The sequence below is a fragment of the Wolbachia endosymbiont (group A) of Udea olivalis genome (assembly GCF_964028365.1).
Lineage (GTDB): Bacteria > Pseudomonadota > Alphaproteobacteria > Rickettsiales > Anaplasmataceae > Wolbachia > Wolbachia pipientis.
In genome coordinates this window covers 1,384,112-1,441,782 of sequence record NZ_OZ034773.1, presented here as the reverse complement: position 1 = coordinate 1,441,782, position 57,671 = coordinate 1,384,112, and the positions used below count along the sequence as shown (strand labels likewise).

Genomic DNA, 57,671 nt, shown 5'->3' with positions numbered 1-57,671 from the left:
AGTATCTCATAGGTTTTTTGGTCATTTAAAGGAACTGAAGAAATATCAATCTTTTTTCCATCACGATTAATTAAACGACATACATGATCTATTAGCGTTAGCGTACCAAGCCCAAGAAAATCAAATTTTATTAGCCCAGCTTTCTCCACATATTTCATGCTGTATTGAGTGATTGGCAGAGCCGAATTTGGATCGTAGTACACAGGAACAAAATTTTCCAACTTTTGATCACATATTACAATTCCAGCAGCATGGGTTGAAACGTGACGATATATTCCTTCAAGCTTAAGAGATATATCAAGAAGCTTTGCAATTACCTCATCACTATCCCGCTCTTTCTGCAGGTTTTGATCAAACTCTATCGCTTGTGATAAAGTTACAGGATTTACTGGATTAAATGGAACCATTTTAGATATTTTATCCACTTGAGAGTAAGGCATTTGCAATACTCTACCAACATCACGCAATACTGCCCTTGCTTGCAATTTTCCAAAAGTGATTATTTGAGCAACATAACCGTACTTTTTCTGAACATAATCAATAACCAGGTCCCTTTTCTCTTGGCAGAAATCGATATCAAAGTCAGGCATCGATACACGATCAGGATTCAAAAATCTTTCAAATATTAGGCCAAACTTTATTGGATCAAGGTCTGTAATCTGCAAGCCCCAAGCAACAATTGATCCAGCACCAGAGCCTCTTCCTGGACCAACTGGAATGCCATTTGCTTTGCTCCAACGGATAAAGTCAGAAACTATTAGAAAATACCCGGAATAATTCATTGAAGTGATTACGCTTAGTTCGTAATTTAGCCGATCGTAGTATTGTTTAAGGTCTATGTCTGTCTCATTCGTAATGCGGAATTCTAATCCCGCAACTGCCTGCTCCCTCAGTTCTTCATTCTCAGTTTTATTTTCTCTACAAGGAAATTTAGGCAGAATAGGCTGCCTGCTTCTTGGCATGTAAGAGCACCGCTTAGCTATTACTAAAGTGTTATGAATTGCTTCAGGAATATCACTGAACAGCTCCTCCATTTCTGCCACAGATTTGAAATAATGCTCAGAGGTTAGCTTTTTCCTGTTATTTTCGAGAGCATAACTACCCTCTGATATACACGTTAATATATCATAAGCTTCATAGTCAGATCTATTTGTAAAGAATACATCATTTGTTGCAACCAGTGGTATATTGTGCTGATAAGCAAAATCTATTAAAGTTTCTTCAAGCTCTAGCTCCTTGCTCAGCCCATGACGCTGCAATTCAACATATAAATGACCATTAAATGCTGAAAGCAGTTTTTCAACCGTTTCTTTATCTTGCCCCAACAATAGTTGAGCCAAACATCCACCGGTTAAAGCGATCAGACCCGTACTTAAATTCAATAGCTCATCAAAATCAACGTAAGGAATATCGCTGTTATTCTTGCGCTTTCTAAAAGACTCACTCACCAAAGTGACTAAATTAGTGTACCCTTGCTCATTTTTTGCAAGCAATAATATAGGTAAATTTTGTTCTGAATGTTTAACTATAATATTGCATCCTATTATTAGCTGTATTCCCCTACTTGCCGCATATTCTGCAAACTCAAGTGAACCAAATAAATTACCTGAATCAGTAATTGCAACCGCTGGCATTTTATTTCGCAAACAAAGGCCGATCAGCTCCTCAATTTTAACCGAGCTTTCAAGCAGCGAATAAACACTATGAACACGTAAGTGTATGAACATAAGAAACTTTAGATCAACAAAAAAGGATAACATTAATTTACTCATGAGAACATAATTTTCATGAGAACAAAAGCCTATAAAATTCTAAAATTAAAATACAAAAACTTACTTGACAAACTCCACCAGCGCCCTTATCATGATAGTGAAGCTATTGTATTTGCTTTCGCCAATCTGCAGATTAAAAGGTAAGGATTACTTAATGTATCGGCGTCTTATGTTCAATTTTTTGCAGTATATAGATACTGTATGTCTTTACAAAACTTCATCTACATCTAGATTTTTATCTAAATAAGCTGAACGCGCTTATAAAGCGTTACAAGACATCAAAAAATGCCAATACTCGACAGAGATAGTAAAAGACTAGCTAACTCGGGGATTCTTTGTCTTTTTTTCTGCTTAGTAAATTTCTTAAACATTTGCAGCGTAGGTTAGTTGCAATTAAAAGCAGCTAAATCTTGCTTGTCAAGCGTTTAAAACATAAAAAACGCCAATATTTTAAAGCGGATAATAACCACGGGGCTTCTTTTGCCTTTTTTTTTATTTGGTAAATTTCTTAATGTTTATGGCTAAACGACAACCGTCATCCCGCTGCTTGTTAGCGGGATCTCTTGTTAGCGGCTGAGATACCGCGAATGAATCGCGGTATGACGGTTCGTGGCGGCGTGACGATAAGCTCGTCATCCCGCTACGTGTTAGCGGGATCTATGTTAAGGTATGACGGTTAAGTAAGGGATCTATGTTAAGGGATACCGCGAATGAATCGCGGTATGACGTAGGGATTGCATTAGCTATAATTCTTTAGTTTTCACTTTTCTTTTAACCTTGCAATGATATTTTCTTTGCCGATAAAAATTAATAGTTTAGCGAGCTCTGGTCCTGTTTCTGTTCCTGTTAAAGCTGAACGCAACTGCGTAAATAGGTTTTTTGCCTTTATATCCACTGTTTGTCGAATAGTTTTGACCCATTCTGACAACGTGTTTTCATTACAATCACCTTGGGGCAATGCATTGAACGCAATTTTTATAAGCTCCTTATCAAGAATCACAGGCTCTATATCAGATTTGCATATTTTCCACCACTTGGCCACCTCAGAAAACCTTTCTATATTGTTCCTTATAAAATACCAAAACTCTGAGGAGTCCACTCCAATTTGATTTAAACGGTCTTGCACCATTTCAAATGGCATTTGTTGCAGAACTTTGCTATTTAGCTTATATATTTCACTCAAGCTGAATTGTACAGATGCTGAGCTAAATTTTTTAATATTAAATGAATCAATCAAAGATTGCATACAGGCACAAGCTTCAATTGGATTGGATGTTCCGAGCTTCACTAAATAACTAACTAGTGCCATCGGTTCAATTTCATCTTCTTTTATAGATTTGATATCTAGCACGCCGGCTCGCTTGGATATCTTGCTATCATCAAAATGTAGCAGAGAAAGGTGAGCAAATGTAGGGATTTTCGCTTTTAATGCTTTAATCATTTGGAGCTGAACTGCGGTATTAGTTACATGATCTTCCCCGCGTACAACATGGGTTACATTAAAGTCAACATCATCAATAACAGAAGGTAACATGTATGTGTAAATTCCATCTTCTCTTTTTACCACAGGGTCACTTATGCTACTGGTTGCAATATTTATTTCACCTTTAACTTCATCATTCCATTTAACAACCTCATTTCTATCCAACTTAAATCTAAAATGTGGTCTTCTTCCTTCTTGCTCATAACTAATTTTCTCTTGCTCAGTTAGAAGTAACGCGCTTCTGTCATATACAGGGGGAAGTCCTTGTTTTAACTGCAATTTTCGTTTAATGTCTAACTCTTCTCTTGTTTCATAGCATGCATAAATATGCCCTTCTTTTATTAACTGCAAAAACACCTCATTGTAACGCTCAAAGCGCTCTGATTGCTTGAAACTTGCATCCCAATTGATACCAATCCATTTCAAATCTTGTATGATATCATTTATATATTTGACATCTGAACGCTGAAGGTCAGTATCATCAAAACGGAGTAAAAATTTTCCATTTTGATTGCGTGTGTACATCCAACAAACCAAGGCAGTTCGTACGTTTCCTACGTGGAGGTAGCCAGTTGGGCTTGGAGCGAATCTTGTTAGCATTTAAACAGCAATATTGTTTACTCTAATTTATTTTAATTTTATATAAATATATGGCTAAAGCAAGTGAGATCTGCTAATACAATTGAGCGAGAGAAGAATAAGTATGGCTATAGCATTGTGGCACCTTTGATATTTGATGGATTAAGACCATATGATAAATTCAAGAAAATTCACAGCTTGACGACAAAGGCTAATGTAGCATTATATTGGTATCATGACTAACTTAGAAAAGATGAGAGAAAAACTGCAAGATCAAATAAATTATCATAATGTTTTGTATCACCAAAAAAATAAGCCAGAAATAAGTGATGCTGAATATGATGAACTGAAGAAAAAGTTAGCTGAAATAGAGCCAGAAATTTATGCAACACAAGATAGTGTTGGTGCTCCACCTGATGAGAGGTTTTCTAAGGTGGAACATCAAGAACCTATGCTTTCTCTTGAGAATGCTTATGATGAACAAGGTGTAGAGAAATTTTTGTCTAAAATAAAGAGGTTTTTAATTGAGGACAAAATAGAGATATTATGTGAGCCAAAAATTGATGGGTTGTCGTTTTCTGCAATTTATGAGGATGGAAGATTTGTTAAAGCTGCAACTCGAGGTGATGGTTTTGTAGGGGAAGATGTCACTCACAATGTTGCAACAATAAAAGGCTTTCCTAAGTTTTTGCAAGGTGTGCAAGGAAGACTAGAAGTAAGAGGTGAAATATACATCGGTAACAGCGACTTTTTAAAGTTAAATGAAAACGATGAATTTGCCAATCCTCGAAATGCAGCCGCTGGTTCTCTGAAGCAATTGGATGCAAACATTACAGCAAGTAGACCACTTAGATATTTTGCTTATTCTTTAATTGGTGGAGCAGAGAAAAGTCAAAGTGAGGTACTAAATAAGCTTGAGGCACTTGGTTTTTGCGTAAATGAGCATCAGTCCTTAACGAGTAGTTTAGATGGAATGCTGAAGTTCTATAACGAGGTCTATAACTGTCGCTATAACTTGGATTATGATATTGATGGAATAGTCTATAAAGTAAATGATTTGGTACTACAAAATCGTCTAGGGAATACTCACAAAGCACCGCGCTCAGCACTTGCATACAAGTTTTCTGCGGTTTATGCAAAAACAAAGTTAAATAAGATATTTATACAGGTGGGCAGAACAGGGGTTTTAACTCCAGTTGCAGATTTAGTGCCAGTCAATATTGGTGGGGTGCTAGTTAGTAGAGCAAGTCTGCATAACCAAGATGAGATAAAACGTAAAGACATAAGAGAGGGAGATATTGTAACAATCAAAAGAGCAGGTGATGTAATTCCCCAGATCGTTGAAGTAAGCAGAGATTCTCGTCTTCCAAATACACCTGAATTTGTGTTTCCTGAAGTATGCCCTGAATGTGGTAGTAAAGTACGTCAGGTTGAGGGAGAGGCGGCAGTAAGATGTCCTGAGGAATTTGCCTGTAAAGCTCAAATAATAGAAAAACTAAAGCATTTTGTATCGAAAGATGCATTTGACATTGTTGGCCTTGGTGATAAGCAGATAGAGTTTTTTTACGACCTTGGTCTGATAAAACAAATCCATGATATTTTTACTTTAGAAGAAAAATTGGATGAATTTAATCTGGAAGGACAGTCTGGCTGGGGCGAGAAATCTATAGCTAATTTGTTAAATTCTATACAAAGCAGAAGGGTAATAACTCTAGATAGGTTTATATTTTCTTTAGGTATTAGATTTATTGGTCAAGTTGCAGCAGAATTGCTTGCAGATTATTATGTTTCTTATAATAACTGGTATAATTCGATGATTGAACTGTCATCAGATAATACTGAGCTAGTCAGTATAGACGGCATAGGAAAAAAAGTGGCTGAATCTTTGGAATCATTTTTTTCTAAGGAACATAACATCAAAATGTTAAATGATCTTACTGCTTGTCTTCAAATTCTTCCTGTGAGCTCCAACTCTAGTAACTCTGTTTTAAATAATAAAATTATAGTGTTTACTGGTAAGCTACTTGCTATGAGTAGAGGAGAGGCAAAAGTAAGAGCCAAAACTCTGGGAGCAAAGGTCAGCTCACATCTTTCTGCTAAAACTGACTACCTAATTGCAGGAGAAAAACCAGGATCCAAATATAAAAAGGCAGTGGAATTAGGTGTAGAAATTTTAGATGAAGACCAGTGGCATAAAGTGATAAGTTTGGGAGTGTTCAAATGAAACTTGGATTGTATATTAAATCAAAGTTGCAAGACTATTTAGAGAGTAGCCAATTCTTTCCATCCAAGAATCATTTTATTGACTTGCCTCAATTTTTCAACAGAAGGCAAGTCTTCTGTGCTGAGCGGTAGGCGGACAGTTTGATGTTCTATAAGACCAATATCATGCAAAAGTGCTTTAGTAGGTATTGGGTTGCTGGCAGTAAATAACGCTTCGCAAGCCTGTTGCCAGATATCTGCCTGAGGGTTCCTGCCATTGAGGCACTTCTTAACATATTCATGTGCTACATATGGCCAAACATTGGAAGCAACGGAAACCAGGCCAGCCGCACCATAAGCGGCCATATCGGATATCATATTATCATCTCCACAAAAGACCTCAATATTTGGTGCAACTTTCTTATACTGAGCTAAAGTATCAACAGTGCTACTTGAATCTTTGATAGCCCAAAATTTTTCGTGACTAGATAAGTTGCGTACAGTTTCAGCGTGAAGATTTATTCCTGCTCTTGATGGAATATTGTAAAACATAACCGGCACATGTGCTTTCTCAAGCAGCTTTTCAAACCATAAAGTCTGCCCCATAATTCCGGGCTTTGCATAAATGGGAGTTGTCATTAGATAGCCATGAATAGGCATACCCTTGCAAAAATCAAGCCATTCAAGAGTCTGATATAGATTCACTCCTGGTACGCCAATTATAATTTTCGTATTTAATTTTAGCTTACATACGAATTCAACTAATGTACGCTTTTCAGAATCAGTAAGCGATAGGCTCTCACCTGTGCTACCCAGCAACACTACGCCATTTTCAGCTTTAACTTGCATTGTCAGTAAACGCTGCAAACTGCTATAATCTATACTATCTCCATTGCAATTAAAAGGAGTAACACAAGCAGTCCATAAAAATGTAGATTTCAATTTAAATTGTTAAAATGGTATTTCATCGTCGAGTAGTTCATCTTTTATATCGTTGTCAAAACTTTCGTGTTTATCTTTTTGTTCTGTTTCACCTTGTTTGTATTCACTTGGCTTGTAATCAGAATTTGGCGCACTATTTCGTGAATCCAAGAGAGTAAGAGCGCTATTAAAATTATATAGAACCACCTCTGTTGTGTATCTTTCACCACCGTTTTGGTCAGTCCATTTTCTAGTTCTCAAAGAACCTTCAACATAAACTTTACTGCCTTTGCGTGCAAAATCTTTGACGATTTTTACTAATCCTTCACTAAAAATTACGATATTATGCCACTCTGTCTTTTCAGAGCGCATACCGGAAAGTTTGTCAGTCCAACTTTCAGACGTGGCTATTGAAAAACTTGCCATTTCTTTTCCATTTTGTGTAGTCCTAATTTCAGGATCTTTTCCTAAATTACCAACTAGTATGACTTTGTTTATGGTACCACCAGACATAATTATGCTCTAAATAAATCCTTTTATTATCTTATGTGAAAATACTATTGTCAAATTTAATTAAAAGTGCGCTTGGAGGGATTCGAACCCACGGCCTTTGCCTCCGGAGGGCAACGCTCTATCCAACTGAGCTACAAGCGCATATATATTTAAGTTATTTAATAGATAAGCCATCCAAGTCAAATTTTTGTTTTGGATAAAGCGTAAACATAATACTCCCATATCCAAAATATACATTTTGAGAATCATTCGCATGCTTTTTTATTGCTTTTTGATCTACGGTCCATACAAAAGTTACATAATTTTCAGTGACTGAGTGCACTTTTAAATCCTTAGTATTTATAAACAGTTTTCCATTTACCCATATTTTCCATGTATCGGGAGAAAGATATAAAATTGAGTCTAAACTCACTACCTTACAGTTGAAATTATCTGATACCTCCTCTTTTACAGCTCTTGAAGATCGTAAATTGAACTTTTCCATTTCATTGACCATTCTATTAACTGGCTCTTCATCAAAAAAAATGCTTTTTACGTTACTATATTGTGACAAAACGTCAAAGTCACTTTCCACTGCTTCTCTTATTATATCGTCCCGATCTGTATAGCTTAGTTTTTGATTGTTGATAAAGAAACACTCTTTTGCACGCAAATTTGCTATATCAATAAAATCGTCGATTTCTTGATTGCCAACTTTAAGAATACTTTCAAAATATCTTTTTTCTATCATCATTCCATACTGAGAATGATGACAAACCATTTCATCATTACCTTGTTTTTCTATATATACGCATAAATTTCCACTATTTAATCCTAATATTTTATGCTCAATAAAATCTTCATTGCCAATATATTGTCGGCAAGAATACTCCTTACAAATTTCTATGCTTTCTATGATATCTTCACAACTGCAATATGCATTAACATTGGAAATGAGTAGCGTAAAAATAAAAAACAGCTTTATGTTCATCACCTTATCTACTTAATATAGTATACCAATCAAAGACTATATTAGCTCTCACTATCTCTATCATATTACCATTCAAAATCTGATTCATAGTTGCAGCATCAATATTTCTCTGCTTATTTAAAATAAGAGATTTGATCATAACATAACCGGGCAGATTTGGAATAGACTGTAGAAATAAAAAAATATGCTTATCGCTGATTGAGCTTAAATTTAGGACCACTTCACTTTTTATTACTTTTGTGCGTTCACTTTTGTTGTGGAGCTCAACTTCTTCGGGTATAGAAATTGATATTTCAGGTTCTAATATATAGTGCTTTTTATATAACTTGCTAAGCTCGAAATTTAAATTTGCAATGTATCTGCTACTATGTAAATTTGAAGAAGAAATTTTTTTCCATAAATCTAGGTTTTTATTTAGAACAACTTCCTTTTTTTGAATTCCAGTAATCTGTAAATTAATAGAACGTATTTTATCAATCGCAATTTGGTTTTTATTATAAATCTTTTCGTTATAGATAACAACATATGTTAATAACCCTATTAATCCAACAGATAATAACAAATACGATATAAACTGAATTGTAGCTTTTCTTTTTAATTGAGAGATAGTCATTAATCTACATTGCCTCTCCTATTTCAACATCAATAGATAGATTTTGCTCTTTAGCAGCAGGTAAGCTAGAAATATTAATGTCATAGGTACGAAAATTATCGTTTAAATTTTTTCGTAGTTTCTCGTATTGATGAGAAATATTTTTACCGGATTGAAAATTAAACTTTAAAGTTGTGGTAATATAACTTTTTGCCTCATTATAATTCCATTCAAATGATCGAAGCTCTATACCTGGTATTTTTAACTTTTCTACATACTTAACTTGTGTAAGAGGAGAGTATTCTATTTTTGATAAAATATTATTGATATTAATAAAATCATAAATTTCATCTATTTTTTTTACATTATAGCTTTGGCTAAGTTTTGTTAATTGGTTATTTAAGGTGTTCTGCTTTGCTGATAAATTATCAGCGACATTGAAATTTGAATACAAATTTAGCAAACAAAGGGTGTTTGTTATAACTAAAACCAGGGCGAAGTATAGAAAAATTCGAGGAGAGTTTAAATAAAGGTAATTGAATAGATAAAATTCTTTAGTTTCCTTTGTATTAAAAATAGCTGCTAATTTATTCTTAAAGCTATGAAACAAAATTATGGTATCGCAAAAGTTATCTTTTTCACTTATAGCTAGTTCTGCTCCTAATAGTTTGCCTAACTCATATGGAGTTAATATGTTCACACTGTTCTCTGAAAAATTTATGACTGATAAACTAGCTTTGATATCTTCTGACACTATGATACAAAGGTCGATAGGGTTATTTTTTTCAAACCCAAACTTAGTTAAGGATCGAATAGTATCTTGCACTTCCTGATATATTCCACCAGCGATAATTCCTGGTAAATTATCATTAGTAAATGATGTTAAGCGCGTAAATACCATTTTATTCTCTTTAAGAACCACTTGTCTATAGCCTCCCGTTTTAGTTGCAGCAACTATAATTTTCCAATTATTAGGATCTTTATGTAGAATCTTTTTTGTTATATTACTTATTTCTATAGGAAACATTAATATTCCCTTAAAGTTGGAGCCTATCTCAATAAACACATTCAACCAATATTCTACTAAATGCTTTGCTTTTGATGAAACAAGAAGATAGCACCAGTTTTGATTGAATTTGTTTGGCTTCTCAACCAAAAAAACTGAACTTATGTCATTATTACGAGAAAAATGCTCCATCTTTGTTTTTGCTGATAGATAGGCACTAATCTTGTTTGCCCTTGTAATAAACTGTAGCGAGTAATTTTGATCTGCATGATTAAGCACCAGGTATAAAGGTGCTTTTTTATCTGACGAAAGACATGAAATTAAATCGGAAACTGCTTTATCGTTTTTGCCCTTAACAAAATACCTTTTATTTAAAGTATTATTTTTAAAATATAGTAACATTATGCCTTCTTCTCCAATAGAAAGCATAAACTTACTTTTGGATTTTGAACTAAACATATTAACAAAGCATATACTTATCTAGAATTAAAAAGGCAATTTATTGAAATTCATTAAACGTTAGAGGGAAATATTGTTATAAATTTTCGCAGCAACATTATTTATATTATAATTTTTTTTATAAAATTACCACTAATATTAAGTTATTTAGATAACAAATTAAGAAAATTCATTAAGACGAATTTGTTGTTTTTCAAATTGTAGGTAAACCTAAGCCACTTTGGCTATATCTGCCGATTGACTTTAATTAATAAGAGTTATTAATCTATTTACTATTCTTGTAATATTATTTCTAATGGTAAAGAAATATATATTTTTCTGGAACAGTTGTTATTTCAGATACAGAATTTATTGTAAGTATAGCTCTTTTTACAATAATCCGAACAGACCGTAATATGCTACTGGCCTGCTATAGCCATAAACACATATCTTATCGCATTCGGACTATTATAAGAAAGGCTATAAACTAACCATTTGCTGAAGAGCGCTCATCTTCTGTGGTACTTGATGATGGAGCAACTAATTTGCTCAAAATCTCATCTTTTGGTCCCATAGCGTAAATGACACCATCTGACATGAGGATCACCTTATCAACTACGGACAATAACGGTAGCTTGTGAGTGATGATAACAGTAGTAGTATTTTGTTTTCTTGCAATGCCAATTGCATTAATTAAGCATGCCTCTCCATTGCTATCTAAGTTAGCGTTTGGTTCATCAAGTACTAAAAGTTTTGTGTGACCATAAAAAGCTCTGGCAAGTCCAAGAAGCTGTTTTTGGCCGCCAGAGAGCGTTACTCCTCCAGGACCTCCTATTGTTGTATCATATCCATTTGGTAAGCTTAGTATTAGTTCATGTATTCCTGCAATTTTTGCTGCTTTGATTATTTCTTCAGGATTTGGATCTGGCCTCATGCGAGCAATATTAGCTTTGACACTAGTGTTAAATAACTCAATATCCTGAGGTAAGTAGCCAACATAATTACCAAAATTTTCTCGATTCCAAGTATATACATCAGCGCCATCTAGTCTGACTACACCAGATATTGGCTTCCATACACCAACAGTTAATTTTGCGATAGTGGATTTACCAGAAGCACTTGCACCAATAACACCAACTACATCTCCAGGATCTATAATGAATGATATTCCTTTTACTGTCGGCTTATTGCTTCCATAAGGAGTAAAAAATACTCTATCAAATTCCAATTTTCCTTCAGGTTCTGGTAGAGCCATCGTTTGCTCTCTTTTTGGCGATGTTAATATAAGTCTTTGTAGCCTTCCATATGACATTCTAGCCTGATTTAAAAACTTCCAAGTATGAACCGCAGCATCAAATGGTGCTAATACTCTACCCATTAAAATTGAAGCAGCGATGATGCTACCGGCAGTCTTATGAGCTGTGATTGCAAGTAATGCACCTGTTCCAATCACTGATATTTGCAGAGTTGAGCGCAAAAATTTAGTGATTCCAGTAATTACATTAGAGCGATTTTGTGCTTTAATTTGCATTGCTCGGTTCTGATCATTTCGTTTACACCAATCAGAGACTATGAATTCTGACATGCCCATAGCTTCAACCACTTCTGCATTTCTTGTTGCAACATCTATAGCATTGATATTCCGTATAGTTTCTTCGTTGGTTTCTTGTAATATTCGTTTAGTGGCAAGTTCATTCCATATTGCCATAGAGACTAATATAATAATTCCAGTAATAGCTATAAACCCCGTGGAGGTATGTATCATGAAAATCACAACAAGGTAAATTAACGACCATGGAGTATCAAACAGTGAGAATATACTATTTCCTGTAATGAAATTTTTTATCACTCCGAGATCTCGTATTGCTTCACCACTTGAAGTTGAGCTCTGCACTGACGTTAGCCTGATTGACCTTACTATCAGATCTGGTGTTGCAGTTTTATCGATCCAATCACCTATTTTTGCCATGGCTAAATATCGACAAGTTTCAAGCATTGCAGAACATGCAAATGCAGATAAAGTGATAATTGTCAGCATAGTTAGTGTTGATACACTTTCGCTCGATATCACCCGATCAAGCACTTGAGAGGTATAAAGTGGTAGGAATAACATTAATAAATTGATTCCCGCACTAAACCAAAAGATAAACCAAAATGCACTTTTGCATTTTTCTAGGCAAACATATAGAGTACTTTGCTTCAATTCTTTTTTTATTGATGGCGTAATTTCCACAATCTTCCTCTTAATTTGATTACATGCACCATATACAATTTTTATTACAAAAATATTAATAACGGTAGTTAGCTTACTTTAAGTGAGTAAAATATTAATATATGTGAATAGGAAATATAAACAATGGTAAAAAGAAGTATAGTTAATATTTCCTTCATTGCCTATAGCGAAGCTACGTCATACCGCGATTCATTCCATAGCTGTACGAACATTCATTTTTGAAGGTAAACTGCACAGCAAATGGTGTCATGAAAGTAGCTGACACTGGGATGGCTTTGTTGCATCGCTACTTATGAAAGGCTAACTATAATTAGGATTATAAGCAACTTATTGAAAATCTTGTTTTTTTGCAATCAATCTGATCAAATTTAAGAATAGTAATTTGTTATTTATATTAATAAATTTAATTCTATTGAAAATAGCTAAAGCATTGAAATTCTTGAATTTTAGCCAGATTAGTGAGTGGTAGTGAAATTTCTTTTACTCAAATTTAGGTATTCACTGACCGTTCTTGTTATAAATACCAGAATAATAAGCTACTGATATTCTCCACCTTTTTTATCTTTAATCCATCATAGCTAGCGATGCAACAAAGCCCACCGATTCATTCTACTGCAACGCAGAAAATTCGTACAATTGTGCATAATATGGGGCTTCTGGCTACATTTTTCTATTGAACTCACCTTTTCTCTATGTGACAGATTTCGTATTAAATTTTAAATTTAATGCGCCTAGATATACAAGCATTCCTAGCAAAACCATAGGTATAGAAAGCAACTGCCCCATAGTTAAATCAAGCCACAAATAGCCAATTTGATAGTCTGGTTCGCGAAAAAACTCAACGAAAAAACGTGCTATTCCATACCACATAACTGCAATACCAGTTAACGCACCGTGATACAGTCTTATTCTAGTTAAGAAAAACAGTGAATTTGCAACTGCAAAAAGTAGCAGTCCTTCAAAAAGTGCCTCATAAAGCTGGCTTGGATGATGCAGCAAATTATCACCACTCTCTGGAAATACCATACCCCATGGCATAGTTGTAACTCTGCCAAATAACTCTCCGTTTATAAAATTGCCTATGCGACCTAAAAATAAACCTATGGGAACTCCGCAAGAAACTAGGTCCAGTGCATAAAATATAGGAATGTTATGTCTTCTGCAGGAGATTATTACTGCAAGCAAAACTCCTATAGCACCGCCATGAAATGACATCCCTCCTTCCCAGGTCTTCAATATCTCGATAGGGTTGCTTATATAAAGAACTGGATCATATATCAATACGTAGCCAAGTCTACCTCCAAGGATAATACCTATAATAGTGGCTGTTAATAACGAATCGTAAAAATTCTTAGTAAATATTTTTTGGTCATCTAGCCTATGTAAATACCAATATGCAAACACTATACCCAAAACGTAGGCTAAGGAATACCAATATATAGAAACAGGACCGATGCTGAAAATTACTGGATTTAAAGACATATTTTGCTATAAATTATTTTTAGACAATCTACTTTTTTCACGATCCCACTCTCTCTGTTTTATGGTTGCTCTCTTATCGTAGAGTTTTTTTCCTTTTACAATGGCAATTTTAGTTTTTGCAAATCCTTTATCGTTAAAATAGACCGAAAGCGGCACAACAGTTATCCCAGCAGTCTTGATTTGACCAATTAGTTTATTTATCTCCTTTTTATGCAAGAGTAATTTACGTTCCCTTTTTGGTTTATGATTTTTGCGGTTCGCAGCTTTATATTCTGCAATATGCATATTGTGCAGCCATACTTCGCTATTCTTTTCAACAACGTAGGCGTCGGAAATATTTACTTTTCTTTCTCTTAGCGATTTAACTTCACTGCTTAATAAGACCATACCCGCTTCAAATTCTTCTAAGATGAAATATTCAAACCTTGCTTTCCTATTTTCTGCAATAACTTCCATATCTAAAGATATCTTTAAGCTTCAATATATTACAGAGTTTTTGACTTAATTCATAATAAAACAGTTATCCCAATAAATATAAGGTGCCAGGCTAGTCTGATAGCAACAGGATAACAAAAATCAAGTAAGTGCTTTTTCTGTCTCTCTAGGCACAAGTTCCTTTACTTCTTTCATTTCAGTTTTAGGCTTTGACATTATATATTGACCAGCACCAACTATGAGCGCAGATCCTGCAGCTAGTCCAATTATTGCTGGTACAGATAGGGCAGTAGCAAATGCAAGTGCAACACCAACTATCACTGCAGTTACAAAACACACAATAATACCTTTTACAATTGCATTTTTTGCAGATTGTTCTTTTTCTTTCACAATTGCATTTTTTCCAATTTGTTTTTCTTCCTTTTTCTCTGGAAGCTGCATTACATCTTTATTTTCAGTAAGATCCTTTGGCGTTTTTTTATTCTCATTTTTTAACGTTTGCTTTTTTTCCGCTTCCTCTAAAAGCTGAATTATACCTTGATATTTAGTAAGGTCTCTTGGCGTTTTTCCATCAACATCTTTTAATGAAGGGTCTGCTTCAGTGTGTAGCAGAACTTCCACCACTTTTATTTTGCCATTTTCAGCAGCAAGATGTAAAGGAGTACGTCTATCACCATTGTTTGCATTAACCTCTGCTCCTTTTGCGATTAGAGTTTTTACTACATCTTCGTGGCCATTTTTAGCAGCAAGATGTAAAGGAGTACGTCTATCACCATTTTTTGCATTAACCTTTGCTCCTTTTGCGATTAGAGTTTTTACTATATCTTCGTGGCCATTTTCAGCAGCAACATGCAAAGGAGTCCATCTATCAGCATCCTTTATATTAACATCTGCTTTCTCAACTAGAATTTTTACTACCTCTATGTGGTTATTTTCAGCAGCAAGATGTAAAGCAGTACATCTATCATCATTTTCTGCATTAACCTTTGCTCCTTTTTTGATTAGAATGTCTACTACATCTTTATGGCCCTCTCTGGCTGCAAGATGTAAAGGAGTCTCGTCCACAATACCTTCTGCATTAACATCTGCTTTCTCAACTAGAATTTTTACTACCTCTATGTGGTTATTTTCAGCAGCAAGATGTAAAGCAGTACATCTATCATCATTTTCTGCATTAACCTTTGCTCCTTTTGCGATTAGAATGTCTACTACATCTTTATGGCCCTCTCTGGCTGCAAGATGTAAAGCAGTACATCTATCATCATTTTCTGCATTAACCTTTGCTCCTTTTGCGATTAGAGTTTTTACTATATCTTCGTGGCCATTTTCAGCAGCAACATGCAAAGGAGTCCATCTATCAGCATCCTTTATATTAACATCTGCTTTCTCAACTAGAATTTTTACTACCTCTATGTGGTTATTTTCAGCAGCAAGATGTAAAGCAGTACATCTATCATCATTTTCTGCATTAACCTTTGCTCCTTTTTTGATTAGAATGTCTACTACATCTTTATGGCCCTCTCTGGCTGCAAGATGTAAAGGAGTCTCGTCCACAATACCTTCTGCATTAACATCTGCTTTCTCAACTAGAATTTTTACTACCTCTATGTGGTTATTTTCAGCAGCAAGATGTAAAGCAGTACATCTATCATCATTTTCTGCATTAACCTTTGCTCCTTTTGCGATTAGAATGTCTACTACATCTTTATGGCCCTCTCTGGCTGCAAGATGTAAAGGAGTACATCCATCATCATCTTTTGCATTAACGTTTACTCCTTTATTTAATAGGTTTTTCACCTCCTCCTCATTATTATGTTTAACAGCTGAATGCAAAGCTTTGATGTTCTCTTGTGCCTTTAATAGAGCTCCTTTTACCACTTCATGGCCTTTTTGAGAAGCAAATGTTAAAGGAGTCCATTTATAATGGTCTTTCGCATTAACATCTGCTCCTTTTTCAATTAGAGTTTCTACTATATCTTTGCGGCCATTTGCAGCAGCAAGATGTAAAGAAGTCCACCCATCACTATTTTTTGCATCAACGTTGATTCCTTCTGCTTTTGATAGAACTTGTACTATCTCTTTGTGGCCATTTGTAATAGCAAGATGTAAAGGAGCCCATCCTTTATCATTTTCTGCATTAACATTTGCTCCTTTTCCAATTAGAGTGTTTACTACATTTTTGTGGTTCTTTTCAACAGCAAAATGTAAAGAAGTCCATCCATCACCATTTTTTGCATCAACAATTGCTCCTTTTCCAGTTAGAATGGTTACTACATCTTCGTGGCCATAGTGAGCAGCAATATGTAAAGGAGTAATTTTATTATCATGTTCTGCATTAATATCTGCCCCGTTTTCAATCAGAGCTTTTGCTACATTTGCATAGTTCCAATAAGAAGCAAGATGTAACAATTTGACTTTCTTAGAATTTTGACCACAAGATATAGTAAATATGTAATTTATGCCAGATCCACTATCGTTGTCAGGTTTACTCTTTTCCCACTCTTGACATAAATCTGGATCTTCTTCTTGTAACTTAGCTTTTATTTTTTCAACTATATTGTCCTTGCTCAAATCTGAAAGGTCATTTATTTTTTTTAATATTTCCATAAATTTGCCATATTTCATAACTTCCTCACTTAAAATACATAACTTAGTTGTTATATCTTTTAACATAGAAGTCAAGAACCTAAATATTCGTTATTATCTTTCCTTAAAGAGTCATTTAAGTTATATTACAGACTATGAAAAACCTCAACTTTAGGAAGGAAATCAAGTTTTTTTCTCTGTCATTTATAATTTTATTTGTTCTATGGACTGTATTGTCTGGTTATTTTGAGCCGTTTTTTATTTTTTGTGGAGTGTTTTCCTCTATATTCACATCGTTTATCTTTAGAAGGTTGATAAACGCTGAAAGAGCTCTTAGCCAGATTTTAAATAGTACGAGTAGACTGTCGTTTTATAAGTTAGTAAGTTATATACCATGGTTAATGTACCAAATCATTTTATCAAGTGTTTATGTAACAAAAAAGGTGCTACAACTCAAATCTAAGCTTGAGCCAATCATTATTCTAAGAAAATGCAAAGGGCATAATGATGAAAGCATTGCGTTATTTGCCAATTCAGTCACAATCACTCCCGGAACTTTAACTATCAATGTTGAAAGTAAGCAGAAAACATATTTCTCTACCATGTATTTGATAGATAAAGATCTTGAAAGCGGCATTTCTGAAATAGAAAATAAAATCTTAAAAATACTACGTTCAGTTAAGTAATTGCTTTAAATAAGTTAACAGCATCCTTATATTCCCTTACAAGACTTTCAAGCATTTCTTTTGGAAGGCTATTGTTAACAATAGAACATAAATAATTATACAAATCTTCTAACCTTAATATGTTATTTCTCTTCTTGCTGTTGAATTTATACGGAAAAATACCTTCCATAACTTCAATAGTAGTAGCCTTGTTTAAAAATACATTTTCACTTGTCACGCTTATTCTTGCTAAAACAGTGTTAATTTCAGGTTCGTCACTCGTATAAAAATCTGATAGCTGAGTTATTCTAATAACGTACAAAGTTACTATTTTTGACAAGCAATTATCAGCATATTCACAATTTTTTATTACCTCCCACTGAGTAACCTGAGATTTACCTATTTTTGCATTGTTCGGTAATTTACTCATTGAACTTTCTCCATTTAATCCAGTGTAATAAATTATACTAATACTTTGTTAAATAAATAATAACGCGATTACAAAAATATATACTTATAGTAGTATATTATACAAAAATAGCACAATATCTAAGCATTAAAGCTAGTTTAAGCTGGGTACATGGGGCTATTCGTTATTTTGTGTTGTCCAGTGAGGTTCAAAATTAGAGGTCCACTTATATAAAGAGTTTAGTCTGCCTTCTTTGCTATAAAATAAGTTTTCCTTTTGAGCTGTTTTGTTAGTATTAACTAAATTCTAAACTAACTGTGCTATAATGAAAAAGATAAAACTCGGAATACTAATTTCAGGTAGGGGGTCGAATATGCAGGCCTTAATAGAAGCATGTCAAGATCAGAATTTTTCCGCAGAAGTTGCATGTGTTATCACAAATAATAGCGAAGCTGCTGGTCTGAAAATAGCAGAGCAAGCAGGAATCTCAGCGTTTATTGTTAAAGATAAACCGCTTGATGCTGGTAAAATTCACGAAATACTTGTTCAACATAAGGTTGATTTAATTTGCCTTGCAGGGTTTATGAGAATTCTCAAAGCTGATTTTCTGAGTAAATGGCATAACAAGGTTATAAATATTCATCCCTCTTTACTTCCGTCTTTTAAAGGTCTAAACGCTCAAGAGCAAGCTCTAAAAGCAGGTGTAAAAATTACAGGTTGTACTGTACATTATGTCACTCCTGAAGTTGATGCTGGAGCCATAATTGCTCAAGTTGTTGTACCAGTGTTACCAGCTGATGATATTCAAAGCCTCTCAGAACGCATTCTAGCTAAGGAGCATAAGTGTTATGTAGAAGCAGTAAGGTCAATAGCAGAAGATATATGACTGTAATAATTATTGACCTTGAGCGTTTTTTCCAACTTCAACAAAAAATAAATTTTCAGGTTCCAGTAAAGAACTTGCCAGTTCGTTTACTTCCTCTAATTTAACATCATTAATGATATTCGCATAATTATTTATACGGTTAACATCACGATCATTTATCTGCATATTATCTAGCAGCGTTGCTGTATTTGTGTTATTGGACAGGAAAAGGACAAGATTATTTACCAAGCCAATTTTTGCATCCTTGAACAATTGTTCGTCAATTCCTTGCTTTTTTATTCTGCTAAATGTATCTTTTACTGCTGATATAGCTTTGCCAGCAGTAGAACTATCAGTACTTATAAATCCAGATATAATATTTCCATGTTTATTGGAAATAATACTTGCATAAACACCATAAGTAATACCCAAGTTTTGCCTCAGTTCTGTCATTAATATTGAATTCAGCCTCATGCCACCAAGTGCATCAATTAAGACACCAGCGTTATAATAATTAGGATCTTCATAAGCTATACCTTTTTGAGCAAAAAGTATCACACTCTGTGGTATATCCATAAAAATATTCTTACTTTCTGCAGAACCAAAATTATTTTTTACAGGTATTTTTCTAACTTTTGATCTTTTTGACGGCAATTTAGATAAATATTTATCTAATAATGTAATAATTTCTTCTTTTTTTGCACAACCAGCAACACTGATAACTATGTTATCTTTAGCAAAATTACGCTTTATGTATGTTAAAACATCATCTCTAGTAATGTTCATTATAGTGTCAAGAGTACCGTACACACTTTTTGAGTAAGGATGTTTTTTAAACAATAACGTATCTAATTCTTTTCCAGCAACAAAATAAGGACTTTTTTCAAGATTATTAAAATTAACTTTGGCTTTCTCGAAAACTCTATTCAACCCTTCAGGGTCAACTTTAGGACGCATTATAGTATCGCTCAGTAATGAAATTGCTTCCTCTAGATTGTCAGACAAAGTATTTAATGAAACCCTAAATGCTTCTAAATCAGCAATAAAATTTAAACTAATCCCTTTATCTTCAAGCTTTTTCGCAAAATCTTTGGCATCATTTTTTCCTGCCCCTTCTTGAATTATAAGAGAAGTAAACCAGGTAAGTCCCTGTTTTTCTGCATTCTCATACACATAACCTGCATCTTTAAATGATATATTCAGTGAAACTTTTGGTAAAGCACAGTTTTCGACAAATAAAAACTTAAATCCTTTACGGGTAGTGACCTCCTCTATATTTAAGCTACCACTTGCTTGTAAATTAAAGCTTAGGCAGAAAAAAAACAGAAGTACAAATTTACTTATTCTCATTGTTATCTCCTTTTGGTAATAAACGACCAATTAACTTATTGGAAGAAAAGATAGTACGAATTTTGTTATTTACATCCTCTAAATTAACATCATCTATTTTGCTATATGAAATATCTATTTCATCAAGTGGAATACCAAGTGCAAGGTGTGGCACATAGAACATCGCTATATGAGTTAAGTCAGATAGATTATCAAACTGTGCTGCTTTGTATCTATATTTCGAGCTTTGCAACTCCTCATCCGTTATTCCTTTAGACATGAAGTTATTAATAGCATTATCTAACTCTCTTTCAACAATATCTAAATTAACTCCGCTTTTTGGAATGACCTGAATATCAATGTAGCCATCACTAAAAGCTAGGCTATTATAATAAGCAAACACTGATACTGCCACATCTTCATCTAAAACCAGATCATTATACAGTTTGCTGGATTTGCCGCCACCTAAAATTTCAACCGCTAAATGAGCAGCGGAAGCTTCATTTATATGCTCAAATAAGGGTACACGATAACGAAAATATAAAACTGGTTCTTTTACTTCAGTGCTCTCTAAGGTCACCGATAGACCTGCATTATGCACTGGATCCTGATTTGGGTAATTTCTCATTACAGGCTTAGCTTTAATTTCGCCATATTTTTCTTCTGCTAATTTCACTACTTCATCAAGTTCCACATCACCCACAATCAGTAATATTGCATTGCCGGAGTGATAATAGTTATCATGAAACCTCGTTATGTCATCCAAATTGTAAGTTTTGATATCGCTCTCCCAGCCGATAACAGACCTACCATAGCCAGTACGGTAAAATGCACTATTCATTTCTTCCCATAACAAGTTGTTAGGATGATTATCAAATCTCATTTTTCTTTCTTCCAACACAATGTTTTTTTCTCTATCTATTTTGTCTTGAGTAACATTAAAGCTGCCCATTCTATCTGCTTCAACTTCCATTGCAAGTGGTAAATCTTTTTTGGGGATCAACTCAAAATAACAGGTATATTCTTTAGTGGTAAACGCGTTAAATTGAGCCCCAATGCTACTCATAGTGGCTTCTATATCTGTGAACTTTCCTGTAGTTTCAAACATTAAATGTTCAAAGTAGTGAGCCAATCCTGCTTTGCCGATTGGATCATCCATTCCCCCAACTTTGTATATTACTGCATGTAAAACGGCTGGAATCCGATGATTAGGAACAATATAAACATCCAAACCGTTATCGAGTTTAGCATGTTTTATGTTGTGCTCTATGTTTAAAGCATTCGAAGAAATTGGGTAAGTAAAAAAAAATGCAGGTAGTATAAGAAAACTAAAAAGCTTATGAAGCATTATCCTAACCTAATATAAACATAATTACTTTATTCCCCATTTTGTTTGGAAATAAACATATCGTATGTATACCACTTATATAGCGATGTCAACATTATGTGAATATAATTATTTTATTCCTCATTTTGTTTAGAAATAAGCATATCGTATATATACCACTTATATAACAATGTAAACATTCCACAAACTATAGATAAATCTGCTAAATTAAAGGCTGGCCAATACCAATCATCAATATGAAAATATATGAAATCATATACAGCTCCCCAATAGATCCTATCAACTACGTTTCCGATTGCTCCACCAATCATCAGAGAAAAACCAAGGTAAGTTGACTGATCGTCAGACTTGTATATCAAATATGCAAGTATACCAATTATTAGTATTGAAAATGCTGAAAAAAAGAAACCGCCATGTGGTAAAGCGCTACACATTCCAAAACTAATACCTGAATTCCAAACTTCAACTAGTTTTATAAAACTAGCGATCTCAATTGATTCTCCTTCATCAATCAATGAGTTTATGTACAATTTGCTCGTTTGGTCAATCAATACTATAATTAATATAACAACTAAGCATAACTTTTTCATAAATTTGCCTTTAACCTATAAACTTTAAGTATATCATAATTTATCTGTTTTGTTAACTCCTCAATACTATGGAATTTTTTTTCTGACCTTATGAATTTTAAAAGTTGTATATTGACTTTATGACTATATACGTCTTCATCAAAATCGAATATGTGCATTTCTATTATAGGCTTTTTCAGATCCTTAAAAGTAGGTCTCATACCAATATTGACTACTCCATATAACCAATTTGGATTACTATCAGGAAAAGTCACTCTAGCGTAATATGTGCCAAACTTAGGTTTTATCATGCAATCTTCTATAGGAATATTTATGGTTGGAAATCCTATTTCTCTACCTCTACATGCACCTTTTGTCACAACACCAGAAACTTGATAAGGCCTGCCGAGCAATTTATTAGCAATTTCTATTTCGCCCCTTTGTACATACTCCCTTATTGAAGAAGAAGAGCAAATTTTGCCGTCAATTGTTAATGGCTCTAATTTAGTCAAAGAGTATCCATATATTTCAGAATATTTCTCTAGAGTTAATATATTACCCAATCGTTTATGACCAAAAGTGCAATTTTCTCCGACAATTATGTGTTTAGCGCCATATTTATCTATTAAAATCTCACTGATAAAGTCATCGCAGCTAACCTCAGAAAAACCTCTATTAAAATTAATAATATATAAGTAATCTATACCATAGCTGCTGATTAGTTCCTTTTTTTGTTCTTGGTCTATTAACCTAAAATTGTTTCTACCAAATAAAACAGTTGATGGGTGAGGCTCAAAAGTTAAAACTGCAGAGGGTAATCCTCTTTCTTGTGCTACCTTCTTTAGAGTAGAAATTGCAAACTCGTGTCCTAAATGAATGCCATCGAAATTTCCGAAGGTTAGTGCTATATTATTTTCTATTCCTTGCTCACAATTATAAATAATTTTCATACAATTTGATATGTTTCTTATATATAATAACTATATTTTAGTAAGCTACGGAGATAAATTGTGAAAAATGTTGTGATATATGTAAAGAAGGGCTGTCCATACTGCATAAGGGCAAAGGATTTACTAGATAAAAAAGGTGTGAAGTATGAAGAAATTGATGTGCTCAAAAACTCAGATCTATTTAACGACATAAAATCAAAGTATAACGTTAGAACAGTTCCACAGATTTTTATCAACGATAAGCACATTGGGGGGTGTGACAAATTGATGGATCTTGAAAAAGAAGGAAAGTTGGATGATATGCTAAATAATAATGACAATCACACTGATGTCACAACCTACACAAACAGCAATGATGAATGTGGAGAGTGTGTTATACCACATGATGATTTTATGTAACTTTTTATCTTGTTTTGTCGTGTAATACGTAAATGAAAACTAGTATGCTCACTTTAAACAATTCTTAATGAATTAAAAATACAATTCATTCAGTGAGTTTTTTTAGTGGGAAAAAATGACAAAAAATATTTCAATTATTAGCAGAAACTTAATTAGTATCGAATTAGTTAACAAACAAGATTTAGAGAATTTCATCAAGATTTTCACAGTGCTTGATAAACATATAGCAGCTAAAACACTTTTTACAGAAGAAGTGAGAATAGAGTATAAACAACACAACGGCATAGAAGTTGTTGAATTGCTAAAAGATACAGACTTTACATATCATGAGGTTGAAAATGTATTGAACCACCTGAGTAAACATGGAATGAAGGTGCCCAGCAGTGTTATAGCACACACCCTTTTTGCTGCATACAATCATGCACTTGAATTTAAGGATGTAGCATTTTCCTTTTCTGAAGGCTCTCCACAATTTAACATCAGAGTGAGTAAGAACACCTTCATAATAACTCCTATGAGTGAGGAGAATTTGGAATTGAATTCACAAAGTAGCAAGAAATTAATAGAGTCGTTACAGAGCGAAAAAAATATTTATGATTGTATAGTAGAAGAAAATACCATTAAAGTTATAGTGCATTCTGAAATACATCAAGCTATAAATTTGATTATAAAATCACTGATAAAGTCTCGCCTTTTAGCAAAAGAGGAAGAAGGAAAATTCAAAGAGAAATTGAGACAACTTGCTTTTAAGGATCAAGCTTTTGTTGAGTATTCCAGTATCAAAACCATCAGTAGGTATCCACATAATCATCCTCTCAGAAAGCATGAAAGTGTTACTAAGGATATAGAAAATATTTTATGTGATTTCATAGCAAATGAGAATAGCGAGTTCGCTATAGAGCGGTTAAATAGGCTGAGCTCAGCAGTTTCTCCGGATACTCCAAGAATCATCACTAAAACTATAGATAAACTTGTTAAGTTTCACTAAGATATACGAGAGCCAATAGATTTCTTGTATTACCTTTTGTCATCCAAGTAGCCTTGGCTACTTGGTTCTTTTTTTGGGTTCCAGCTATGTACATAGCTGTATGAACATTGTAGCCGTTATTCAAGTAGCCCGCAGAAGCGAAAAACTTACTTGACAAACTCCGCCAACTCCCTTATCATGAAACTGAAGCTATTTATTTATCTTCTCTGTACAGATTGAATGACAAAAAAACTCACGTATCTGGCGTCTCATGTTTAATTTTTTGCACTATGTGCACCTTATGTCTTTATAAAACTTCTAGGTTTTTACCTAATATAAGCTAAAATGCGCTTATAAAGCATTTAAAACATAAAAAAACGCCAACTTAAAAAATGGATAGTGAATAACTAGCTACCCTAGGGTTTCTTTTGCCTTTTTTTCTGTTTAGTAAATTTCTTAATGTTTATAATTTAGATTAGTTGCGGCTTAAAAGCAACTGAATCGCGGTTATTAAACGTTTAGAATAAAAAAACGCCATACTTGAAAGTATAATGTAAGTAATTAGCCAACCACGGGGCTTCTTTTGCCTTTTTTTTCGTTTGGTAAATTTCTTAATGTTTATGGCTAAACGACAACCGTCATCCCGCTACGTGTTAGCGGCCGAGATACCGCGAATGAATCGCGGTATGACGGTTCGTGGCGGTATGACGTAGAATTTTATACTCACCAACTCAGTATTCCAACCTGGATTGTATCTTATCGGTAAAAAAGAAGAGCTATTTTAGGAAGTTTTTATAGGACTAAAACCAAAGAAAACTTGCATATAAGTTTATCAAGATGTAAAATTAAAGTTATTTTAAAAGAATAGGTTAATTATGAATCTTGTAACAAAATCTGCTATCGATTTTACTGCTTCATCTGTTCTCTCTGACGGAGAAATTGTTGATGATTTCTGTCTGAGTAAGCGCATAAAAAATAAGTATGCTGTCCTTTTTTTCTATCCACTTGATTTTACTTTTGTTTGCCCAACTGAATTGATATCGCTCAATAATAGAATAAATGAGTTTGCAAAGCGTGGTGTTGAAGTGATAGGAATAAGTGTAGATTCAAAATTTTCACATTATAAATGGCGAAACACTCCAGTTAATGATGGTGGTATTGGAGAGATTAGCTACACTTTAGTGTCTGATATCAAAAAGTCTATATCAAGAGACTATGGGGTCTTATATGATGACTCAATTGCGCTGAGAGCAACTTTCGTTATTGATGATAAATTTATTGTACGTCATCAATCGATAAATGATTTGCCTTTAGGGCGTAATATCGATGAATTCGTTAGAATCGTTGATGCAATTAAACATAATGAAGAGCATGGTGAGGTGTGTCCAGCAGGGTGGAAAAAAGGTAAGCCAGCAATGCAGGCAAGCGATGAAGGAGTAGCTGATTATCTAAACTCATACAGTGAAGAATTATAAATTTAGTACAAAAGTTCTTATTATTGGATCTGGGGCAGCGGGTTATGCTGCTGCTATATATGCAGCACGTGCAAACTTAGAGCCAATTGTAGTAACGGGAATGCAGCCTGGTGGTCAGCTTACAATTACTACAGATGTTGAAAACTATCCTGGTTTTGTTTCAATACAGGGTCCAGAACTAATGGAGCAAATGAGGTTGCATGCAGAAAAGGTTGGAGCAAAAATAATAGATGATGAGATAAAAAGCGTTGAACAACTTGAGGATTCTAATGAGTATAGGTTTAGATCTTCTGGTAATATCAATGACTACTATTCAGATGCAATTATCATTGCATCTGGTGCGCAAGCGAAGTGGCTTGGTTTAGAAAGTGAAAAGAAATTTCAGGGTTATGGGGTTTCAGCTTGTGCGACTTGCGATGGTGCATTTTTTAGGAATAAAGTTGTAGCTGTGATTGGTGGTGGAAACACTGCTGTTGAAGAAGCAATATTTTTAACTCGATTTGCCAAAGAAGTGATATTAATACACAGGCGTGATAAATTAAGAGCGGAAAAAGTAATGCAAGATAGGCTCTTTAAAAATGATAAAATAAAAGTAATGTGGAACCATACCGTAGAGCAGATTCTTGGAGAAGAAAATCCAAAAAGGGTTGCTGGTATTGCGATTAAATCAGCAGAAACCCAAGAATTAAAAGTGGATGGAGTGTTCATTGCAATCGGGCATGCACCAAATACGGGTATTTTTAAAGGCTTTGTTGAAATGGATGAGCAGGGTTACATCATTACAAAACCTGGAACAACTTTAACTAGTAGGGCAGGAGTGTTTGCTGCAGGTGATGTTCAAGATAAGGTATATCGTCAAGCAGTAGTTGCAGCAGGAACAGGATGCATGGCTGCGCTTGATGCAGAAAAGTTTTTGGAGTCGTAGTTAATTCTAGGATTTTAGATAAATTGCTTGCAATTTTCCTTTTCTTTTACATAATTATATTAGTAAATCATTAATAAAGAGGGTTTAGTATGCCTTATAGAAACGGTGTAGCATGTTATGGAGCTTATGGAGGTGGTGATAACACGGCATCGCAAGCTCGAAATCCGACAACTTCAAGACAGCTAAGTGAATCAACAAAACAGCTATTTAAGGCTATTGATGATGGAAACCTAGAAGATTTTAAAGAAGCTCTGGCAGAGGGTGCGGATGTTAATGCGTTTGATAAAGAAGGCATGACACCTTTGATGTCCATAGTTACTAATTTGTCTGCAGGCTCTGAAACAGAAAAAGAATATCAGAATATGATTAGGTTGCTCCTACTGCACCGGAGCATAGATGTTAATATTTCTGAACAAAATAATAACAATACAGTTTTGCATCTAGCAATGTGCTTTCAACAAAAGAAAACTTTACAACTCTTACTAAGTCATCCAAACATAAACACTTATCTAACCAATAAAAACCATCAAAATCCTGAGGAATGTGCTAGACAAAATCGTGCTGGGCATTTGATAATAGAAATACAAAAAGCACAGAAAGGAAAAGAATTATTAGCTGCTCTTTCTAGCGGAAATATTTGCCAAGCGAAAAGACTATTGAATCAAGAGCTTCATCCTAATTGCTGGAGAAGAACCCAAGATGGAAGAATAAAAACACCACTTAGCTTAATTATTCGATTATGTTTACGAACGATAACAGAAGATGAAAAAGAAGTATTGACAAAACTTTTAAAACATAAAGACCTAGATTTTAGTTACGAGCAGTATGCACAATTAAAGCAAACAATTGAACAAGCTATTCAGAGCCGATTAACTGATACTATTAATAGAAAAGATTTAGATGATGTGAAAAAATTAGTAGAAGATAATTGTTTTATAAATCGTGCAGTTGTTACTGCTGCATTGGGGGGTGTTGATAATCCAGTTAACTCTATTAAAGATTATTTAAATGAAAAATTTCCTGCAAATACGAATAATATACCAGAAGATTTTGAGAAGTTTTTACAAGGGCTTGAAAGAACAAAAGCTCAACTTGTAGAAAAAGAGCAAGAGCTAACGAATAAAACTAGCAAAATTTCACTATTAGAAAGAGATTTAGGGCAAGTAAGACAGGAAAAATCGGCTCAAAAAACAAAAATCAATGATCTAAATAGTGAAGTAACTCGACTTAATAGAATTGTGTATGGAAGAGCAAGCGACACTGTCGAAATTTTACAATTAAAAAGAGATTTGAAACAAGTAAGGGAAGAAAGAGATAGGCTTTCATCAGAAAATAGACTGCTCCGTAGTAATAAAAACGAAAAATCCTCGCAAGCAATTTCTTCTGGTAGAAAACTAAGCAACTACGCTTCTGCATGTTTTATATTGCTTGGAGTATATACTGTTGTTGCATGTTTAGTAATAGAAGATTATCCAGGGATAATAAGTGCTTTCTTTACAGCAGTTGCACTGGCTTTTTTTTTATTAGGATGTTGTAATTTATATAAAGCAAACACAATACTTAGTGATGTTGAAAGCACTCAGCTTGGTGGTTTAGAACGAAGTTAAAGTTTTGATTTCTTCTCCAGGCCCTGCTGAAAATTTTTGTACATGTTAAAAACATCTTGATAATTGAGGTGAGTGTAAATTTGAGTAGTTTCCAGGCTTGAGTGACCAAGCAGTTGTTGTATTGATCTTATGTCAATATCTTCCTGAAGCAAATGAGTAGCAAAACTATGGCGAAATGCATGTGGAGATAAAATTTCTGGTAAATTTAACATTCTCCTTATTTTCTGCAAACGATTGGCCACATAAGTTCTTCCCAATTTTTTTCCTCTTACTCCCAAAAAAAGATGTTGTGCTTCATCAAGGTAAGGGCAAGCTTTTATATACTCTTGTATACATTTTTTTACTATGGGGAGAATGAATACCTGCCTTTGTTTATCTCCTTTACCTGTAATTATTAAGTTTTCGCTACTGATATCACTAACCCTAAGGTTCAACGCTTCACTGATTCTTAAGCCTGTACCATATAGCAGGACGATAATCGCAATTTCTCTTTTTACCACCCAAGGTTCACCCAGGTCGGATAGTTTCATTTCTTTCAATAAAGTTTTTATATTAGGTATTGATAATGCTTTGGGCAGAGTTCTTCTCTGAATTGGCCTTGATAAGGAAAATACAGCTTCATTGTCTATATTGTGGTTATTTTTTATGTACTTGAAGAAATTTCTGATTACTGAGAGTGCTCGAGTGTTGGATCTTGCGTTTACACCTCTTGCGTAACGAGAGGTAAGCCAACTTCTTAACTCAGGTATGCTTAAATTTTTCAGAGTACCAACATTTACTTCTCCGCCAATGTGAGTATTTAGGAAACTTATAAGATCCTTCAAGTCCCTCATGTATGACTCTAAAGTATTTGGTGAATAAGATCTGTTGCACCTCAGCCACTCATACCATTTTTCAATGATTGAACCGAGGTCCACAATTATTTTTTAAAGAAAGCATCGATGCACGCATCTCGAAAGGCTTCATTTATATCAGGATGAGAGTGACAAATTCTGTATATATCCTCTGCTGCTGCGCCATATGCCATTGCAACCGCTGCTTCGTTTATTAGCGTGTCAGCGTATGCTCCTATGATATGCACACCTAGTATTGTATCTGCTCTGCTACAAGTCAGCACTTTCACGAATCCTTCAGCATCATCAGTGATTTTTGCTCTGCCGTTTGCAGCAAATTGACATTTACCAACTTTGTACTTACGGCCAACACTTTTCAACTCCTCTTCAGTTTTACCGATTGAAGAAACCGCAGGGTGAGTGTAAATGACAGATGGTATGATTTCATAATCAACGTGAGGTACTTGCCCAGCGATTATCTCTGCAACTGCCACTCCTTCTTCTTCTGCCTTATGAGCAAGCATTGCTCCACCGATCACATCACCAATAGCAAATATTCCTTTTACATTAGTTTCATATCTGTTGTTAACTTGAACGAAACCGCGATTATCTTTTTCTATTTTTTCATCAATACCAAGATTCTCAGTGCATGGTTTGCGTCCTGCTGCAACCAGCACCTTATCTGCCTCTATAACGTTTGTTTGGTTATCTTTTACAGAGCAAACTTTCACACTCAAAGAGTTGCTACTTTGTTTTATCTCCTCGACTTTAGTGCTAAGTAAAAATTTTATTCCTTGTTTTTGTAGACTAGAAAGTAGAGACTTACTTAATTCTCCATCCATTGCTGCAGCGATTCTGTCAAAAAATTCTACTACAGTGACTTCAGACCCTAGCCTTCTCCATACAGAAGACATTTCAAGCCCTATTGCCCCGGCTCCGATTACGACAAGTTTTTTTGGTACTTCAGTTAAAGATAGTGCACCGGTGGAAGAAATAATGTCTTTCTCATCGATATTAATTCCTGGCAAAGAAATAACATCAGAACCGGTTGCAATTACTATATTTTTTGTCTTCAGCACCTTACCTTCAACTGAAACTTCAAGATTACCTTGGTCAAAAGAAGCAAGCCCATTGATTTTAGTGATTTTGTGAAGGTTAAACAGATATTCTATACCTTTTCCAAGTTCCTGAACTCTGGCGTCCTTATAGCCTAGCATTTCTTTTAAATCGAAACTTGCGTCCTTAATTTTTATGCCAAGCTTCGACAGATCATTTTTCGTGTGAGCATACTGATAGGAAGAATGGAGCAATGCTTTGGAGGGTATGCACCCAACTCTGAGGCATGTGCCACCAAAAATGCTATTTTTATCTATACAGGCAACTTTCAATCCAAGTTTTGCAGCAGCGATAGCACACTTATAGCCTCCTGGGCCACCACCTATAACAATTAAATCATAATCAGTCATAAAAAACAAACCTATTTTCTAAAGAATAAACACCTTTTCCCTCAGTTGTTACATATATCTTATTGCGAGTAAACACTGGAGTGTGAAACACATTACCAGGTACTTTGACTACCTTTCCTGCACTTTCAGATCCCGGAAAAGCAAACATTGAACCTTTATTGCTTGTCACCCACAGTGTATGGGCATGCATAATTGGAGCAAACAATTGCGTATTTTCTATTAAATCAGATGTCCAGACTGTTTCTCCATTTTTTATATCCAGGCCAATTATTTTATCGTCTTTAGTAACTATAAAAATTCTGCCGCCTTCTTTTTGTTTCTCTGCAGGAATAAGAGGACTATAATATGACTCAATGTCTGATACACTTTTTACTTGCAGTGACTTTGACCATAAAATATTTCCTGATTTCACGTCAATGCTATAAATATAAGAATTATTTGTAGCTATTAAAGTATCGCCAAGCACTCTCGGTGTAGTAGTTACATCTGTGAGCTGTGTATCCAAAAGGTTTGTAGCCAATTTTTGGCTCCACAATTTTTTACCGTCTTCATTAAAAGCTATTAACTCACCATTTGAAAATGGTGCTATTATTTTATCATTAGAAATTGCTGGCGATATGGAATACAAACCTCGAACCTCATTGATGCCGTTTTGATAAGTCCAAACGAAGCTGCCATCTTTTATATCAAACACGTACAGATAATTATCAATAGTCAATACTACCAATTTATTATTTATTACTGCTGCTTTTCCTCTTACTGGAGCTCTCAATTCTTTTTCCCACTCAATCTTGCCAGTTTTTGCGCCTATTGCGTGTAAAGTGTTATCCACTATAAAGAAAACATTTTTTTCATAATGTGATAGGCTCATGTTACCAATTTTTTTCCTATGTGAGAGGTGTAATTTCCAATTCATAGCCTTTGAGTTATCAATATCAAAGGAATATAAAGCGCCGTGCTTGTCTGATAAAATAACGCTATTTTCTATAAGCACTGGAGCTACATATCCTTGAGATAGTTTTTTATCCACTAGACTTATTCTCTCGCTTGCCATTGTGTAACTGCTACACAATAACATTATCATGACAATTATTACTTTCATTATTTATTGAAAACAAGATTCATTAATATACATCTTAAGAACCTTAATTACAACGGAAATGTTCTTGCTGCATGTTAAAAACGTTGATTTATGAACGAAATATTATATTATTATGTGAGATAATGTATATTCTTAGAGGTAGTACACCTCATCCACTATGCAGCAACGTGCATAGCTGTATGAACATTGAGATATAAAATAATTTATACCAAGAAGAAAGATGTCATCCAAATAGCCTCTTTTCCTGTCATCCCAGTGCTTGACACTGGGATAGCTTTGTTGCATAGCAACTGAAAAAATCTGGTGGCTACTGACAAAATTCATTATAAATAGCTATTTAACTGTTGAAGAAAAAATATGCCACAAAAAATGAGAGTTAGTAACTGCCATGAATATAACAAATTTCTAGAAAAAAGAGGAAATATTTTTCGTTACATCGATAAAGCTATCGAAAATTGGTATGAAAATAGTCCAAAAATGCAGGGCGGCAACTATATTTATAGTGATAAAGTTGTGATTTTAGTGCATATAATCGTTAATCTTTTTAGAATTGGCTTAAGACAAATAGTCGGGTTTATAAAAGGATATTTGCAACAAATAGGAAGAGATTTGGCAGTTATCAGCTATTCGCAAGCTTCAAAAAAAACTTAATATTAAGATCAATGATTGCAGAATTGATAAAAATAATATGGAAGATATCGAAATTGCCATAGATAGCACAAGCATCAGCATTTATAACAACACACAGCAAGGAAAATAGCGCTGATAGAAAATATCGTGGCTATGAACAGACAAGAAAATTGCATGTAATGTTGAATATAAACAGCAAAAAAGCCATAGCTGCAAAATACAGTAACGGTCTGATCACTATGGAGCTTGCGATTTACTTAAAGGAGTTAATTTTCAGCATGCCATAAAAGCACTATATGCAGACAGAGCATATGACAGACATAAACTCTATAAATTGTGTGATGAATGCGGCATAAAGACAAAAATTCCTCCAAAAAAACAATGCAGCAGAGCATCCAAAGTATGGCAGAGAGAAATGCTGCAATTAGACTAATAAAGTCATACAGCGAAGATGGAATGAAGAGGTGGAAAAGGCAAACAAACTACGGAAAAAGATCTTATGTAGAAAGTTTTTTCTCGCGACTGAAACAAACATTCGGGTTTAATTTTCGGAACAAATCTGAAATTAATCGTGGGAAGGAACTGCTACTCAAGTGTTATTTGCTTAATCAATTTACTGACATTGGTATGGCTAAATTTGAAATGGCTACATGAATTTATCGTAAATTACCACCGCATAGTTGTAACATTGTACCATATTACAATGTTCGTACAGTTGTGTGCGCGACCGGGGGTTTTATACTATTCTAGAAGTAACATACGGAAAAGGGGGGATTCGAACCCCCGACATATTTTCATATGTGCACGCTTTCCAAGCGTGTGCTTTAGACCACTCAGCCACCTTTCCATGCTTATTCATAATATTGAAAATTGTACTGCTAAACAATATAAAAACCTGGTATATAGGGTTCACCACGAAAATTCACAGTATTGTTAAACTTGCTTCTGCAAGTTGGAAATGTTTTATCGCAACCTGCGAGTATTGAATATTTATCTCCAGCAAAAATTTGGTATGGAGGCGAAGTAAACAACGTAACTACTTTATTTTTATATTCTTTTACTACACCTTCAAACGCTATTGAGCCAAAGAATTTTACTACTCCGTGCTTATAATATTCATCACTCTCAGTTAAATTCGTGTCTTCAAATCTTCTTTCGTCTATTACTTTAGTGATTGTACTTATTTTACTAAATTTTTTAGTATCGGCTTTACATTTATCATCGCAAAATTGTGCTCTGCATGCAGGAGAGTATAATTCTGCTATGCTTCTCTCAAGCTTTGCTGAAAGCCCTCTAATTTCAACAATAAATCTTCCACTACTTAATGTCACTTTACCAAAAATTCCTGAATGTAGATTCATTGTTCCCTGGGTCAAGTCTTTATAATTCACAAGAAATATCTCAATATTTGCAAAGTCGTACTTTCCTGATAAAACATCTTTTTCTTTGATATCAACACTATTTAATATTCCCTCAATTTCCAAATTATCAGTCTTTAAATCGCTGTTTAATATTATACTACTGGCTGTAAATCCACTTGAAGATTTATAGAGTATATTATCAATATTTAAGTCTTCATCATAGTCAGTGAATCCCATTACTTCTCCACCTGCAAGCGTTAATTTCCAGCACGTAGCAGTGGTAAGTAATTCTCCAGCTAAATGATTTTTTAGTGTGGTTTGCATAGGGGCCTCCTGCTTAATTGATTAAATTTGAAAGTAGCTATACGGCCAGTAGAATAAGGGCAGTGTGTTCTTTTCTCATCATCTAAGTAGCCATAAAGCGTCATTCCGGTGACCATAGGGTGTCATTCCAGTGCTTGACACTGGAATCCAGGAAATTTTGCTTGTAAGTAAGCAAACTGATTTGGTGAGCATAAAAAGTGGCTGATCTTATGCTGAATAAACGCTTTTGATGAAGTTGCATGGAAAGATGGATCCCAGTGTCTGGGCACTGGGATGACATCCTTCTTGGTGGAGTGTCCTCAAATCACAATGTTCGTACAGTTGTGTGTCACGCACTGGGATGACAGAAGAGAGGACACCATATGTTTATTTGATCGACAAATAAACACTAACAGACAAGAATACACCACAATTAACTGTGGTGTGTACTGGCTGGTTAGAAAGAAAACTTCACACCAGTAAGAAGGAGAATTCCTTGGTTAGAAGGTACATCAGCATCAGACTCATCTTTCAGCTTACCTGTTTCGTTAGTCATAAAATAATGGAGAGCTGCGTAAGGAACAAATTTGTTCTTACTGCATGCAGGAGACAGATCATATTGAACGCCAAGTGCACCATCATGAAGCATATCTTTGTCATTCATTCTGCTGCCAAAATACGTCAAACTTGTGTAGATATTCTCATGTTGATACCCAGCTCCTACAGTCCAATACATGGTATCTATACTATCTTTACCAAATTGAGCTTTCAGCCCTTCCACTCTTTTGCCATCAGTAGCATCTTTACTATCAATTTCCGTATAGGTATCACCAATTAATTTTTTAATACCCTTCGGTTGACCAGATTTGCCCAAGTATGCAAAAGAGGCAGCAAACTTTACGCCTTGATCTTCATTAATCTTATAATCAGCGCTTACACCAAAATTAACACCCATCAGGTCATTATACTCCACAAATTCCTTATAAAGATGCTTATCTTTACTTGGTTGCTTTGGAAAGCCATATTCACCAACTGCAGAAGTTTTAACTTTTATGTTATGTTTATCAAAGTCATATTCATATGATGCACCAGCACTTACTATGTGCTCATAGTCTGGGCCGACATGCTTTATCGTTTCCTTATGTTCTATCTTACCGCCTTTATCTTCTGAAACTGTTTCTTTTACAGTAAACAAACCACTATCATAACGAGGTGAGTAGCTGATACCAAATCTTGCGCCCATATAATTTGGTGAGTAGTAAGCAACTCTAAATGGCAGTGTAGTCATAACGCCTTTGTTATATTTCCCTGCCATACGGAAAGAGAATTTTTCACTTTCACTCGAAAAACTTTCAGTGTAAAGACGTGGTGTTACATAAAATGGAAAGCTAGCAGCGCTTCCTTCTAAGTTCACTTTTCTGAACCAGTCACTATCTGCAGCTCCGTCAACAGTCGCAATTCTTGTTGCATCAAGCCTCATCAGAGCCTCAGGACCAAATTGGTAACCAAGCTTCACGTCACCATATTTTGAGTTAACAAACACATGCGCACTTCTGCCTTTTGCAGCATAAACACCCTGTGAAGCTCCCTTACCTTCGGTCACTGGGACATGAAACTGCACGTCAGCACCATAAAGAAGACCTAAATCTTCATTCTTATTTTCTGCTCTGAGGTGCAATATTGCATCAGCAATCATACCCATATCGTTGCTGTAATCACCAATATTTCCTATTCCTTCATAGAATATTGGATTTGCTCCTTTTGTTATATCTGGAGTGGCATTATAATACTCTGTAGATCTGTTTGGCATAACGTTATAACGTTTATAATCTGCGCCACTTGGTCCAGCTTTGCCATAACCTTGAGCATCAACAACACCACCAAAAGTTATTCTTAAATTACTTTGCCCTTGATTGGTATCGATAATATCAACTCCACCAACTGAAACAACAGGACTTGCCTTACCTTTTTCCTCTGTATTTTTGTTAACAACTTTTATATCCTTCTTTACATCTTTAGCTTCAACTTTAGCATTCTTAGTTTTAGAACGCTTAGTTTTTGAAACTTTACCTTTTTCTATATTAGAATTCTTAGCGTTTAGAGCTTTCGCTTTTGAATCCTCTATAAGCTTTGCTTTTTTCTCATTTGCTAGCCTGATCTCCTCTTTTTTCTTCTGCTCGGCTGCTAATCTTAGCTCCTCTTTTTTCTTAAGCTCTTCAGCTTTTTTTCTTGGATCAGCATTACATATTCTGTCCATCTTTTCTTTCAGTTTTTTATTTGATGTTTTCATAACTTCTGTTTTTCCAGAAGTTTTTGTGCTCTCTTGCTTTTTTATTTCCTTCATACTCTCATCAGGAAAGTCAGCTGCAAAACTGCTGAAAGAACATAAAGTTAATAAAGAAACTAGAGCAGTTCTAGTATACATAGACTTTTTCATGAAGTGCCCCCAAAAAATTTCGAAATCATATCTTAAATGTAAATAGTATAAAAATGTTGAAAATTCAACTTAAAGCAACCTTATAACGAAAATAAAAGTAAAATGCAATACCTTAAAAGCAACTTTCTTAATATGCTCAACGTGTATATTAACCAAAATTTAGTACAGAGGTTCGCTTGTTAGTGCATTATAACTCGACTATTTATTCTATGGAAGTAAAATTTTTCCACCACAAGTTATTTGCCATTCTTCTTTAAATTTCTTTAGGTATTCTTTTTTTTCGCACTCTAAAAGCAGCTCTTCCGCACTTTTGTTGTAGCTTTCAGTAGTAATCCTTCCCTGATGATGCATGAACCTTAAGTAAATCAAATAAGTGTTAATTACATCTGTTTCACAATAATCTCGAATCTCTTGTATCTTGCCGCTATCGTATAAGTCCATAACTTGTGACCCATCAACTCCAATCTTACCAGGAAGATTAAATGCTGCACAAACTTCGTTCATTTTTACTCTCGCAGAAGCTCCAAAATCAGAGAGGGATTCAAGCAAATCACAATGCCAATCACTGCTATATCTCTGATTGTAACTATTCCACTTATCGCCAGCTTTATGAAAATATTCCGCTTGAATGCCATGGACCATAGCACGATACTTCAGCACTGGTATATCAAAAGTGCGTCCGTTGAACGAAACTAATCTTGGCTTTTTCTCTGATATGTAGTTAAAAAATCCTTTCACTAGCTCCTTTTCACTGGAATTTAGTGTGCCTCCAGATCTTATTTCTTGCAGTGTGAACACCTCATAACCACTCTGGTAGCTTATATTGCAAAGTAAAAAACTAATAACTACAACAAGGTGAAAAGGCTGACGCAGAAAAGAGTTTTGCCCGTTTGTTATTTCAAGATGATATTTTGTTAATGCATCCCTCTTCTCTTCTACACTACTATCATCACTAATATTGAGTAAATTTTTGCAGGAATTTACATCTGGTATAGTTTCAATATCAAATACCAATAAAGAATTAAGCATTGCCTATATACTCCTCCGGACGGTCGATCCAAGGTCGCACTTTCACAAATAAAAAGAGGTGTACCTTGCACTCAAATAATTTTTCTAGTTCAGCACGCGCTTCGATATTAATTTTTTTAATATTACTGCCATCTTTTCCTAGCACTATTTTTTTATGACTATCTTTCAACACAAATATGATCTGTTTGATGACTAAACTCTTATCTTTTTTTTCCTCAAATTGTTCAGTTATAACAGCTGTAGAGTATGGCAATTCTTCACGCAAGTTCAAGAATAATTTTTCTCTCGTAATTTCTGCTGATAAAAAATTTGTCGAGGAATCGGTTATTTGATCTTCTTCATAAAACCAGGGGCTCACCGATGCAACTTCAGACAAGTAATTCATCAAATCAGAAAGTCCATCATTCTTTAATGCTGATATCATAAAAACCTTTTCAAATTTATAAAGCAAATTCAGATGCTCATGCGCCATCTTTAATTCAGGCCTTTTTACCAAATCAGTTTTATTGATAACCAAAATGCATCTGCCTTTTGTGCGCTGCAGCCGCATAAATATAGTCTTAATTCTTTCTATATTTTTCAAATAATTGCTTACATCAACAAGCAACAAAGTGATGTCACTATCCTTAACTGCCGACCATGCAGATTTGACTAAAGCTTTTTCAAGTTTTGTTTCTGCTGAGAAAATTCCTGGGGAGTCAGTAAAGACAATTTGTGTGTTGTTGCATGTTGCAACACCCCTTATTTGCGTCCTTGTTGTTTGCACTTTAGGGGTGACAATTGCAATTTTCTTGCCTATGATGCTGTTAATTAATGTAGACTTCCCAGCATTTGGTAAGCCAGCTATGGTTACAAATAAGCATTTTTGTTCTTTCACAAAGAAAATTATAAAGAAAACTGAATGCCCGCGTCAAGCTACTTATATGACAAGAAGGATGACAGAACCCTTTTTGGTTAGCATGCAAAAAGGAAAAAAACTTATTCTACAAATTAAAAATACAATATACTCAAAAACTTTTCAGAAAATCCATAGGAGGGTTTGCTAATGAAGGTTCTTGAGTTGACGCCATTGCCTGAATGACTGCTTGATTTAAGGGTAACGTTTTAACCATAAGGTCACTAACTCCTTAATATGTGTGTTCATAATTTGATTTTCCACGAAAGACATAATAGCAATAACCAGTATAAGTTAAAATGATTGGTAAAAGCGGTATTATAACAATGAGCATTAAAGATAAACTTGGCCCAGAAGCGGCTGCATCCAGAATGGTATATTGAAAAGGTATAATCCATGGGTAGATACTAATTCCTAAACCTAAATATCCCATAAAAAAAATAGCAATACTGAGAAAGAATGGACGGTACTCCCGTTTAGTATTCTGAAGATCAAACCACAGCATGAAAAATAGCCAAGATGTGAGTAATGGAATAGAAAATAAATAATAAAAATTTGGCATGCTAAACCAAAAGTTTTTAATACGTTCATTTAAAAATGGTGTCACTACACTCACTAGTCCCATGAAAATACCTACAAAACCAAGCGTATAAGAAGCAACCTTGCGTGCCCATTCTTGTGTTATATTTTCTGTCTTCATTATGAGCCATGTAGAACCTAAAAGTGCATATCCAAATATCACAGCAATGCCTGTCATTACACTAAAAGCACTTGCCCAATCAAATTGGCCACCAGAAAAGTTGCGTCCGTTTACTTCTACACCATGTATAAATGCACCTAAAATCATGCCTTGGCAAAATGCAGCACCAAGTGACCCAAAATGAAAGGCATAATCCCATAATCGCCTGTATTTTCCTTCTGCCTTAAAACGAAACTCAAAGGATACTCCGCGCACTATAAGGCCAAGCAGCATAATAATGATTGGAATATAAAAAGCAGGCATTAATATTGAATATGCAAGAGGAAAAGCAGCAAACAACCCTCCACCAACCAATACCAACCATGTTTCGTTTCCATCCCAAAATGGTGCAATTGAGCTTATCATGTGATCACGGCATTTATCTGACGGTGCAAAAGGAAGTAAAATACCAATACCTAAATCAAACCCATCCATTAAAATATACAGTAAAACAGCTATGGCAATTAGTAATCCCCAGATTAGGGGTAAATTAATTAAGGAAGAAAAATCAAACATGATTGTTGTCCTTTCCAGATGTACCAGCATCAATCACTGAAGCTCCAATACCGTGTTTATAAAATTGCTCTTCTTCTTTAATGACAGGAATTCCTTTGTATATAAGTTTCAGAATATAGTAACTACCTGCTCCAAATATAAGGGTATACATAACGATAAATGCAATCAAAGACCATGCAACCTGAGGACCGGTAATCGCAGATGAAAATGATTCAATTGTGCGCATAATTCCATATACAGTGTAAGGTTGACGGCCAATTTCAGTAGTAAACCAACCTGCAAGTAACGCTATGAACCCAGACGGCATCATTGATATCCACCATCCATGTAAGAAACAACTTTGGAATAATTTGCCACGAAGATACTGTATAACACTTACTGACCCAATTATGATCATTAAAATTCCAACTCCAACCATTATACGGAAGGACCAGAATACCCATACTACAGGTGGTCTATCTTCTTTTTTCCATTCCTTTAATCCTTTTACTTCTCCTAAAAAATCATGTGTTAAGATCAAGCTGGCAAGATTAGGAATTTTTATCTCGTAGTGATTAATTTCATTTTGCTGATCCGGATAAGCAAATAAAAGTAAGCCAGCCCCTTTTTCGGTTTCCCATATACCTTCCATTGCAGCAATCTTAGCAGGTTGATGCTTTAGTGTATTTAATCCATGCCTATCTCCCATGAACAGCTGAAATGGTGCAGCTAAAGCTACCATAATGGTTGCCATACCAAGCATAATTCTTGCTTGAGGAGCATGTCGTTTTCTCCAAAGATAAAATGCTCCTACACCACCAACCACAAAAGCTGTTGTAAGATAGGCTGCTGTTACCATATGAATAAAGCGATAAGGGAAAGAAGGATTAAAAATAATCTCTAACCAATTGGTTGGATATAGGAGACCATTCTCACCAATCGTGAATCCAGCGGGTGTTTGCATCCAACTGTTGGCCGCAATAATCCAAAAAGCTGAAATAAGCGTTCCCACTGCAACAATACAAGTAGAAGCAAAGTGCATACGAGAACTTACTCTATTCCATCCAAATAGCATAATACTCAAAAAAGATGCCTCCAGAAAAAAGGCTGTTAAAACCTCAAAGGAAAATAGAGGGCCGAGAACATTGGCTATGCGGTCAGAAAAAATCGACCAATTGGTACCAAGTTGATATGACATTACAACTCCAGATACCACTCCCATGCCAAAAGCAACGGCAAAAATCTTGATCCAGAATTTATAAACATCACGGAAACGTGTATCACCAGTCTTAAGCCAACGCCATTCCAAAAAGGCTAGAAAACTTGCAAGCCCGATCGTGAAAGCAGGAAATATAATGTGAAAGCCTATTGTGAAGGCAAACTGAATTCGAGCTAATAATAAAGGATCAAATTTAAACATTTTACCTAATACCCATGTATTACAAATAATAGCCAAATCTGCCTATAATTCAATCCATTTTTTCATAAAATTGACCTTACCCAGAAAAAGTAGAGAGAAAGTTAAGACGTTTTTGTCATGAGAATAAATTGTGCAGGAATACAACTGTTCTCCCTTGTCATACCGTCACGGTATCTCTAGATCCCGCTAACACGTAGCGGAATGACGATTGTCAGGCCAGCGCCCCTATGATGTCATCCCAGTGCTCCTTTTTTTGTCATCCCAGTGTCAGCTACTCGGATGACATCATCCTTTTTTTGGGATTCCAGCGTCACGCGCTGGAATGACACCTTCCGTATAAACATTAAGAAATTTACCAAGCGGAGAAAAAGGCAAAAGAAGCCCCGTGGTTGGCTAATTACTTACATTATACTTTCAAGTATGGCGTTTTTTTATTCTAAACGTTTAATAACCGCGATTCAGCTACTTTTAAACCGCAACTAATCTAAATTATAAACGTTAAGAAATTTACTAAACAGAAAAAAAGGCAAAAGAAACCCTAGGGTAGCTAGTTATTCACTATCCATTTTTTAAGTTGGCGTTTTTTTATGTTTTAAACGCTTTATAAGCGCGTTTCAGCTTATGTAGGTAGAAATTTTATAAGACATAAGGTGCACATAGTGCAAAAAATTAAGCATGAGACGCCAGATACGTGAGTTTTTTTGTCATTTAATCTGTACAGAGAAGATAAATAAATAGCTTCAGTTTCATGATAAGGGGGTTGGCGAAGGGTGTCAAGTAACTTTTGCATTTAATCCATTTCTATGGCTTATATAATAATCGTTATTGTAGTATAATTTAGAATAATGCAATAGATACCTAAATGTTTTAGCTATTAATTATATGTTGCACAAAAGCATATATTGCCCTACCATCCAAGTAGGTTAGAAATAAAGAGGTTTTTATGAGTTTTACTTTACCTGAATTACCATATGATAAAACAGCTTTAGAGCCTTACATATCTGCAAAAACTTTAGACTTTCATTATGATAAGCATCATAAAGGGTATTTAAATAAACTCAACGAGCTGGTTGAAAATACGGATTATCAGCATGTGAAAATTGAGGGATTAATAACAGAAGTTCATGGTAATAGCAGCAACTTGCCTATATTTAATAACGCAGCACAAGTTTGGAACCACACTTTTTATTGGAACTCAATGAAAAAAAATGGTGGTGGTAAGCCTAAAGATAGTAGTCTTTTAGCAAAAAAAATTCAGGACGATATCGGTGGCTTTGATAAATTTTATGAAGAATTTTCGAGTCATGGAGTAAGCCAGTTTGGCAGTGGATGGGTATGGTTAGTGCTCGAAAAAGGTAGGTTAGGAAAGCTCAAAATCACCAAGACTCCAAATGCAGATTTGCCAATAATTTATGGCCAAGTGCCACTACTCACTATGGATGTGTGGGAGCACGCCTATTATTTAGATTGTCAAAACCGTAGAATTGACTACATAAAAGTTTTCCTTGATCATTTGATTAATTGGGATTTTGCAGAAGAGAACTTAGAAGAATATATGAGATGAATATACCCCGGGTAACAAAATTAGATAATGGTCTGCGCATAATAACTGAGCAGGTGCGTGATATTGATTCCGTAGCTTTAAGCATACGAGTTGGTGTTGGCAGTAGAGCAGAAAGTGCAAAGCAAAATGGAATATCCCATTTTTTAGAACACATGGCTTTCAAAGGGACGAAGACAAGAACTGCCTTTGAAATTGCAAAAGCTTTTGATGACATAGGTGGGGTTTTCAACGCCAGCACTGGTAGGGAAAGCACCACCTATTATGCAAAAGTCCTCAAGAAAGACATAAAAACTGGTATTGATATATTAATAGATATATTGATGAATTCCACGTTTCCAGAAGATGAATTGGAACGTGAGAAGGGTGTTGTAATACAAGAGATTTTTCAAACTAATGATTCACCAAGTGACATTATTTTCGACAAATATTTTGAGGCAGCTTATAAAGACCAACCATTTGGTAGGTCAATCTTAGGCACGCAAAATACTGTAAAATCTTTTACTCGAGGAGATCTAGATAATTACATAAATGAGCATTACTTTGGTGAGAATATGCTATTTGCCGTTGCAGGAAATGTTGAACATGAAGAAGTTGTTGCATTAACCAAAGATTTTCTCTCAAAGATTCATTCTAAAAAGCTGAAAAAAAGCCAAAATGCGAGCTGTACTGGTGGTGAGTATTTAGAACATCGTAAATTAGATCAGGTACACTTGCTAATTGGTCTACCTAGTGTTTCTCGCCATGACGATAAATATCACACGTTTCAAGTGCTTGATTCTATATTAGGGAGCGGAATGTCATCACGTTTATTCCAGGAAGTAAGGGAAAAGCAGGGATTAGCTTACTCTGTTTATTCATTTAATTCCAGCTATACTAATACAGGAATGTTTTCCATTTTTGCTGGTACAGACAGTAGTAACTTAGATAAGCTTTTAAAATCTATAACGACAGAGTTGAAGAAGTTGTCTACAGATGATCTGAAGGAAGAAGAAGTAAATAGAGTGAAAGAGCGAGTAAAATCCCAAATTTTAATGTCACGCGAAAGTGTTAGCTCACGTGCTGAAACATTGGGACACTACTACGGTAACTATAATAGGTACATCAGTAAAAATGAATTAATAGAAAAAATTAGTGCAGTTACCACTGCTAACGTAAAAAAAGCAGCAGAAGAATTGTTATCTCAGCATGAAAAAACCACTCTAGCTGCAATTGGAGAAATTGAATCATTACCAAGTTACGATAAAGTGGTTTCTATGCTTAAAGCTTAGCGCATTCTATTACATTAATTTGGCTACTTTACAATTGAAGCGGTGTGCTGTGAACTACACGCTTCTTTTATATTGCTTCTAGGAGGAGATGATGATACTTGACCTTGAGGTGTAGTGCTGCTTGCAGGATTCAAGTTTATATTTTTCTTTTGCTGAGGATAATTCCATGCTTCTTCACGAGTCTGAAATATAGGCTCTCCATTATTGTAGTTTCCTCTTACAGAGTTTGAGTTTATGTCTTTCTTTTGCTGAGGATAATTCCATGCTTCTTCACGAGTCTGAAATATAGGCTCCCCATCATTATAGTTTGAGTTTATATTTTCCTTTTGCGAACCAGCGTTCAATAATTTCGATATCTCTCGCCCTAGCTGATCACCTTTATAATTATTGTTAAGATCTTTGATTTTCTCCTCACCCAATTCCATTATTCGAATTAGAGAGGTATCAATAAAATCCGTTTTTATTTTGTCAATATCTATCGATTTATTACCATAAATCGTAATTTCACTTTTACCTTTTTCACTATTCACATCATAGCCTTGCTCTTTAACTCCTGTTATTACTTCCTTCTTTAATAATCTATGAATAGTATTTATTATTTTTTGACCACAATCTTGAAAAAATCTCTGATTGTCTCAAATGCCTCTAATAAGGAGATGGTTTCAGTATGTGCGTATTTTTTACCTAGTGGTGGCTCTTCAGCATTCTGGTGTATAGATTCTATTTGCTGAGGGTCAAGCATCATTGCATGACGTTTTGAGCGTGTTGGTTGTGCTTTGGATGATGACATGTCTTTAATATCTTGTTTTTTACTCTCATCATCAACAACCACACCATCACTTGATTTCCTTTTTTTAGTAGGTAATGATGGTGGCTCCTCATTATTCTGGGATACTGCATTTAAATTCTTAAGTTTAGGAGGTAATTGTGGTGGCTTTTCTTCAGGTGATTGTCTCTGAGTGTCTTGAAGATTTTGGTATATAGGTTCTTCTTTCCTTAAATTTTCATAAATTGGTTCTTGTACCAAGTTAGCATTGACAAACTCCTGTACTCTTTCTAGATAACCAACATTTTTGTCCTCTTTAGGTACTTGAACGCCTTCAAATTTAATATTGTTTATATCTTCAACACTCAGCCCATTTTCTTTAAGCCATCCCCCTCTTTTGCTCATTGATGCAACAAACTCATTAATCTTTTGAATATTTTTTACATCATCATCAACTAGCATGACAGTTTTTGGCAACTCACCGTGTTTATTCTTATACTTCACAATTGCCTCACAGATGTGCAAATTCTTTCCGACTTGACTTTGTTGTTCTCTAACATCTAACTCTTGCAACTGATTATCATAATCTCCTGGAAACCCACCAAATACAGAAATGCTACCTGTTTGTTCTTCAAATAAACCCAAGTGATCCTTTACAACCTCTTTTACAGCATCCGGATATTTTGTATATGATGCAATATTAACTTCTATTCCACTTGAAAGTGCAGATTGCAGTACAGATTTTAACCCCTCTTTATTTTTTATTCCGTCTGTATTTTCTAGAAAATTTTTTATGTCGTTATCAGTTGCTGCATTATTTTGAGTAGAATTAAAGTCACTTTTGCTTAACCTAGAAAGAGCATTGTGCATGTGCCCATTAGTAATAGTATTATCAAAGTCAAATATTAATAGAACATTATTTTTTATATTCATATCTTTATCTCTAACATTTACAAATTCAAGACAAAGGCTAACATTAATAGATTAATTATTTATTATAGCACTTCTGAAGGAAAAATAATAAAAGGAAGAGTTAACAGAATAGACTTCTTGCATAACCCAAACTAAGTAGAAAAAAGGTATAGCTATACCGCCGCGGTATCTCTAGATCCCGCTGGGATGACGATTGTCGTTTAGCCATAAATATTAAGGAATTTACCAAATGAAAAAAAAGGCAAAAGAAGCCCCGTGGTGGTTAGCTATTCACTATGTACTAAAATATCGGCGTTTTTTTTATTCTAAAACGCTTGATTAAGAGCGATTTAGCTGCTTTTAACTTGCAACTAACCTACACCGCAAGTGTTTAAGAAATTTACCAAGCAGGAAAAAAGGCAAAGAAACCCTAGGGTAGCTAGTATTCAAATTCTCCCTTGTCAATTTGACGTTTTTTGCTGTCTTAAACGCTTTGTAAGCGCGTTTCGGCTTATATAGGTAAAAACCCAGAAATTTTTAAGGACATGCGATGCACGTAGTGCGAAAAATTAAACATGAGACGCCAAATACCCTAAGTTTTTTGTCATTAACCTGCACAGATTGCGAAGATAAATAAATAGCTTCAGTACCATGATAAGGGGGCTGGCGGAGTTTGTCAAGTAAGTTTTTTCGTTTCTATTTCCAATAAAAGTTCGTTATATGGTTATGCAAGAAGTCTAATGAAGAAAAGACTTAAAGAGAGGCCAAATCAAAGTGCAATGGTATTTCACTAATCCAATTATTTTTCTCCTGATCTAGCCTATCATCTAATATTGCCTGCCTTATTGATGCCATTAACTTATTCATAAAGAAAATATTATGAATGGTAACGAGCGTGTAAGCCAGGAGCTCTTTAGCTTTCAGTAAATGGTGTATATAAGCTCTTGAATGTTTTCTGCAGGTAAAACATAAACAGTCACTTTCAATTGGGTTATCGTCCAGCTCGAATTGTTGATTTCGCAAATTGATATGCTCTTTGCACTTTGAAGAAATAGAATCTCTATTTTTTACTTTAATCAGCGCACCACCATGCCTTGCTAAACGGGTTGGATGCACGCAATCAAACGTATCAATTCCAAGACTAACTCCGCGAAAGATGTCCACAATTCCACCAATACCAAGCAAATGAGTAGGCCTGTCTTTTTTCAAGTGGTCCATAGTGAAAGAAACTACATCGTACATCTGCTCTTTACTTTGACCAAGTGATCCACCTATTGCTTGACCGAAAAATGGTAAATTGTTGATAAAATCACAACTTTCTCTACGCAGATCGTGATATATTCCGCCTTGACTAATTCCATACAGTGCCTGCTTGCCATTATTGTTTTTTTCAAATTCATTTAAAGAACGTTCAGCCCATCTGTGGCTCATGAGCATTGATTTTGCTGTGTATTCTTTGCTTACGTGAAATGGAGTGCATTCATCTAAAACTAGGATTAAATCTGCACCTAATTTCTGTTGAATTTGTACAGATTTTTCAGGAGTTAAGCAATAAATTTTACCATTAATGTAAGAACGGAAAATTGCCCCATCCTCATTAATTTTGATCAAAGTTTTTTGTTTTTTTCTTATTCCTTTTATCTCTTCCGAAACTGATCCGTGGCCTAAGCTAAATATCTGATATCCACCTGAGTCAGTTAGCATTGGCCCATTCCATCCTATCATCTTGCGCAAACCACCAAGTTTTGCAACAGTATTCTCTCCTGGTTGAAGCATTAGGTGATAGGTGTTGGAAAGTATGATTTGGGTACCAGCTTCACTTATTCTTTCAATATCTGCAGCTTTAATTGCAGCTTTTGTTGCGCAGAATATAAAAGCGGGGGTTTCTACGCTTCCATTTGGAGTTTTAATTGTTCCAACTCTTGCAGAACCTGATTGCTTGATTCTCTTGAATGAAAATTCTTCTTTCATCTATTTGCCTGAAAGTTCTGTTATGATGTTTTCTACTTTCTCAGGAGTAAGATTTTCATAGAAGTCATTATTGATCTGCACAACGGGAGCATTAACGCATGCACCTAGGCATTCAACTTCTTTTAAAGTGAACAAATTATCTTTAGTAGTCTCACCGATATTGATTCCAAGTTTTTTTTTAAAGGTATTTAAAACTTCTTCACTATTGCACAACCAGCAAGGAGTTGTTCTACAAATTTGTATTAGATATTTGCCTACTGGTTTTAAATTATACATGGTGTAAAAATTTGCCACTTCATATACACGAATATGTGGAATATGCAGCATATCAGCAACATAACGCATAGCAGATTCAGAAACCCATCCGCATTGCTCTTGAACCAGATATAGTAAAGGCATAACAGCACTACCTTCTCTACCTTTGGGATACATCTCTATAAACTTTCCCGCTTTCTTGAGGTTTTCTGATGTAAAACTAAACTGCTCTTCTTTTTCTATCATTCATGAGACTCGTGTAAACTTTAACAGATTATACCTGTAGAACCAATGATTGCAATTGTTGGTTTTTTGAGAAATAGCATAAAGCTTCTTAGCCCTCTTCAAGCTTATATTTACCTTTTAGTATAAAATATTATATTAATTTTTTAATTTTAGTTAAAATTTTCATTGACATTAACACACAGGAGTAATCATAATAGCATTTTATTAATATTTTAAATAAAATTATGTCTATATTAAGAAGATTGCTCGGGATCAACTCAAATACACCGGAAATTAAAGAAGCGATAGGTTTTAATCCAACAAACGTAGAATTAATTGAGGGGAATGGAGTTGCTTACGGACTCAGCTATCAAGATAATGGTAATGGGAGCAGTAAAGTAAAATTACTTATTAGTCCATTATATCAATCAAAAACATACGAATGTGGTACAAATATCAGCGTAGCAAATGAATTCAAAGATCAATTATCTCTCACATTAATAGAAGATTCAGCTGAAATAGATAAAGTTGGAGTTATCTTTCCTGAAGAAGGAATTAGCGAAGAAGGAGAAAAATGCGTTAAAGGCTTATCTTTTAACACTTACGGAATTAAACAATCAGTTAATACTCCTTCAGTTGAACATTTAGATAAAAGAAAATTACAAAAGAATATTGATAATAATAGTCTTGCAAATGTGGGCAATAGTTACTTTCAACCAAGAGCAGTGAAAGTTGGTAATGGTGACGTAATTGTAATCGCCCATAACTTAAAGGATCAAACTTTAGTTTCTTGGTACTTAAAGTCAAGCGAGAGCGGAAAATTTAAGGTATTGACTGGAGAAAAAGGTGTTACAGAAAGAAAATTGTTCAATTTTGATAATCAGGGGCAATTGGCATTAAATGGAAACACGATGCTTTATTCGCAAGTGAGCAAAAGGATTACTAAGGAAAATCAAGAGGTGAGAAAAACACGTATTTTTAAATTTGATATGGCTAAAGTGATTCAGGGTCTGAAGGATGGAGTTAATGGCTTTTTACTTGGTAATCGAAAAGGTCAAATAGATAATAAAGCACTATCTCTTTCTAGAGAACATGAAATAAGCTTTTTGCAGTATGTTGAACAAACGGAAGGAAATGATCTAGTTGCTTTTCTTGAAAATGACCAATCAGCTAATGAGCAGAGGTTACATATAGCAACTCTACTTAAAAATGGATCAGTGTCAGATTTTCCTATCTATCAATTTACAGATCCTATAGAGCAATTATATATTAAGGGCAACGGTCAGGGTGGTTTTATCGTAACTGCGGTAAGTGGAGAAAATATTGTAACTTTTAATCAAAACGGCTCTGGAAAATCTTCTGAAGCAACAATAATACCGGCAAATAGCATCAAAACTCTCAGTGATTTTGTTAATATCATTAACGGTCGATTAACGCCAGATATTATTTCTAGTAGTACCGTGGCTCCTATAACTGTTGCAGAAACGGTTGTGACTTCTAAGAAAACGCCGACTGCTGCAATTACTAGCACAGCAGAAACCGACGCTGTGAAGACTACTAAATTGACAACGGAAGCCGTTGCACCTACTTCTACAATAAGTAAACCTTCAACGGAGTCAACGACAGTAGCAAAAACAACTACTACTTCACAAGCGACCACGGTTGCTACAACGTCAACTAGTGTGCCGATAGTAACTTCAGGGACTGAGACAAGTACTGTAAAACCTACAGCAGCGACTGGTGCGTCGACTTCTACGATGAGTAAACCTTCAACAGAGTCAACGACTCAAACAAGCACAGTAACAGTGGAACCAACTGCGCCAACAACAAGCTCAGAGAAAACTACACAAACAGTATTTAGTATACCAAGTACTAGAACAAAAGAGTCAACAACTCCTATATTCACCACGACTTTACTTCCTCAGTCTACTTCTTCACCACAACCTACTCAACTTGCTATAGGGTCTAATAAGGCAGGAATGATAGGGGGATCTTTGGTTGGAGCAATAGGTATTGTTGGAATTATAGGATTCATAGCATATAGATATGTTAAGGGTCGTAATGCTGCTTCTGTATTAGAACTAACTGATTTGGGTTATAGAAGGCGATCATCTTCAAGTAGCGATGAAGAAATTTTTACCACTGGTAACAGAATGCGAACTATATATCAATCTGAAACAGTGCTAAATAGTATATCAGTAGAAAGTAGTAGTCGATCAAGAAGTAGCTCATCGTCTTCAAGCGGTGGACCAGGCTCTTGACTAACTGAAGCGGAGTCTAAAAGTGAAAAAAGCTTATCTTGGGATAGTGATGATGTGCCGGAATATCACCTTTAGCTATTTGTCTAAATGTTTTTAATATGTAGACTGTTAGGAAATTGTCTTTTGCTTTTGTGATTTTCATGTTAAAGTATAATTCCTAGGTGAAATAAGTAGCTGCTGTTGTGTGATAAACATAGCAGAGGAAAGTCCGGGCTCCAAGGAAAAATAGTGACGGGTAATGCCCGCCGGAGGTAACTCCAGTTATAGGGCTACAGAAAATTACCGCCTAAAATATTTTTAGGTAAGGGTGAAAAGGTGTGGTAAGAGCACACCATGGCAATGGCAACATTGGTAGTCGAGTAACCAACACTAGGAGCAAGATTAAATAGAAGTAGATTTTATGTTTTCCTCATATCTACTCGGGTAAATCGCATGCGGTAAATGGTAACATTTACTCCAGATAAATAGCTACATAAACAGAACTCGGCTTATATTTCACCTAGGCGTTCACATGATACGTGCGATATAAGCCATGCTATATTTAAATGTGTAGGCATTTCATGCGTTGTCCTTCACTTGTTCTGCTTGATAGCCATCACTACTTTCGCCTACATTAACATTAGAATATTCATCATCATCAATATACTCTTTCAGAACATACCCTCTGCCCCAAACGGTTTCTATGTGGCTTTTTCCATCATTTGCACTTTCAAGTTTCTTACGTAATTTGCACATAAAAACATCAACTATCTTGTTATCTGAAGGTTCATCTAAGCCATTGTAAAGATGATTTAAGAACATTTCTTTTGTTAATACTGTTCCTTTACGCAGTGCTAGCAATTCTATCATAGAATACTCTTTATTAGTAAGGTGAACCGTTTTACCTTTCACCTCAACAATCCTGTGATCAAAATTGATATTTATATTACCAATCTTTATCACCGATTCAGGATGGCCTTTAGTACGACGCACTATGGCCTTAATTCGAGCTAATAACTCACTTTTATGAAATGGTTTGGTTAAGTAATCATCGGCACCATACCCGAGTCCTTTAGCTTTGTGATTGACAGCGGATATACATGAAAGTATTAAGACAGGAACTTTGATTTTTGCACTTCTTAGTCTTAGCAATATATCATATCCGTCAATATCACCAGGCAAGTGTATATCTAAAATAACTAGGTCATAGTAATCTCCGTTTGAGGAAACCATATTATTGTTATAATCTTGTGCAGAAGTAACAACGTCACAGAAATGTCCATCAGAAGTTAAGGCGTTAACCACAGTCTTTGCACTTACTTGATCATCTTCAATTAATAATATACGCATATTTTACACCCCATAAATAATTTATAATTTTAGTAATATATATAACTAAGGAAAGTAATAAATCAAATTTTTATTAACAAATGATCAAAATTACACTTATTAATTAATAGTAAATATATTGTTCCAAAGTTATATAAATAGATCTAAAATATAATAGACATACCATGATAGTAATAATATTTTTAGTAAATATTGAATTAAAGTTACTATTATTAAAAGAATACTTCGGTTAATAAATATTTAACTATTCTATATGTCTGTGTTATATTTTTAATTTACTTATCCTACTATTTTAAAGTATAAGTAATATTTTCAGGAATATTGTGTGGCAATATCAATTTTAGGTGCTGGTGCATGGGGTACAGCAATCGCAATTTCATTAGGTAGTAAGAAAGATGTGATTTTGTGGACTCGCAATGAAACTACATTTGAATCAATCAACGGGAAAAGAGAAAGTGACAAGCTACCCGGTTGTCGAATTTCTGATAATGTGTCAGTAAAATTGGCTATTGAAGACACAATTAATGCTTCAGTAACAATCCTCGCTGTTCCCACTCAGTCTCTGAGGAAGGTATGTCAGCAATTGCATAATTGTAATCTGAAAAAAGATGTAGCAATAATTTTAGCTTGTAAGGGAATAGAAAAGTCTACATTAAAATTACCTAGTGAAATAGTAAATGAAATTTTACCTAACAATCCTATTGCTATTTTTTCAGGTCCTAGCTTTGCTGTAGAAGTTGCAAGAAAATTACCCTATTCAATGGTTCTTGCATGCCAAAATAACACATTAGGTTCAAAGCTAGTATCAGAGCTGCAACAAGAAAATGTTAAATTGGAGTTTAGTAACGACATTATAGGAGTACAGATTTGTGCAGCGTTAAAGAACGTTTTTGCTATAGCGTGTGGGATTGTTCTAGGTAGTAAACTTGGGTTTAATGCTCATGCAGCATTGATTACGAAAAGTATGAGCGAAATTAAGGCTTTATACTCAGCAAAAATTGGTGACGGTAGTGTGGATATAAATACACTACTTGGGCCAGCATGTCTGGGTGACCTAATTATGACATGCACATCCTTGAATTCAAGAAACTTATCTTTTGGGTTTAAAATAGGTAATAGTGATAATGGCTTTAATGTTCAGCAGATTTTGTCAGAAGGCAAGTCAGTGATTGAAGGTTTTAGCACTGCTGAGTCCATATTTAATTTAGCAGGAAAGCTAAAGATAAAAATGCCTATATGTGAAGCGGTCTATAGATTATTGTATGAAAGCGCCTCTATAGAGGATACTATTTCTGTTCTTATAAGTTAATTTTGTATTTGGATATATTGTGAAATTTTTATATAAATTAATATCAACGTGGTGGCTGTCTGGAACAGTAAAAAAAATGCCAGGTACTGTGGGTAGTTTGGCTTCTTTTCCGCTTGTTCCTGTAATCCTGAGCAACAAAATTTTAGGTGCAGCAATTATTTCTTTTTTATTCTTAATTGGATTATGGTCTACAGGTAATTATATAAAACATTACAAGACTTCATGTGATCCAAAAGAGGTAGTAATTGACGAAGTGGTTGGTCAATTGCTGACGATACTTTTAGTTTCGATATTGTTAAGCCAAGAGATGAATTATTCTTCATTGTTGTTGTGCTTTTTTTCTTTTAGGTTTTTTGATATAATAAAAACGTGGCCTATAAATTTAATCGATAAAAATACCAAAGGTCCTTTAGGTATTATGCTAGATGACGTTATAGCTGCAATTTTAGCCTGTGTTCTTATAGGAGCCTTTTATTGTTTATTGTTGGTGTATGCAGGATAAAAAAATTTATTATTCAAGCTTAATTGTTCAAAATCTAAAGGATTATATACTGTACACAGCGAATTTATCTGAGTGGGAAGTACACGATGAATTTGATAACATCATATTTACAATAAATGGTACCAGGGAGTCATTATTTAATTTTGTGTTCTGTGGAGATCAATGTACCGAGCTTTCTATACAAAAAACTCTAGATTATCTCAGAACAAGAGATATAGAAGCAACATGGGTAATAAATTCACATATGAAAATAAGAGATATTTTAGAAAAGTGTGAAATAAAACACGTTAGCACACCAAAAAAAGCTTTACTTAATATGAAAAATTACTTTTTACCTGCTGATGTTATTCCAAACTTGAGGTTAAATGCTGTGAATGGTAGCAACCTCTTAGAACAGTTAGATCTACACACTTCTAAAATTTTTTATCATGGCGTTGGAATTGTCAGCACATTTTTTCGCGGATTATCAAATTATGATGATAAGAACTCAAGATTAAGATTTTTTCTTGTAACACTAAATAATGAAATTATTGGGACATGCGGTCTTTATGTTCAAGATAGCGTAGCTGGTTTTTATAGTGATGGAGTTTTACCAATTTACAGGAATCGTGGAATAGGTACCCAAATGGTTTTAGAAAGAATAAAGATAGCTAAACAGCTTGAATGCAAATATATAGTAGCACATTGTATGAAATCTTCTGTGAACCTTTATAAGAGATTGGGCTTTCAAATGTTAGGCAATCTTTACTTATATACCTCTTCAGCATAATTCTGAGCGGTTACAAATTTTTACATTTGTTTTAAAAGTGCTATGTTTTTTTTGTATGAAGTGGTTTTAATATTGATTCTAATATTATTCTTTCTCTCTTATTCTAAATTAAAAATTAGTAATAAGATTAAGAACTTACAGCATCAAAATGTTATCATAAATAATTTGATTGATACTGTGAATGATGGGTTTTATATTTGGGATGCAAAAAAACGTATAGAAAAGTTCTCTCCCAATTTACTAATTTTGCTTAATACTGTTTTTTACTCATTTAATGAGTTTGTGAATTTTTTTGAGCAATCAGAAAGCTTAATCAAAAATTTTGTTGAGGCAAAGGAAATAAATAAATCTTTTACTCTAGATTTAAAGTCAAAAGACAGTGAGGTTTATTGCATATGTTACGGTAGAAGCATAATAGATGATTCTAACAATGTGATAGGTGTGCTGTTATGGATAAGGAATGTCTCAGACTGTAAGATAAAGGCTAACGGACTTGAGTTAGAAAATAGTAAGCTTACACAGGAAGTGGAGAGCTATAAAAACGTTTTCAACTCTTTACCATTTCCAATACTAAGATATAACAAGAGTAGAAAGGTGGAATTTTATAACTTGTTTTATGATAAATATGTAGATGGTTCTAAGAAATTTGCTATTACCGGTAGCGCTCATAGCACAAAACCAGGAAGACATGTCATAACTTATAAGAACGAACCTAAGGTTTTCGATTTTGTTAAAATTCCAATACAAGGTTCTGGTAGCATAGTAATGTATGGGAAAGATGTTAGTGATGCAGAGAAATTATATACTGAATTAAACAGTTATTTAGCTACACAGAAAAATTTGCTTGAGAGGTTACCGGTTGCTATAGTAATATATAGTAAGAATCAAAAGCTAAAATTTTATAATAATGCTTTTATAAAAACCTTTCAATTTGACCCAAAATTTTTGGCATCTTACCCAACTTATCACGAAGTTATGCTTTACCTCTTCGAATCTAAAAAGCTTTTAGAAAAAGAGGATTTTCAAACTATTAGTAACCAAAGACATGAGTTGTTCAAAAAATTATTTGAATCGTACGATGATACGATGCACTTCACAAACGGAAAAGCGTTCAGGGTATTAACAATACCCTACGCTTCGGAAGGTTTGCTGTTCTCTTACGAAGAATGCAAAAGATAATACTTAAACTCCTTCTCTCTCTACCATGAGCTGTTTTACTTTCGCTATTGCTCTTGCTGGATTAAGTCCTTTAGGACAAGTTTTTGTGCAATTCATTATTGTATGACAACGATACAACTTGAATGGGTCGTTTAAAACATCAAGTCTTTCACCTGTCTTATTATCACGGCTGTCAGCAATCCATCTGTAAGCTTGTAATAGTATTGCTGGTCCTAAAAATTTATCACTATTCCACCAGTAGCTTGGGCAACCAGTCGAACAGCAAGCACATAATATACAGTCGGACAAGCCATCTAATTTTTTTCTATCTTCAGAAGATTGAGAGTATTCTTTATTTGGTAGGGCAGGCTTATCTGCTTGTAACCAAGGTTTAATTGATTTGTATTGCTCATAAAATTGGCTCAAATCCGAGACTAGGTCCTTTATTACATACATGTGAGGTAATGGATATATTTTTACGTCACCTTTTATATCATGTATAGATCTAGTACATGCAAGAGTATTGGTTCCGTCAATATTCATGGCACAAGATCCACATATGCCTTCTCTACAAGAACGTCTGAAAGTTAAAGTCGAATCTATTTCATCCTTTATTTTTATTAATGCATCAAGTACCATAGGGCCACAACTATCCATATCAATAAAAAATGTGTCTATTCTAGGGTTTTTCTCGTCATCAGCAGACCAACGGTAAATTTGAAATCTTCTGATGTTTTTTGCTCTAGCAGGAATAGGATAAATTTTGCCCTTTTGATTAATTTTAGAATTCTTTGGCAAAGAAAACTGAACCATATCACTTACCTTTTATTGTTTATAGCTAAAACCCTTTGTAGATAACATATTTTATTATCATCTACTATATTTTTATTAAATTCCTTTTAAATCGCACACATATTGTAGCCAAGCGAAGCTAAAATCTCTCTTTCTAGATTTTTCATTATAATTTCTTCATCTTTTTTTTGGTGATCATAACCAAGTAAATGCAGTAATCCATGCACTAACATGTGTGCAATGTGAGCAAGAATGGGTATATAATACTCATGCGATTCTCTTTTTATTGTGTCTATTGAAATTGCTATGTCTCCTAAATCGCACTCATTAGACAATTGTTCATACGGAAATGATAGTACGTTAGTTGGCTTATCCATTTCTCTAAATTTTAAATTAAGTTGATGTAGCAAGTCATCATCAGCCAGAGCTATTGATATATTTGGTTTATAGTGGTCTATTTTTAATTCTTTTAGAGAAGCATTGATGACACCTAATACAAAATTTTTAGGATTTTCTATAATGCTGCACCATTTCTTGTCAAGAATATTTACTTCTAACATGAGTGACACATCAGTAAGGGTGTCATGCAAATAGCTGACACTGGAATCCAAAAAAGAAGAGTTATAGACCCTTGTGTCATGTACACAACTGTACGAATATTGTACACTAGAAGGATGTCATCCCAGTGTCTAGGCACTGGGATCCAGGAATTTTGATTAGACATCAAGTTAGTGAATATAAAAGTAGCTAATCTTATATTAAAACACAACGGCTTTAATGTGGTTGCATTAAGGCTGGATTCCAGTGTCAAGAACTGGAATGACACCTTTGTGTTTGATGCAAAATCGGCTATAACGTTTAATGCACTGCCTTCGAGACAAATATTCATACAGCTGTGCGTTGTGTGCTGAGATGACATCATTTAGGAACTGAAATGACAGGTATTACACATCACTCATCCTTATTATTTCATTCCATTCAATTTCCGAAACTGGGGCAATTGATAAACGTGGTTGTTTTAATATAGTCATATTTTTCAAAAGTGGGTTTTGTTTTATATTATTTAACGTTACTTGGTTATTTAAAGGTTTCAAAAACTTTACATTCACTAATCCGAACTTGGGATCATTAACATGATAATACTCTTTAAATACTTCAAC

General features: G+C 34.6%; 51 protein-coding genes, 2 tRNA genes and 1 other RNA gene (2 of these 54 running past the window's edge). 19 read left to right on the top strand and 35 right to left on the bottom strand.

Annotated elements, in window-relative coordinates:
- Window positions 1-1,727, bottom strand: partial view of a DNA polymerase III subunit alpha gene (dnaE, locus tag ABWU32_RS06775; protein ID WP_015589199.1) — the 5' portion only. The gene continues 1,603 nt to the left of window position 1, outside the view; 1,727 of the gene's 3,330 nt are visible here — the first part of the coding sequence; it begins with the start codon at window positions 1,725-1,727; its stop codon lies beyond the left edge, outside the window.
- 805 nt (window positions 1,728-2,532) lie between these two features.
- Window positions 2,533-3,855, bottom strand: coding sequence for a glutamate--tRNA ligase (gene gltX / locus ABWU32_RS06770; protein ID WP_015589198.1), 1,323 nt, complete (start codon window positions 3,853-3,855; stop codon window positions 2,533-2,535).
- A gap of 214 nt (window positions 3,856-4,069) precedes the next feature.
- Here gltX and ligA point away from each other — a divergent pair, with 214 nt between their 5' ends.
- Window positions 4,070-6,058, top strand: coding sequence for an NAD-dependent DNA ligase LigA (ligA, locus tag ABWU32_RS06765; RefSeq protein ID WP_015589197.1), 1,989 nt, complete (start codon window positions 4,070-4,072; stop codon window positions 6,056-6,058).
- Window positions 6,059-6,096: 38 nt separating this feature from the next.
- On the opposite strand, the gene dapA is transcribed toward ligA, so the two are convergent.
- The 10 genes from dapA to ABWU32_RS06715 all read right to left on the bottom strand — a co-directional run bounded on the left by dapA (window position 6,097) and on the right by ABWU32_RS06715 (window position 17,299).
- Window positions 6,097-6,978, bottom strand: coding sequence for a 4-hydroxy-tetrahydrodipicolinate synthase (gene dapA / locus ABWU32_RS06760; RefSeq protein ID WP_015589196.1), 882 nt, complete (start codon window positions 6,976-6,978; stop codon window positions 6,097-6,099).
- A gap of 9 nt (window positions 6,979-6,987) precedes the next feature.
- The gene (gene ssb / locus ABWU32_RS06755) at window positions 6,988-7,470 is read right to left on the bottom strand and encodes a single-stranded DNA-binding protein (RefSeq protein ID WP_010082448.1); all 483 of its coding nucleotides are present in this window, start codon (window positions 7,468-7,470) and stop codon (window positions 6,988-6,990) included.
- Between the two features lie 67 nt (window positions 7,471-7,537).
- A tRNA-Arg gene (locus tag ABWU32_RS06750) sits at window positions 7,538-7,611 on the bottom strand.
- 13 nt (window positions 7,612-7,624) lie between these two features.
- Window positions 7,625-8,440: a hypothetical protein gene (locus tag ABWU32_RS06745; RefSeq protein WP_065094808.1), complete on the bottom strand. Its 816-nt coding sequence runs from the start codon at window positions 8,438-8,440 to the stop codon at window positions 7,625-7,627.
- A gap of 4 nt (window positions 8,441-8,444) precedes the next feature.
- Window positions 8,445-9,053: a hypothetical protein gene (locus ABWU32_RS06740; protein WP_015589194.1), complete on the bottom strand. Its 609-nt coding sequence runs from the start codon at window positions 9,051-9,053 to the stop codon at window positions 8,445-8,447.
- A 4-nt stretch (window positions 9,054-9,057) separates the two neighbouring features.
- A complete protein-coding gene (locus ABWU32_RS06735) occupies window positions 9,058-10,497 on the bottom strand; it encodes a hypothetical protein (RefSeq protein ID WP_015589193.1) in 1,440 nt (479 codons plus the stop codon).
- Between the two features lie 466 nt (window positions 10,498-10,963).
- Complete coding sequence (locus ABWU32_RS06730) at window positions 10,964-12,709, bottom strand: type I secretion system permease/ATPase (RefSeq protein WP_265027876.1); 1,746 nt, start codon at window positions 12,707-12,709, stop codon at window positions 10,964-10,966.
- A gap of 690 nt (window positions 12,710-13,399) precedes the next feature.
- A complete protein-coding gene (gene lgt, locus ABWU32_RS06725) occupies window positions 13,400-14,191 on the bottom strand; it encodes a prolipoprotein diacylglyceryl transferase (protein ID WP_015589191.1) in 792 nt (263 codons plus the stop codon).
- 6 nt (window positions 14,192-14,197) lie between these two features.
- A complete protein-coding gene (gene smpB, locus ABWU32_RS06720; protein WP_007548863.1) occupies window positions 14,198-14,647 on the bottom strand; it encodes an SsrA-binding protein SmpB in 450 nt (149 codons plus the stop codon).
- A gap of 120 nt (window positions 14,648-14,767) precedes the next feature.
- Window positions 14,768-17,299 carry an ankyrin repeat domain-containing protein gene (locus ABWU32_RS06715; protein WP_353278606.1) on the bottom strand — a complete coding sequence of 844 codons (2,532 nt, stop codon included), beginning with the start codon at window positions 17,297-17,299 and terminating at the stop codon, window positions 14,768-14,770.
- A 68-nt stretch (window positions 17,300-17,367) separates the two neighbouring features.
- Here ABWU32_RS06715 and ABWU32_RS06710 point away from each other — a divergent pair, with 68 nt between their 5' ends.
- Window positions 17,368-17,898: a Na+/H+ antiporter subunit E gene (locus ABWU32_RS06710; RefSeq protein ID WP_010962821.1), complete on the top strand. Its 531-nt coding sequence runs from the start codon at window positions 17,368-17,370 to the stop codon at window positions 17,896-17,898.
- On the opposite strand, the gene ABWU32_RS06705 is transcribed toward ABWU32_RS06710, so the two are convergent.
- Entirely contained in the window at window positions 17,891-18,307 is a 417-nt protein-coding gene (locus ABWU32_RS06705; RefSeq protein WP_006279382.1) for a hypothetical protein, read from the bottom strand. The two genes, ABWU32_RS06710 and ABWU32_RS06705, sit on opposite strands and share 8 nt — an antisense overlap.
- 304 nt (window positions 18,308-18,611) lie before the next feature.
- On the opposite strand from ABWU32_RS06705, the gene purN reads away from it, so the two are divergent.
- Window positions 18,612-19,172 (top strand): phosphoribosylglycinamide formyltransferase, encoded by a 561-nt coding sequence (gene purN / locus ABWU32_RS06700; protein WP_015589189.1) that lies wholly within the window; start codon window positions 18,612-18,614, stop codon window positions 19,170-19,172.
- A 9-nt stretch (window positions 19,173-19,181) separates the two neighbouring features.
- Here purN and ABWU32_RS06695 read toward each other — a convergent pair whose 3' ends face one another.
- The 4 genes from ABWU32_RS06695 to ribF form a co-directional block, all read right to left on the bottom strand.
- Window positions 19,182-20,501 (bottom strand): M16 family metallopeptidase, encoded by a 1,320-nt coding sequence (locus ABWU32_RS06695; RefSeq protein WP_015589188.1) that lies wholly within the window; start codon window positions 20,499-20,501, stop codon window positions 19,182-19,184.
- A complete protein-coding gene (locus ABWU32_RS06690) occupies window positions 20,488-21,828 on the bottom strand; it encodes a M16 family metallopeptidase (protein WP_264723515.1) in 1,341 nt (446 codons plus the stop codon). The genes ABWU32_RS06695 and ABWU32_RS06690 overlap by 14 nt, the downstream gene beginning before the upstream one ends.
- Before the next feature lie 113 nt (window positions 21,829-21,941).
- The gene (lspA, locus tag ABWU32_RS06685) at window positions 21,942-22,418 is read right to left on the bottom strand and encodes a signal peptidase II (protein WP_006279329.1); all 477 of its coding nucleotides are present in this window, start codon (window positions 22,416-22,418) and stop codon (window positions 21,942-21,944) included.
- On the bottom strand, window positions 22,415-23,347 hold the full coding sequence (gene ribF / locus ABWU32_RS06680; protein ID WP_010082493.1) for a riboflavin biosynthesis protein RibF: 933 nt from the start codon (window positions 23,345-23,347) through the stop codon (window positions 22,415-22,417). The genes lspA and ribF overlap by 4 nt, the downstream gene beginning before the upstream one ends.
- Before the next feature lie 60 nt (window positions 23,348-23,407).
- On the opposite strand from ribF, the gene grxC reads away from it, so the two are divergent.
- From grxC to ABWU32_RS06655, 5 genes are all read left to right on the top strand, one after another.
- Window positions 23,408-23,746, top strand: a complete 339-nt coding sequence (gene grxC, locus ABWU32_RS06675; RefSeq protein WP_007550037.1) for a glutaredoxin 3 — start codon at window positions 23,408-23,410, stop codon at window positions 23,744-23,746.
- Between the two features lie 115 nt (window positions 23,747-23,861).
- Window positions 23,862-24,734, top strand: a complete 873-nt coding sequence (locus ABWU32_RS06670; RefSeq protein ID WP_007550039.1) for a hypothetical protein — start codon at window positions 23,862-23,864, stop codon at window positions 24,732-24,734.
- An 854-nt stretch (window positions 24,735-25,588) separates the two neighbouring features.
- On the top strand, window positions 25,589-26,188 hold the full coding sequence (locus ABWU32_RS06665) for a peroxiredoxin (RefSeq protein WP_012673206.1): 600 nt from the start codon (window positions 25,589-25,591) through the stop codon (window positions 26,186-26,188).
- Window positions 26,175-27,113 carry a thioredoxin-disulfide reductase gene (gene trxB / locus ABWU32_RS06660; protein WP_015589186.1) on the top strand — a complete coding sequence of 313 codons (939 nt, stop codon included), beginning with the start codon at window positions 26,175-26,177 and terminating at the stop codon, window positions 27,111-27,113. Before ABWU32_RS06665 ends, trxB begins: the two co-directional genes overlap by 14 nt.
- 89 nt (window positions 27,114-27,202) lie before the next feature.
- Window positions 27,203-28,720 carry an ankyrin repeat domain-containing protein gene (locus ABWU32_RS06655; protein ID WP_141457017.1) on the top strand — a complete coding sequence of 506 codons (1,518 nt, stop codon included), beginning with the start codon at window positions 27,203-27,205 and terminating at the stop codon, window positions 28,718-28,720.
- On the opposite strand, the gene ABWU32_RS06650 is transcribed toward ABWU32_RS06655, so the two are convergent.
- Genes ABWU32_RS06650 through ABWU32_RS06640 form a run of 3 tightly spaced genes read right to left on the bottom strand, consistent with a single transcriptional unit; the run spans window position 28,717 to window position 32,121 of the window.
- Window positions 28,717-29,637, bottom strand: coding sequence for a tyrosine recombinase XerC (locus tag ABWU32_RS06650; RefSeq protein WP_353278603.1), 921 nt, complete (start codon window positions 29,635-29,637; stop codon window positions 28,717-28,719). The two genes, ABWU32_RS06655 and ABWU32_RS06650, sit on opposite strands and share 4 nt — an antisense overlap.
- 2 nt (window positions 29,638-29,639) lie before the next feature.
- The gene (gene lpdA / locus ABWU32_RS06645; RefSeq protein WP_015589183.1) at window positions 29,640-31,019 is read right to left on the bottom strand and encodes a dihydrolipoyl dehydrogenase; all 1,380 of its coding nucleotides are present in this window, start codon (window positions 31,017-31,019) and stop codon (window positions 29,640-29,642) included.
- A complete protein-coding gene (locus ABWU32_RS06640) occupies window positions 31,012-32,121 on the bottom strand; it encodes a PQQ-like beta-propeller repeat protein (RefSeq protein WP_015589182.1) in 1,110 nt (369 codons plus the stop codon). The genes lpdA and ABWU32_RS06640 overlap by 8 nt, the downstream gene beginning before the upstream one ends.
- 357 nt (window positions 32,122-32,478) lie before the next feature.
- Here ABWU32_RS06640 and ABWU32_RS06635 point away from each other — a divergent pair, with 357 nt between their 5' ends.
- The 3 genes from ABWU32_RS06635 (at window position 32,479) to ABWU32_RS06625 (ending at window position 33,405) form a co-directional block, all read left to right on the top strand.
- Window positions 32,479-32,772, top strand: coding sequence for a transposase (locus ABWU32_RS06635; RefSeq protein WP_265027871.1), 294 nt, complete (start codon window positions 32,479-32,481; stop codon window positions 32,770-32,772).
- Between the two features lie 262 nt (window positions 32,773-33,034).
- Window positions 33,035-33,184 (top strand): hypothetical protein, encoded by a 150-nt coding sequence (locus ABWU32_RS06630; protein WP_285520262.1) that lies wholly within the window; start codon window positions 33,035-33,037, stop codon window positions 33,182-33,184.
- Complete coding sequence (locus ABWU32_RS06625) at window positions 33,154-33,405, top strand: hypothetical protein (RefSeq protein ID WP_022626339.1); 252 nt, start codon at window positions 33,154-33,156, stop codon at window positions 33,403-33,405. Before ABWU32_RS06630 ends, ABWU32_RS06625 begins: the two co-directional genes overlap by 31 nt.
- Window positions 33,406-33,511: 106 nt before the next feature.
- Here the strand turns inward: ABWU32_RS06625 and ABWU32_RS06620 are convergent.
- The 7 genes from ABWU32_RS06620 to ABWU32_RS06590 all read right to left on the bottom strand — a co-directional run bounded on the left by ABWU32_RS06620 (window position 33,512) and on the right by ABWU32_RS06590 (window position 41,430).
- Window positions 33,512-33,598, bottom strand: a tRNA-Ser gene (locus ABWU32_RS06620).
- A 31-nt stretch (window positions 33,599-33,629) separates the two neighbouring features.
- A complete protein-coding gene (locus tag ABWU32_RS06615) occupies window positions 33,630-34,436 on the bottom strand; it encodes a DUF2163 domain-containing protein (protein ID WP_141457018.1) in 807 nt (268 codons plus the stop codon).
- A gap of 436 nt (window positions 34,437-34,872) precedes the next feature.
- Window positions 34,873-36,852 carry a porin gene (locus ABWU32_RS06610; RefSeq protein WP_012673252.1) on the bottom strand — a complete coding sequence of 660 codons (1,980 nt, stop codon included), beginning with the start codon at window positions 36,850-36,852 and terminating at the stop codon, window positions 34,873-34,875.
- Between the two features lie 207 nt (window positions 36,853-37,059).
- Entirely contained in the window at window positions 37,060-37,881 is an 822-nt protein-coding gene (locus ABWU32_RS06605; protein ID WP_015589180.1) for a 3'-5' exonuclease, read from the bottom strand.
- Complete coding sequence (gene era, locus ABWU32_RS06600) at window positions 37,874-38,758, bottom strand: GTPase Era (protein ID WP_010082484.1); 885 nt, start codon at window positions 38,756-38,758, stop codon at window positions 37,874-37,876. The genes ABWU32_RS06605 and era overlap by 8 nt, the downstream gene beginning before the upstream one ends.
- 250 nt (window positions 38,759-39,008) lie before the next feature.
- Window positions 39,009-40,031 carry a cytochrome d ubiquinol oxidase subunit II gene (gene cydB, locus ABWU32_RS06595; RefSeq protein WP_015589177.1) on the bottom strand — a complete coding sequence of 341 codons (1,023 nt, stop codon included), beginning with the start codon at window positions 40,029-40,031 and terminating at the stop codon, window positions 39,009-39,011.
- Window positions 40,024-41,430, bottom strand: a complete 1,407-nt coding sequence (locus ABWU32_RS06590) for a cytochrome ubiquinol oxidase subunit I (RefSeq protein ID WP_353278601.1) — start codon at window positions 41,428-41,430, stop codon at window positions 40,024-40,026. Before ABWU32_RS06590 ends, cydB begins: the two co-directional genes overlap by 8 nt.
- A 943-nt stretch (window positions 41,431-42,373) precedes the next feature.
- Between ABWU32_RS06590 and ABWU32_RS06585 the strand changes: the two genes are divergently transcribed.
- Both ABWU32_RS06585 and ABWU32_RS06580 read left to right on the top strand, forming a co-directional pair.
- On the top strand, window positions 42,374-42,994 hold the full coding sequence (locus ABWU32_RS06585) for a superoxide dismutase (RefSeq protein WP_197907379.1): 621 nt from the start codon (window positions 42,374-42,376) through the stop codon (window positions 42,992-42,994).
- Window positions 42,991-44,262, top strand: coding sequence for a M16 family metallopeptidase (locus ABWU32_RS06580; RefSeq protein WP_010962800.1), 1,272 nt, complete (start codon window positions 42,991-42,993; stop codon window positions 44,260-44,262). Before ABWU32_RS06585 ends, ABWU32_RS06580 begins: the two co-directional genes overlap by 4 nt.
- A gap of 23 nt (window positions 44,263-44,285) precedes the next feature.
- On the opposite strand, the gene ABWU32_RS06575 is transcribed toward ABWU32_RS06580, so the two are convergent.
- The 4 genes from ABWU32_RS06575 to nuoE form a co-directional block, all read right to left on the bottom strand.
- A complete protein-coding gene (locus tag ABWU32_RS06575; RefSeq protein ID WP_285520202.1) occupies window positions 44,286-44,792 on the bottom strand; it encodes a hypothetical protein in 507 nt (168 codons plus the stop codon).
- A 65-nt stretch (window positions 44,793-44,857) separates the two neighbouring features.
- The gene (locus ABWU32_RS06570; RefSeq protein WP_353278598.1) at window positions 44,858-45,961 is read right to left on the bottom strand and encodes a hypothetical protein; all 1,104 of its coding nucleotides are present in this window, start codon (window positions 45,959-45,961) and stop codon (window positions 44,858-44,860) included.
- 732 nt (window positions 45,962-46,693) lie between these two features.
- Complete coding sequence (gene tgt, locus ABWU32_RS06565) at window positions 46,694-47,911, bottom strand: tRNA guanosine(34) transglycosylase Tgt (protein WP_015589173.1); 1,218 nt, start codon at window positions 47,909-47,911, stop codon at window positions 46,694-46,696.
- Window positions 47,912-48,412 (bottom strand): NADH-quinone oxidoreductase subunit NuoE, encoded by a 501-nt coding sequence (nuoE, locus tag ABWU32_RS06560; RefSeq protein ID WP_010962799.1) that lies wholly within the window; start codon window positions 48,410-48,412, stop codon window positions 47,912-47,914.
- 224 nt (window positions 48,413-48,636) lie between these two features.
- Between nuoE and ABWU32_RS06555 the strand changes: the two genes are divergently transcribed.
- The gene (locus tag ABWU32_RS06555) at window positions 48,637-50,652 is read left to right on the top strand and encodes a hypothetical protein (RefSeq protein ID WP_015589172.1); all 2,016 of its coding nucleotides are present in this window, start codon (window positions 48,637-48,639) and stop codon (window positions 50,650-50,652) included.
- Window positions 50,653-50,809: 157 nt separating this feature from the next.
- Window positions 50,810-51,159, top strand: an RNA gene (rnpB, locus tag ABWU32_RS06550) — RNase P RNA component class A.
- A 51-nt stretch (window positions 51,160-51,210) separates the two neighbouring features.
- On the opposite strand, the gene ABWU32_RS06545 is transcribed toward rnpB, so the two are convergent.
- The gene (locus ABWU32_RS06545; protein ID WP_006280099.1) at window positions 51,211-51,981 is read right to left on the bottom strand and encodes a response regulator transcription factor; all 771 of its coding nucleotides are present in this window, start codon (window positions 51,979-51,981) and stop codon (window positions 51,211-51,213) included.
- Between the two features lie 325 nt (window positions 51,982-52,306).
- Here ABWU32_RS06545 and ABWU32_RS06540 point away from each other — a divergent pair, with 325 nt between their 5' ends.
- Genes ABWU32_RS06540 through ABWU32_RS06525 form a run of 4 tightly spaced genes read left to right on the top strand, consistent with a single transcriptional unit; the run spans window position 52,307 to window position 55,740 of the window.
- Window positions 52,307-53,290, top strand: coding sequence for an NAD(P)H-dependent glycerol-3-phosphate dehydrogenase (locus ABWU32_RS06540; RefSeq protein ID WP_006280098.1), 984 nt, complete (start codon window positions 52,307-52,309; stop codon window positions 53,288-53,290).
- Between the two features lie 19 nt (window positions 53,291-53,309).
- Window positions 53,310-53,792 carry a phosphatidylglycerophosphatase A gene (locus ABWU32_RS06535; RefSeq protein WP_141457025.1) on the top strand — a complete coding sequence of 161 codons (483 nt, stop codon included), beginning with the start codon at window positions 53,310-53,312 and terminating at the stop codon, window positions 53,790-53,792.
- Window positions 53,782-54,561 (top strand): GNAT family N-acetyltransferase, encoded by a 780-nt coding sequence (locus tag ABWU32_RS06530; RefSeq protein ID WP_006280097.1) that lies wholly within the window; start codon window positions 53,782-53,784, stop codon window positions 54,559-54,561. The genes ABWU32_RS06535 and ABWU32_RS06530 overlap by 11 nt, the downstream gene beginning before the upstream one ends.
- Before the next feature lie 42 nt (window positions 54,562-54,603).
- Window positions 54,604-55,740, top strand: coding sequence for a hypothetical protein (locus ABWU32_RS06525; RefSeq protein ID WP_010962793.1), 1,137 nt, complete (start codon window positions 54,604-54,606; stop codon window positions 55,738-55,740).
- A gap of 3 nt (window positions 55,741-55,743) precedes the next feature.
- On the opposite strand, the gene ABWU32_RS06520 is transcribed toward ABWU32_RS06525, so the two are convergent.
- The 3 genes from ABWU32_RS06520 to ABWU32_RS06505 form a co-directional block, all read right to left on the bottom strand.
- Entirely contained in the window at window positions 55,744-56,532 is a 789-nt protein-coding gene (locus ABWU32_RS06520; RefSeq protein ID WP_010082472.1) for a succinate dehydrogenase iron-sulfur subunit, read from the bottom strand.
- Between the two features lie 86 nt (window positions 56,533-56,618).
- Window positions 56,619-57,071 (bottom strand): rRNA maturation RNase YbeY, encoded by a 453-nt coding sequence (gene ybeY, locus ABWU32_RS06515; RefSeq protein ID WP_010082473.1) that lies wholly within the window; start codon window positions 57,069-57,071, stop codon window positions 56,619-56,621.
- Window positions 57,072-57,455: 384 nt separating this feature from the next.
- Window positions 57,456-57,671: the 3' portion of an EVE domain-containing protein gene (locus ABWU32_RS06505; protein ID WP_007549395.1), read on the bottom strand. Its footprint extends 183 nt past the window's final position; 216 of the gene's 399 nt are visible here — the last part of the coding sequence; the start codon falls outside the window, past its right edge; its stop codon occupies window positions 57,456-57,458.

Bases quoted from the DNA above. Each gene is read 5' to 3' on its own strand.
- gltX (WP_015589198.1), bottom strand. From the start codon at position 3,855: ATGCTAACAAGATTCGCTCCAAGCCCAACTGGCTACCTCCACGTAGGA.
- ligA (WP_015589197.1), top strand. From the start codon at position 4,070: ATGACTAACTTAGAAAAGATGAGAGAAAAACTGCAAGATCAAATAAAT.
- ssb (WP_010082448.1), bottom strand. From the start codon at position 7,470: ATGTCTGGTGGTACCATAAACAAAGTCATACTAGTTGGTAATTTAGGA.
- ABWU32_RS06745 (WP_065094808.1), bottom strand. From the start codon at position 8,440: ATGAACATAAAGCTGTTTTTTATTTTTACGCTACTCATTTCCAATGTT.
- ABWU32_RS06740 (WP_015589194.1), bottom strand. From the start codon at position 9,053: ATGACTATCTCTCAATTAAAAAGAAAAGCTACAATTCAGTTTATATCG.
- ABWU32_RS06735 (WP_015589193.1), bottom strand. From the start codon at position 10,497: ATGTTTAGTTCAAAATCCAAAAGTAAGTTTATGCTTTCTATTGGAGAA.
- lgt (WP_015589191.1), bottom strand. From the start codon at position 14,191: ATGTCTTTAAATCCAGTAATTTTCAGCATCGGTCCTGTTTCTATATAT.
- smpB (WP_007548863.1), bottom strand. From the start codon at position 14,647: ATGGAAGTTATTGCAGAAAATAGGAAAGCAAGGTTTGAATATTTCATC.
- ABWU32_RS06715 (WP_353278606.1), bottom strand. From the start codon at position 17,299: ATGTTAAAAGATATAACAACTAAGTTATGTATTTTAAGTGAGGAAGTT.
- ABWU32_RS06710 (WP_010962821.1), top strand. From the start codon at position 17,368: ATGAAAAACCTCAACTTTAGGAAGGAAATCAAGTTTTTTTCTCTGTCA.
- ABWU32_RS06705 (WP_006279382.1), bottom strand. From the start codon at position 18,307: ATGAGTAAATTACCGAACAATGCAAAAATAGGTAAATCTCAGGTTACT.
- purN (WP_015589189.1), top strand. From the start codon at position 18,612: ATGAAAAAGATAAAACTCGGAATACTAATTTCAGGTAGGGGGTCGAAT.
- ABWU32_RS06695 (WP_015589188.1), bottom strand. From the start codon at position 20,501: ATGAGAATAAGTAAATTTGTACTTCTGTTTTTTTTCTGCCTAAGCTTT.
- ABWU32_RS06690 (WP_264723515.1), bottom strand. From the start codon at position 21,828: ATGCTTCATAAGCTTTTTAGTTTTCTTATACTACCTGCATTTTTTTTT.
- lspA (WP_006279329.1), bottom strand. From the start codon at position 22,418: ATGAAAAAGTTATGCTTAGTTGTTATATTAATTATAGTATTGATTGAC.
- ribF (WP_010082493.1), bottom strand. From the start codon at position 23,347: ATGAAAATTATTTATAATTGTGAGCAAGGAATAGAAAATAATATAGCA.
- ABWU32_RS06670 (WP_007550039.1), top strand. From the start codon at position 23,862: ATGACAAAAAATATTTCAATTATTAGCAGAAACTTAATTAGTATCGAA.
- ABWU32_RS06665 (WP_012673206.1), top strand. From the start codon at position 25,589: ATGAATCTTGTAACAAAATCTGCTATCGATTTTACTGCTTCATCTGTT.
- ABWU32_RS06655 (WP_141457017.1), top strand. From the start codon at position 27,203: ATGCCTTATAGAAACGGTGTAGCATGTTATGGAGCTTATGGAGGTGGT.
- lpdA (WP_015589183.1), bottom strand. From the start codon at position 31,019: ATGACTGATTATGATTTAATTGTTATAGGTGGTGGCCCAGGAGGCTAT.
- ABWU32_RS06640 (WP_015589182.1), bottom strand. From the start codon at position 32,121: ATGAAAGTAATAATTGTCATGATAATGTTATTGTGTAGCAGTTACACA.
- ABWU32_RS06635 (WP_265027871.1), top strand. From the start codon at position 32,479: ATGCCACAAAAAATGAGAGTTAGTAACTGCCATGAATATAACAAATTT.
- ABWU32_RS06625 (WP_022626339.1), top strand. From the start codon at position 33,154: ATGGCAGAGAGAAATGCTGCAATTAGACTAATAAAGTCATACAGCGAA.
- ABWU32_RS06615 (WP_141457018.1), bottom strand. From the start codon at position 34,436: ATGCAAACCACACTAAAAAATCATTTAGCTGGAGAATTACTTACCACT.
- ABWU32_RS06610 (WP_012673252.1), bottom strand. From the start codon at position 36,852: ATGAAAAAGTCTATGTATACTAGAACTGCTCTAGTTTCTTTATTAACT.
- ABWU32_RS06605 (WP_015589180.1), bottom strand. From the start codon at position 37,881: ATGCTTAATTCTTTATTGGTATTTGATATTGAAACTATACCAGATGTA.
- cydB (WP_015589177.1), bottom strand. From the start codon at position 40,031: ATGTTTGATTTTTCTTCCTTAATTAATTTACCCCTAATCTGGGGATTA.
- ABWU32_RS06590 (WP_353278601.1), bottom strand. From the start codon at position 41,430: ATGTTTAAATTTGATCCTTTATTATTAGCTCGAATTCAGTTTGCCTTC.
- ABWU32_RS06585 (WP_197907379.1), top strand. From the start codon at position 42,374: ATGAGTTTTACTTTACCTGAATTACCATATGATAAAACAGCTTTAGAG.
- ABWU32_RS06580 (WP_010962800.1), top strand. From the start codon at position 42,991: ATGAATATACCCCGGGTAACAAAATTAGATAATGGTCTGCGCATAATA.
- ABWU32_RS06570 (WP_353278598.1), bottom strand. From the start codon at position 45,961: ATGAATATAAAAAATAATGTTCTATTAATATTTGACTTTGATAATACT.
- tgt (WP_015589173.1), bottom strand. From the start codon at position 47,911: ATGAAAGAAGAATTTTCATTCAAGAGAATCAAGCAATCAGGTTCTGCA.
- nuoE (WP_010962799.1), bottom strand. From the start codon at position 48,412: ATGATAGAAAAAGAAGAGCAGTTTAGTTTTACATCAGAAAACCTCAAG.
- ABWU32_RS06555 (WP_015589172.1), top strand. From the start codon at position 48,637: ATGTCTATATTAAGAAGATTGCTCGGGATCAACTCAAATACACCGGAA.
- ABWU32_RS06545 (WP_006280099.1), bottom strand. From the start codon at position 51,981: ATGCGTATATTATTAATTGAAGATGATCAAGTAAGTGCAAAGACTGTG.
- ABWU32_RS06530 (WP_006280097.1), top strand. From the start codon at position 53,782: ATGCAGGATAAAAAAATTTATTATTCAAGCTTAATTGTTCAAAATCTA.
- ABWU32_RS06525 (WP_010962793.1), top strand. From the start codon at position 54,604: ATGTTTTTTTTGTATGAAGTGGTTTTAATATTGATTCTAATATTATTC.
- ABWU32_RS06520 (WP_010082472.1), bottom strand. From the start codon at position 56,532: ATGGTTCAGTTTTCTTTGCCAAAGAATTCTAAAATTAATCAAAAGGGC.
- ybeY (WP_010082473.1), bottom strand. From the start codon at position 57,071: ATGTTAGAAGTAAATATTCTTGACAAGAAATGGTGCAGCATTATAGAA.